The sequence below is a fragment of the Antarctobacter heliothermus genome (assembly GCF_900188425.1).
Lineage (GTDB): Bacteria > Pseudomonadota > Alphaproteobacteria > Rhodobacterales > Rhodobacteraceae > Antarctobacter > Antarctobacter heliothermus.
In genome coordinates this window covers 1-56,605 of record NZ_FZON01000004.1, presented here as the reverse complement: position 1 = coordinate 56,605, position 56,605 = coordinate 1, and the positions used below count along the sequence as shown (strand labels likewise).

Below are 56,605 nucleotides of genomic sequence, written 5' to 3'. Positions count from 1 at the left end.
GAATATGCGCGTGCCTTTGCCCGGTTGGAGAACCACTATTTCACCAATGCCGGTTTCCTGGGCGAAGACGGCTGGATCTTGAACAACATCGACCGGCTGCGCGACGTGCCCGGGGTGATCGTGCAGGGACGCTATGACATGATCTGCCCGCCGCGCCGTGCCTGGGAGTTGGCTCAGGCCTGGCCCGGGGCGGATCTGCGCATGATCCGCAACGCAGGCCACGCCCTGTCAGAGCCGGGGATCAGCGCGGAACTGGTACGGGTGATGGATGATCTTGCGATCGGGTTCGACTAAACGTCGGTCACGCGCGGGGTTTACACACGGATTTCAGGCGCTAACGTGACTGCAACGAAAACAATACATCGGCAGGGACTTTGAACTCAGTTCTCAAGATCATTCTACAGCGTCTTGCGCTGGGTTTATTGACCCTGTTCATCGTCTCGATCGTCATTTTTACGGCAGTCAACATGCTGCCCGGGGATTTCGCCGAAGCCATTCTTGGTCAAGGCGCCACACCAGAGGCGGTTGCCTCCATCCGCCGCGACCTTGGTCTGGATCAGCACCCCATCGTGCGATACTTTGATTGGCTGTCTGGCGCGCTCAGGGGCGACCTTGGGAACTCTTTCGCGCAAGCCAACTTTGCCAGTTTTGTGGGCGACGATTCCGGTGTGCGGGTGTCGGTGGCGCAACAAATCGCGCCCCGGTTTGCCAACACCATGTTCCTTGCCGGGGTCACGGCGGCGATTGCGGTGCCCTTTGCGGTGATGCTGGGCATTCTGGCCGCGCTGTACCGCAATTCGGTATTCGACAAGGTGGCGAACATCTCGACACTCACCTCGATTTCCAGCCCGGAGTTTTTTCTGGCCTATGTGCTGATCCTGTTTCTGGCGGTTCTGAACCCGGTGCTGCCGTCCTTGTCCAACATCTATGAGGGCATGGGGTTTGGCGAGCGGCTGCAAAAGACAATGCTGCCCGCCCTGACACTGACACTGGTGGTGACCGCCCACATGATGCGAATGACGCGCGCGGCGATCATCAACCTGTTGGCCAGCCCCTATATCGAGATGGCGCGCCTGAAGGGCATCAAGCCGATGCGCGTGATCATCAAACACGCGTTGCCCAACGCGCTGGCGCCGATCATCAACGTGGTCGCGCTGAACCTTGCCTATCTGATCACCGGCGTGGTCGTGGTTGAGGTGGTATTTGTCTATCCGGGCATCGGGCAGCTCTTTGTCGACAGCGTCAAGATCCGCGATATCCCGGTGGTGCAGGCCTGCTGCCTGATCTTTGCCGCCGCCTATATCCTGCTGAACCTGACGGCGGATATCCTGTCGATCCTCTCCAACCCCCGCCTGAGGCATCCAAAATGATGACGTTGTTCTGGATCGCCGCCGGTTTTGCGGCACTGTTGGCCGCTGGCTGGGTCATGCGCTTTGCGGGCCAGATGGCCACGGGCAACAAACCCGCCTTTCGTGACATGTCGCTGGCGGTGGCCTTTGGCTATGTGCTGGGTGTCGCGGTCATTGTCTTTGCGGTCTGGTACTATTTCCAACCGGCGGTGACGGAACAGGGCATGGCGGTGGCGGGTGTGCTGTTCTTTCGCTGGGCGGTGCAGGGTTTTGCCATCTTTGCCATTGTCGCGTGGATCTTTCGCTTCTTTGGCCGGATGGTTGGCTCTGCCGGTACCAAAAAGCTGTTCCGGCAGATGCCTCTGACGGCGGCATTCGGCCTGTTGGTCATTCTGATCTATGCGGTTCTCGCGATCTTTGCGGGGGCCATTGCGCCCTATGGTCAGGCAGAGGTGTTTGACCAGGTCAACGCGTTGCCCGGCGGCAATGCCGCCACCGGAGGCAACCCGGCGCACCTGCTTGGGACCGACCAGATCGGGCGCGACCTGCTGAGCCGCCTGATCTACGGCGCGCAAAACACCGTCGGCATCGCCTTTGCCACCACCTGCCTTGCCTTCTTTCTGGGTGGCACCTTCGGGTTTCTGGCGGCGGTCGCACAGGGCTGGTTCGACCAGATCCTGAGCCGCTCGGTCGATGTTCTGATGGCGATCCCTTCGCTGATCTTTGCGCTGCTGCTGATGACCATCGCCAGCGCCTGGGCCGGGTCGGAAAAGTGGCTGCTGACGATCTACATGGTGCTGATCATCGCCGTGATCGACAGCACCCGCGTCTTTCGCCTCGCCCGCGCGGTGGGCATGAACATCGTGGTGATGGATTACATCGAGGCGGCCAAGCTGCGCGGTGAGGGCCTGCCCTATCTGATCTTCCGTGAAATCCTGCCCAACGCCATGGCGCCATTGCTGGCCGAATTCGGATTGCGGTTCTGCTTTGTCTTCCTGACCATTGCCTCGTTGTCCTTCCTTGGCGTCGGTATCCAGCCGCCGCTGGCGGATTGGGGCACCATGGTCCGCGACCTTGCGCAGTTCATCAACTTTGCTGCCTTCTCGCCGCTGACCGCTGCGCTGCCGCTGATGGCGGCGGGGGCCATCGCCCTGCTGACCGTGGCGGTGAACTTTGTCGTGGACTGGATGCTGCAACGAAGCTCGGGCCTGAAGGAGTGAGCCATGTCTGATCTGTTGGTGGACATGCGCGGCGTCCGGATCGAGGGCCGGTCCGATGAGACATGGATGCCCATCATCAACGGTGTCGACCTGACCCTGAAAAAGGGTGAGGTGCTGGGCCTGATCGGCGAATCCGGCGCGGGCAAATCCACGCTGGGTCTGGCCGCCATGGGCTTTTGCCGCGACGGCGTGCGCATCTCTGGCGGCAGCGTCAGCTTCGACGGGGTCGACCTGCTGGCCGCCAGCTCCGAGGTCAAGCGCCAGTTGCTGGGCAAGCGCATCGCCTATGTGGCGCAATCCGCCGCGGCCAGCTTTAACCCTGCGCACAAACTGATGGATCAGCACGTCGAGGCGCCGGTGCAGCATGGTGTTGCCGGCCGCGCCGAAAGCGCCCACGACGGCGTGGAACTGTATCGCAAGCTGCGCCTGCCCAACCCCGATGAGATCGGCTTTCGCTATCCGCACCAGGTGTCGGGCGGCCAGTTGCAGCGCGCCATGACGGCGATGGCGATGGCCTGCCGTCCTGACCTGATCATCTTTGACGAACCGACCACCGCGCTGGATGTGACCACCCAGATCGAGGTGCTGGCCAGCATCCGTGAGATCGTGGAAGAGTTCAACACGGCGGCGATCTACATCACCCATGACCTTGCGGTGGTGGCGCAGATGGCCGACCGCATCAAGGTGCTGCTCAAGGGCGATGAGGTCGAAGAGGCCGACACCCGCACCATGCTGAGCGCCCCCAAAGAGGATTACACCAAAAGCCTCTGGGCTGTGCGCGCCTTTGAGAGGCCAGAGAAACCGCCCGTTGCGACCGATTCCACCCCCGTGATCTCTGTTCAGGGGGTGACGGCGGCTTATGGCACGGTCGATGTGTTGCAAGACGTCAGCTTTGACATCCACGCCGGCCGCACCGTCGCCGTTGTCGGCGAATCGGGGTCGGGCAAATCGACCACCGCGCGCTGTATCACCGGGCTGTTGCCGCCGCGTATCGGACAGATCGAACTGGATGGCACGCCGCTGCCGCTGGATTATCGCCAGCGGACAAAGGACCAGCTGCGGCAGGTCCAGATGATCTACCAGATGGCCGACACCGCGCTGAACCCGCGCAAATCCATCGGTGAGATCATTGGCCGCCCGGTCGAATTTTACATGGGCCTGCGCGGGGCGGCCAAACGCAAGCGCGTCGAAGATCTGCTGGACCAGATCGAGATGCCCGCAGATCAGTATTTCCACCGCCTGCCCTCTGAACTGTCCGGCGGCCAGAAACAGCGGATCGGGATTGCCCGCGCGCTGGCGGCAGAGCCGAAATTCATCATCTGCGATGAGGTGACCAGCGCGCTGGATCAACTGGTGGCAGAGGGGATTCTGCGCCTGCTGGCCCGGCTTCAGGATGAGCTGAACCTCAGTTACATGTTCATCACTCATGATCTGGCGACCGTCCGCGCGATTGCCGACGAGGTTGTGGTGATGAAAGACGGCGCAGTGGTGGAACAGGGCATCAAGACAGAGATGTTCCGCCCGCCGCACCACGCTTATACCGATCTCCTGCTGTCCTCGGTGCCGGAAATGGACCCGGATTGGCTGACCAATCTGCTCAAGGAACGCGGAGTTGATAATATCGGCGATGCCGCCGTCGGCAAAATGTCGTAAGACTGTCGCCACAGAATGATGATCTGCCAGGGCATGAACCCCGGCAGGCGATGACCAAGGGAGCCAAATATGACCAGAATCAGCAGACGTGGACTATTGACCACTGGGGCCGCCGCCGGTGTGTTGGCCGCATCGGGCCTGCCGCTGCGCGCTCAGGCGAAACGCGGTGGCCGCCTGCGGGCCGCCCTGTCGGGCGCAAACACCAGCGACAGCTGGGATGGCCGGACCCACTCTGACCTCTACATGATCGCCAGCGCGCAGGGCACGGTCTTTGACAGCCTGACAGAGATCAGGGCAGACGGATCGCTGGTCGGCGAACTGGCAACCGATTGGGAGGCTTCCGCCGACGCCAAGACGTGGACGTTCAACCTGCGTCAGGGCGTGACCTTCCACAACGGCAAGGCATTTGGGGCCGATGACGTAATCGCCTCGTTGCAGTTGCACGTTGCCGATGGCGCGAAATCGGCGGCCAAGCCGATCATCGAAGCCATCACAGAGATGAAAAAGATCACCGACCATCAGGTGCAATTCACTCTGGCGGGCGGCAACGCCGACTTCCCCTATCTGTTGTCGGACTATCACCTGCTGATGTACCCCGCAGGCCAGATCGAAGAGGCCATTGCCAAGGGCATCGGCACCGGCCTGTACCAGGTCGAAAGCTTTGAGCCCGGCGTGCGCATGGTCGCAACCCGTGTCGACAATCACTACAAGGGTGATGAGGCGGGCTATTTCGACTCGGTCGAATACATCGCGGTCAACGACAACACCGCCCGGATGAACGCGCTGCTGACCGGACAGGTCGACGCCATCAACCGGATCGACTTCAAGACAGAGGCGCTGCTCAAGGCAAACCCGATGGTCCGCATCCAGGAGGTGACGGGCAACCAGCAGTACACCTTCCCCATGTTGACCAACGTCGCGCCGTTCAGCGACGTCAACGTGCGCCGCGCGCTGAAATTTGCCATCAACCGCGAAGAGATGGTGAACAAGATCCTGCTCGGCCACGGTCGTGTCGGCAACGACACCCCGATCGGCCCCGCAAACCAGTATTTTGCCGCCGATATGGAACAGACCTCCTACGACCCGGACAAGGCGAAATTCTACCTCAAAGAGGCCGGAATGACGTCGCTGGACATCGATCTGTCGGCATCGAACGCGGCCTTTGAGGGCGCGGTTGATGCGGCGCAGTTGTATCAGGCGTCGGCCAAGGCGGCTGGCATCAACATCAACCTGGTGCAGGAACCGGCGGATGGCTACTGGTCGAACGTCTGGCTGAAAAAGCCGTTCTGTGCCTGCTACTGGTCGGGCCGGGCAACCGAGGACTGGATGTTCTCCAGCGCCTACGAAGAAGGTGTGCCGTGGAACGATACCCAGTGGGGCCGCGAGGACAGTGAGCGTTTCCAGGACTTGCTGATCACTGCCCGCGCCGAACTGGACTCGGACAAGCGCCGCGAGATGTACGGCGAAATGCAGCAGATCCTCAAGGACGACGGCGGTGTCGTGCTGCCGATGTTCGCCAACTACGTTCAGGCGGTCAGCAACAAGGTTGTCAATCCGGACACGGTCGGCAACCTCTGGCAGATGGACAACGCCCGCATGGCCGAACGGTGGTGGATGGCCTGAGGCCACTCGTCCCGGGCCTGACCCGGGACATCGCCAACAACAAACGCCCCGCAGGATCTGCGGGGCGTTTTGTTGTTTCGGGACGTCGGAGTGGACCCCGCCTTACCCCCCGAACTTGGATCGATCGCTGCCGGACCTGCCAAACCCGCTGCGTGAAATCGCGGTTGCGCGGGACATGGGTTGTTTTCCCAAGGTGGTTGCAGGGCGCGCGAACTGGGCAGTGCTCAGCTTGGTAGCGCCACGGTTGTTGGAAAACGTGCTGCTGCGCGCTGCATTGGTAAAACGCCCGTCCTTGGTCTTGTACAGCGGTTGCGCCGCAGACATTCCCGACCGCCCACTCAGCATATTTCCGACAAGATACCCGGCCAGGAGCGGCATGAATATGCTGCCGGACCCGCCCTCTCTCGCCGCGGCTTCGGTGCCGCAGGCGCCTGCACCGTGCAGTTCTTCGCAGACCTCGACACTGTCATACCGCGGCGCGGCCTCGACGTGCAGGGCCTGGGCCTCAGCAAAGTGGATCTCGCAGTCCTGCGCCGAGAACATTCCGCCCTGCAGCGCCTGGTCCTTGCAGGATTGCAGGTCGGGAAAGGCGGCGGCGTCGACCTCTTCCTCCTTGCACCCGGACAAAGAAAAAGTCGCGGCACCGACGATTGCGATTGCAACCCATTTCGAACGTTTCGACATGACAATTCTTCTTTCTGCCGGGATGGCGGTCGATTGGTCGTGTGACTTACGGTTCAATATAATGAGGCTTGAACCGTGACAAATCCTGCGTGATGCGGGACCGGTCTTCGCGGATGCCGATGCCGGTGCACGTCTGTCCCACGATCCAGGCACCGACAACAGGCCGGAATCCATCAAACTGCGGCAAGGACGCATAGGACTGAATGATTCGCGGGTGGTGGGAATATTCGGTGTCCTTGGCTTGCTCAATGACCTCACCGGATTTCAGGATCGAGACAGAGGCCCCTTCGCGGGACAGGATCGGTTTGCGGACATGGCCCGCCTCAATTTCCTTTTCGGCCCGACCAAAGGCCGCCGCGACAGCGTCCGACGGTGCGCCTTTCCCGGTCATGGCATCAGCGACGTCCTGTTCAAAGAACGCGGGCAACAGGTTGGGGTGACCCTCGAACATCGACCAGAGCACGGGCAACAGCCCCTTGTTCGACAGCAGCGCCTTCCAGGCGGGTTCCAGAAACAGGCAACCAGAGCCTTGGATATGGTTGGCATAATCGTCAAGAAACAGATCTTCCCAAGGGTATAGCTTGAACAGAACGGCAATCCGGCGGCTTTCATCGTCAAGAAACTGGCCGTCATCGCTCAGCCCGATTTTTTCGAGATCGCAGAAATGCGCCCCTAGACCCGCTTCCCGCGCGGCCCAGCCCATGGCTTCGACCGTCCCGTAATCTTCGGGGTTCCCGGAAACGGCGGTGAAATGCAGGTCGCTTCCGGCCTCAAAGACCTCGCCAAACCGCGCGACCAGCGCCTCGTGTATGCCGTTGAACTGATCCGCACCTTCAGGTAGCACACCTGCCGCCAGTTGATCTTCCAGCCACTGCCACTGAAAGGCGGCGCTCTCGTATAGCGAGGTCGGAGTGTCGGCGTTGTATTCCAGCAGCTTGGCGGGGCCCTTGCCGTCATAGGCGAAATCGAACCTGCCATAGATCTCGGGATCACCACGCTTCCAGCTGTCTGCGACAAGATCGCGATGGGCCTCCGGAATCCCTAGCTGATCCAGCAGGCGTTCTGTGGTGATGATTGCAGCGACGGCCTCCCGGCACATCGCATGAAGTTCGGTAGCCGGGTCTTCAAGGTCGGTCTCTATCTGGTCCAGCGTAAAGGCATAGGCCGAGCTTTCGTCCCAGTACGGCTCGCCATGCATATCCGCGAAGGTAAAACCAACCTCCTTGGCATGTTCGCGCCAATGCGGTCGTTCCGGCAATGTGATTTTCTTCAACTATATGCTCTCCCAGAGCCAGACGGCGTTTGCATGGTTCTGACCTCGGAACCGGGCCAACACGCTTGTTTGAAAGCCGCAAAAGGTAGGGGCAACTTGTGGGCAAAGGTTACAGAAAGGTAAAACCGTCTCTGTAACCCTTTGATTTTGCGTGTGGCCAACCTTGTCCACGCGTGGACAGCCCCCTAAAGGACGTAACGGCTGAGGTCCGTGGAGCGGGTCAATTCACCCAAGTGCGCCTCGACAAAATCGGCGTCCACCGTCACCTCGACCCCGGCTTGATCCGGCGCGGTAAAGCTCAACTCTTCGAACACCCGCTCCATCACCGTATACAGTCGCCGCGCGCCGATATTCTCGATGCTGCTGTTCACCTCGGCGGCGATCTTGGCCAGCGCCGCGATGCCCGCGTCGGTAAAGCTGACGGTCACCTTTTCGGTCGCCATCAGCGCCGTATACTGGCGGGTCAGCGCGTTGTCCGTCTCGGTCAGGATGCGGACGAAATCCTCTTCGGTCAGCGCCCGCAACGTCACCCGGATCGGCAGACGCCCCTGCAATTCCGGCAGCAGGTCGGACGGCTTGGCGATGTGAAACGCCCCCGAGGCAATGAACAGGATATGATCGGTCTTGACCGGGCCATGTTTGGTCGAAACGGTCGTGCCCTCGATCAGCGGCAGCAGGTCACGCTGCACACCCTCGCGGCTGACATCCCCGCCGCGCGCCTCTTGCCGGGCGGCCACCTTGTCAATCTCGTCCAGAAAGACGATGCCGTTTTGTTCGACCGATTCCAGCGCCGCGGCCTTGACCTGTTCATCGTCCAGCAGTTTGTCGGCCTCTTCCTGAATCAGGATCTCATAGCTTTCGGCGACGGACAGACGCTTGCGCGTGGTGCGCCCGCCAAAGGCTTTGCCGAAAATATCGCCCAGGTTCATCATCCCCATGTTGCCTCCCGGCTGACCCGGGATCTCCATGGTCGGGAAGGGCGAGGCGGTCTCGGCCACGTCCAGCTCGATCTCGGTGTCGTCCAGCTCACCACTTTTCAGTTTGCGGCGGAACATGTCGCGCGTGCCTTCGCGGGCGTCCTTGCCGGCGATGGCCTCGATCACCCGGTCCTCGGCGGCCTGATGGGCGCGCGCCTTGACGTCTTCTCGCATCTGCTCGCGCGTTTGCGCGATGGCGGCGTCCACAAGATCACGGATGATTTGCTCCACATCGCGCCCGACATAGCCGACCTCGGTGAACTTGGTCGCCTCAACTTTGATAAAGGGCGCACGGGCAAGTTTCGCCAGACGCCGGCTGATCTCTGTTTTGCCGACGCCGGTGGGTCCGATCATCAGGATGTTCTTGGGGTAAACCTCATCACGCAGATCATCCGACAGCTGTTTGCGCCGCCAACGGTTGCGCAGAGCGACGGCAACGGCGCGCTTGGCCTCTTGCTGGCCAATAATGAACCGGTCGAGTTCCGAGACGATTTCGCGGGGGGTCAGGTCAGTCATGGAAATCCTGTGCGTTGGTGGGGGCGAATTTTCGACGAAAATTCGTCTCAGCCCAGCGTTTCGACGGTCAGGTTGCCGTTGGTATAGACGCAGATATCGGCGGCGATGGCCATGGCGGCGCGCGCCACCTCTTCGGCGGATTTGTCCGTGTCCATCATCGCGCGCGCGGCGGCGAGGGCAAAGTTGCCGCCCGATCCGATGGCCGCCACGTCATGTTCCGGTTCCAGCACGTCGCCCGCGCCGGTAATGACATACAGGTCCTGACCGTCGGTGACGATCAACATCGCCTCCAGCTTTTGCAGGTATTTGTCGGTGCGCCAATCCTTGGCCAGCTCAACACTGGCGCGCTGCAACTGCCCCGGCGCGGCCTCCAGCTTTTTCTCCAGCCGTTCCAGCAGGGTAAAGGCATCGGCGGTCGATCCGGCAAAACCGCAGAGCACGTCATGCCCGCCGGGCGACAGGCGGCGCACCTTGCGCGCGGTACCCTTGATCACGGTCTGACCAAGGCTGACCTGCCCGTCGCCCGCGATGACCACCTGACCGCCCTTGCGGACGCCGATGATCGTGGTGCCGTGCCATCCGGGAAAGCTGTCGTCGCTCATATGCCTGTTCCTTTCGGTTGCCCCGGATATGGGCCACAGGGGCCAAAACGACAAGGGCGCCCGAAGGCGCCCCTGAAACATCAACCGGTTATCCGGTTCAAATCGACTCTTTGATCCAGCTTTGCAGTGCGGCCTTGGGGCGGGCACCGGCCAGGTTGGACACGGCCTGACCGTCCTTGAAGACAAACAGCGCCGGGATGCCGCGCACGCCCATGGCGGCGGCGGTGTTCGGGTTGCTGTCCACATCGACCTTGGCGATCTTGACCTTGCCTTCCATTTCCTTGGCAATCTCTTCCAGCGCGGGGCCGATCTGTTTGCAGGGGCCGCACCATTCGGCCCAGAAGTCGACGACAACGGGAATGTCGGAGTTCTTTACTTCGGCGTCGAAGGTGGCATCGGTGACGGCGACAGTGGCCATGGGGATTCTCCTAAGGGTTTGGGCAGCCTGACAGGTTGCAAAAGGTATGGAGCGCACAAGGCCCCGTCAAGGTGTGCCGATGTGCGCGAGGGATTGTGTCACAGCTTCGTGTGACAGCGGCATGTAGTGGGCGGTTGCGGTCCAGATCAGTGCGGTTTCGATGCGGCGATCGGGATAGATCTGCGCCAGCGCGGCGGCGTAGGCCCCCATCTGGCGCAGCAGCCCGTCGGGCACGCGGGCGGCGCTGTCCGGGACGGTGCGGTTGGATTTGAAATCAACGGCGGTCACCGTCTCCGGCGTGACGATCAGGCGGTCAATGACGCCGTGGATGCGGCCTAGGCCGGGCAGATCGGCGGTGACGGGCACCTCGGCAAGGGCCGTGGCGGCAAAGACATGGGTCAAGGCAGGGGCGGCCAGCACCGCCAGCGCCTCATCGCGGATGAGATGTCGCTGATCCGCGACAATCGCCAGATCGGGGTCATCCGCTATTTGCTGGACCAAAGCCTCTGCCGCGTCGGCGCGCATTTCTGGCGGCAGGGGGGCGAGGTTTTCCAGCAGGATATGCAGCGCCGTGCCACGCGCCTTGGCGATGTCCTCCGTGTCGCCCGCCGCCCCCGGCAGCGCCTTGGCCCCGCCAAGATCGGATGGCGACCGCGCCTTGATCGGCTCCGCCGGGGTTGGCGCGGGGGTGAGCAGATGTGCGGGCATTTCCGTGTCCACAGGCGCGGGGCGGGTCGCCTCCTCAAACGGCAGGTGGGACCACTCCGCAAGGCCCAGCCGCCAACCCTCACCCGCGCCCAGATCGCCGAAATCAAAGATATGCCGTTCCGGTCCAGAGCGGTCCATTGCGCGCGATACCTTGTCATACCAGGCGTCGCCAGATTTCCCCAGATCGCCCGCCGCCCCGACGATCAGCCATTTTTCGGCCCGCGTCATGGCCACATACAACAGCCGGTCCTTTTCCTGCGCGGCCTTTTCCCTGGCCGCGTCGATCACCGCCTGCTGGCGCGGCGGCTGGGCGTCGGCGGTGCCTTTCCACAGGGGGCCGTGCTCATCGGTAAACAGATCGTCACGCAGCCGGTTGTCTGGTTCGGCGCAGTCCGGCAGGATCACGATGGGCGCCTCCAACCCCTTGGAGCCATGCACCGTCATCACGCGCAACGTCTCACCGGCGCTGTCGGGCGCGCGTTTGATCCGCAGATTGTCGGATTGCGCCCACTCCAGAAACCCGGTCAGCGAGGGCACGGCGCTTTGCTCATAGGCCAGCGCCTGTTGCAGCAGCGCGTTGATGCCGTCCTCTGCCTCTGGTCCCAGCCGCCCGATCAGCAGGCGGCGTCCGTTGTGGCGGGTCAGGATACGGTCGATCAGATCGTAGGGGCGCAGGTAGTCGGTTTGCCCGCGCAGATCGTCCAGCACGCGCAGCACCTCCGGGAACGTCTCACGCCGGTTGCGCAGCTCTTCCCACAGGTATTTACGTTCCCGCCGCGCGGCGAGGTCGAACAGCGCTTGTTCGCTCAGGCCAAACAGCGGAGAGCGCAGGACCGTGGCCAGCGACAGGTCGTCCTCTGGCGTGGACAGGAAACTGAGCAGCGCGATGATGTCGCGCACCGCCAATTCCGCCATGACCTTGAGCACGTCAGCCCCGGCAATCGGCAGGCGTTCCTGTTTGCAGGCGCGGATGATTTCCTTGAACAGGCGGCCGCGTTTTTGCACGAGGATCAGCACATCGCCCGCATGGACGGGCCGCGCGCGATAGATGCCGGAATGGCCGATTTCCTCAGGCAGGGGGGTCTTGGCGTCGATGGTCTGGCGGATGAACCGCGCGATGCGTTGCGCAAGGATGACGGTGTGATGCGTCGCACTGGGTCGGTCGACGGGTTCGTGCCATGCGCCGTCCTCTTCGTCGCCGACCTTGTCGACCAGCGGCCACAGATCGACCCGCCCCGGCATCGCGTCCTTGAAGGCGCGGTGCAACTGATCGGGGACGAATCCCGACGCCTGAGCGCCGTCAAAGGTGTTGTCGACCATCCGCAGGATCGGTTCGGCCGAACGGAAACTGTATTCCAGCCCCATCGACACCAGCGGCGCGTCGGTCCGGTGCAGACGGTCGGCAAAATCGTCGCGCATCCGGTCAAATTCAGACGGATCGGCCCCCTGAAAGGAATAGATCGACTGTTTCTTGTCCCCGACCACAAAGATGGTGCGCCGCACATCGGCGCGCGCGCCCTCACCGGCAGTAAACTCTTGCGCCAGCCGTTCGATCACCTGCCATTGCACCGGCGAGGTGTCCTGCGCCTCATCCACAAGGATGTGGTCGATGCCGCCATCCAGCCGGTACAGCACCCATTCCGCCACACCCGGATCGCTGAGCAGGTCACGGGCGCGGGTGATCAGGTCGTCGAAATCCAGCCAGCCGCGCCGCATCTTTTCGGCCTCATAATCGCGCAGGAACGCTCCGGCAAAGGCATGCAGGGCTGCGTCCCGCGCGGCGGCGGCCAGCGACATTTGCGTGATGCGGGCGTCTTCGACGCGGCGGGCCAACAGATCGAGCGCCTCGAACAGGTCGGGGGCGTTGCCGCGCGGTTTCTTGGTGCCCAAGGTTTTGCGGATGGTGCCCGCCTGAGTCAGCAGCGCGGTTTGCAGCACGTCCAGCCCTGCGGCATCCGGGGCCTCGATCATCGCCAGTTGGTCGGCCAGCGTGCCGTCGGTCTTGCCCCCGTCGCGCAGGTAGGGTGTCAGCGCCTCAAACAGCGCCAGTTCCGACCCCAGAAAGACAGAGCCCAGCAGCGTCTCCTCGCTGTCGTCCTCTCCCAGTCCATAGGCCAGCCTGATCTGCGCCGCGCTCATCGGCGGGTCAAAGGCATCGCGGCGGCGGCATAGTTGCGCCGTCAGCTTTTCGACATCATCGCCAGAGATATAGGGCGCGATGTCCTGCAACAGATGGGCCTGTGGCCCCTCGGCCAGACGGTCCAGCACCTCGGCGCGCATCAGTTCTGCGGCGCGGTCCTCCATCTCCTGAAATTGCGGTGTGACGCGGGCCTCCAGTGGGAAGCGCCGCAAAAGCGAGGCGCAAAACGAATGGATCGTCTGGATGCGCAGCCCGCCGGGTGTCTCGATGGCGCGGGCGAACAGTGTGCGCGCCTCTCGCAAGTAATCGCCGGACAGGTCCGTTTCGACCCCCAGCCGGGTCAGATCCTCGCGCAGCCCATCCTCATCCAGCATGGCCCATGCGCCCAGCCGTTTGAACAGGCGGTTCTGCATCTCTGTCGCGGCGGCCTTGGTGTAGGTCAGGCACAGGATATGTGAGGGGTCGATCCCGTCCAGCAACAGCCGCGCCACCCGGTCGGTCAGCACACGGGTCTTGCCCGATCCGGCGTTGGCTGCCAGCCATGTGGAATGCCAAGGTGCTGCGGCATCCACCTGCCGCTGGGTTGCCTCATCGCGCATCACGTCAGGATCTCCTTGACCGGCGTATCGGTCACGTCCCATTCGCCGAACCGCGCAAGGTGATCGTAATCGCCTGCATCGTTGTCCTTTTGCAGGGCGCGCCGGGCGGTAAAGCCGGTGTTCGGATCATGATAGGCGGTGATCAGCGTGACAAACTCTGCCCAGACCTGTTCCGGTGGCGCGTCCTCCAGCGGGGCCAGCACCTCCTTTGGGTTGCTGGGTTGCAGCGAGATGAACACCGCGCGTTCCACATGCGGCGGCTCCAGCGGGGCAAAGCCGCCGTCGTCCAGCATCGCCGCCTCCAGCAACAACTGTTTGTCAAAGCTGCGCTGTTCCTTGGCCGTAGGGGCGGCGCCGGTCTTGTAGTCATAGATATGCGCCCCGCCGCGCCCGTCTATGTCGATCCGGTCGGCGGTGGCGGTCAACGTGAACCCCAATGCGGGGATTGTGGCCCTTCCCCTGATCTCATACTGGCTGGGGGTGGCTTGGGCCTGCCGGTCAACCTCTGTTTCCACGAACCACGGTGCGATGCGGGCCATGCGGGCCTGCCACAGAGCGCGGGTTGTGGGAAAAGGCACCTCATCGGGATCGCCGATGATCTGTTCGGCTAAGCCCAGCAGCCGGTCCGGGGTCAGGTCCAGCGGCTCTATCTGGGTGGCTTTGACGAAATCCTCCAGCACCTTGTGGGTGAGGATGCCGCGCATCAGCGCGTCGGGGGCCTGCATCAGGGGATCCAGCGGTTTCACCCGCAGCACGCGCTTTGCGTAGATGGCAAACGGATCCCGCACGAGGCGTTTGATTTCCGTGACCGACAGCTGTTTGGGGCGCGACTCTGCCGGTGGCGCGGGAGAGGGGCGCAGCACGGGCGGCGCGCTGATCGGCGTTTCAGAGGCGCGCGCCAGGTCCAGCCAGCGCACGCCGCGCGCGCGCATCTGGTCAATGGCTGCGGGACCGTCCCGATCCGGCAGGCCGCGCATCAGGTTCATCAGCCGGTTTACCCAGCGCGACGGCACGGTTTCGGCCTCATCGGATTTCATCGACCGGGTCAGCCAGACCTCTGGCGCGGCGGCGGCCTGCTGAAAGTCATGCGCCGACAGGCCAATGCGTCGTTCGGGCAGCAAAAGCCCCGCCTTGGCGCGCATCTGACGGTTCAGCCACGGATCTGCACCGGGCAGTTCCGGCCAACTGCCCTCATTGAGGCTGGCAAGGATCACCAGATCGGCGTCCATGACGCGGGCCTCCAGCGTGCCCCAGATCAGGATGTCGGGGTGCGGGGCGTCGCGGTCGCGGACCTCTTCGCGGGACAGCAATGCGCCCAGCAGGTCGGCAAAATCGCGGGCGGTCATGTCTGTGCCAAACTCGGCCTCGCGGCTGAGGGTCTTCATGACGCCGTGCAGCTTGCGGCCAGCCGCCTCTTTCCACAGCCCGCCTGATCCCTCGACGCCCGGCCCGGCGCAGAGTGTTTCCGTCAGGGTCAGCAGCGATGCGACCCAGTCAGACAGCGGGCGTTTGCCCGCCTGATCGTGACCGCAAAAGTGTTGCCCGACCCATGAGGCCCAATCGCCGCGCGCGCGCGTCTCACCCCAGGCGGAAAGGGTTTCGGGCTGCGGATAGGGCATCCCGTTGCGGCGGATGAACAGTTCCAGATCGCGGGTGTTCAGCAGGTGCGGCCCACGGTCCGCGCCGCTGTGGGTCAACGGATGCTTGAGCAGCGTCAGCAGCATTTCGGCGGTCATCGGCTTGACGAACAATTCCGCCACATGGCGCAGTAACCGCCCCGGCGGGGTCAGTTGCGCAGGCGTGCCGCCGCTGTCGTCCGGCAGGATATTCCAGCGGTCCAAGGCAGAGGTCACGCGGCGGGTCAGCATCCGGTCCGGTGAAATGACGGCAGCACGCTGTCCGTCCGCAACCGCCTGTCGCAGACGCAGCGCAATGGCCAGCGCCTCATCCCGCTGGCTGGTGGCCTCCAGCAAGGTGACGTCCTGCATCGCCTCCGGCAGCGGCGGCAGGGACGGCCCCTCGGACAGCCATTGATGCGTGACCGGCGCAGGCCGCAGCGCCAGAGACACCACGCGGTTGCGGGCGGGACTGGGCGGCGGCCTGTCTGTCCAGTTGCGGATATCGCCCGGCGTCAGATCCAGCATGTGCATCAGACGGGCAAAGCGGAACTGCGGGTGGTCCTCGCCCGTCAGGGCGTTGTCCAGCCGCGCCCAGACATCCCCGGGTGTATCGGCATCGAACCCCGGCAGGATCACCGCGCCTTGCGGCAGGCGTGCAACCGCAGTCATGAAGGCGGCGGTGGTCCCGCGCGACCCGGTAGAGCCCGCGACGAGGATCGGGTGCTGCGGTGGTGTCTGTTCCCACTGTTTCAGGCGCAGGTTCAACGCAAGGCGCGCATAGCTTTGCGCATCGGGGGCGCTGTCGGTTTCAAAATAGCGCTGGATGATCTTCAGAAAGGTCAGCGCGCGTTGCCAATGACCCGACTGATCGGACACATCCAGGTTTTCGATGGCCTCGGGTGGCACGTTTTCGCCCTGCATCTCTTCCATCAGGGTGGCGAGGCTGTCGGCAAGGTCAAATAGCGCGGCGCGCGGGGCAAGGTCGGGGGCCTGATCCAACAGCCCGGACACAAGGCCCGTCAGCTCCAACCGGCGGCGCAGGGACGGAACCGGCGGGGTCAGCGCGGCGCGCGTCAGCGGGTCCGCCAGATCGGTGACCAGCCGGATACGCGGCAGCAGGCAGGCGGGGCCCGCGTCAAAGACCGCGCGCAGCCGCCGCGCCATGCGGTCCGAGTTGACGTAGATTTCGGCCTGCGCCATCGCTTCTGGCGGGGTGCCTTGCATACGGGCGCGCAGCCCGGCGACCAGTTCGGTGGCAAAATCCGCGCCGCTGGGCAGCGCAAACAGACGAGGTCCGGGGGTGTCAAACATGCAGCATCTCCTCGGCCAGCGCGATGCCCTCTGGGTGGCCCACGTCGCACCAGTGACCGGGATAAGTGAGGCCGAACAGTCGGTTGGCTGCGGCCTGCGTGTTCCAGACGGCATTGAGCGAAAAGGCAGGTTCGGTGATGTCAGCCAATCCATCAGTCTTGATGATCTGCGCGCCGGTATATACAAGGTCACCCTTGCGGGTCAGCCGCCCGTCCGGTTGCAGGGCAAAGTCGCCGCCCGTCTTGCGCCCGACCGCATGGGCCAGCGGCACGCACAGCAACAGTGCGTCCATGCGGGTCGGATCCCAAACATCGCGTAGCAGGGAGAGCGGGTTCGGCCCCTGCCAGATCGCGTCTGTGTTCAAGGTGTAGACCGGACGCGGTCCAAGGATCGGCAGCGCATGGCGCAGGCCGCCGCCGGTGTCCAGAATAGCGGGCTGTTCCGTCGACACATGCACGCCGCGCCCCGCCAGATGCGTCTCAATCTGGTCGGCCAGATAGTGCGCGTTGACGACACGCGTCGGGATGCCTTCGGTCAGGGACAGCGCATGATCCAGCAGCGGCTTGCCCGCCACCTTGATCAGCGGTTTCGGCGTGTCGGCGGTCAACGGGCCCATGCGGGTGCCGAACCCGGCGGCAAAGAGCATCACGGCGTCGGGCATGCGGCTTTCAATCTTTCAAGATGGGCGGCGTCGGGCGCGGGCAGGGCCGCGTCGATGATCGGTTTGACAGATGCCAGAACCGGATGGGCAAGATCGGTTTGCAGATGGCCCCAGACGCGCGGGATCAGGTCGATGTATTGCGGTTTTCCCCGGCTGGAGGCAAGGCGGGCAAAGACACCCAGAATGCGCAGGTTGCGCTGGGCGCCCAGCACGGCAAGCGCGGCGTGAAAGGCGTCTTCGGGCAGGTCGGTGGCGGCAAGGTAATGCGCGACGCAGGCCCGCGCAGTCGCGGGGGCGACATCGCGGCGGGCGTCCTCGATCAGGGAGACAAGATCATAGGCGCGGTGGCCCTGCATCGCGTCCTGAAAATCCAGCAGACCGGCGCGGGCGGCCCCCTGTCGGTCTGGCAGATACAGGATATTTTCGGCGTGATAATCCCGCAGCACCATGACGTCGGTGGGTTGGGCGTGGGTCTGCAGCTGCGGGACAAAGGCCGCGACCGCTTGCGCCAGCGCCTCCGGGGCGTGGGTATAATGCTCAAAGGCAAGGTCGACCATGCTGGCCATCCTGTCCGGCGTGGCCTGCGGCAGGTCCGGTGGCGGTGGGGTGTCGTGCAACGCGATCAGCGCATCGGTGGCCAGCAGGTAGAGATCCTGTTCGCTCTGCGGGGTTTGCGCAAGGCGGGCCAGCAGCCCGTCGCCCAGATCCTCGATCAGCAGCAGGCCGTTGGCGGTATCCTGGGCAAGGATACGGGGCGCGCTGAGGTTTTGCCCGGTCAGATGTCGCGCAAGACGGGTAAAAAGGCCCACATCGCCATCCGGGTCCTGCATCAAGATCGCGGTTTGTCCGTCCCGGTGCAGGCGTGTGTAGCGCCGGGTCGAGGCATCCCCGGCCAGAGATTCACGGCGGGCATCGCCCCAGCCGGTGGCTTGAAGAAAATCGATCATGCCATCTGCTCCACACTCAGGTCATCCCAGCGCGGGGCCTGCCAGTCCAGCGTGACATGGCGGGTGTCGTCCGTCTGCGCGGCGGCAAAGGTCAGGAGCAGAGCATCGCGGGGCGTCAGATCTTGCAGGCGGTCGGGCCATTCGACAAGGCAAATGGCGCTCTCGAACGCTTCTGTCAGCCCCAGTTCCACGCTCTCATCCGGGCCAGTCAGGCGGTAAAGATCGGCATGCCAAAGCTCTCCGGCGGTCGTGTCGTAGGTCTGGACCAGCGTAAAGGTCGGGGACGGCACGTCCTCGGGGATCACAAGCAGGGACTGGATCAGGCAGCGGGCGAAATGGGTCTTTCCGGCGCCGATTTGACCGGACAGCAGCAGCACATCACCTGGACGCAGCATCGCGCCGATGTGCCGGGCAAAACGGCAGGTCGCCTCTGGCGAGGCGAGGGTCAGGGTGATGTGGCGGGACGTCATGGCGCGGAGGATACAAGCGCCGCGCGGCGCTGCAAGCCGGTTCAGCCGACAGCGCGTTGTTCTTTTTGCGGTGGTTGGTGGTGCTCTGAAATAACGGCAACCGAAGAGAAGCGGACAAGGGTCGCACCGGCGGCCACCGGCTGCACGACGCAGCGCATCGGTTCGCCGGTTTTGCGGATCAGGACCGTTTCAAAGCCGGTCCGGTCACGCAGGGTCAGGACAAATTCACGCAGATCCGGCCAGATCGGGCTTGCATCGCAGGCCTGCTGCCAATCCTTGGTGGCATCGACAATGGTGATTTCGGCAAAGGCGCTGTCCGGGTCACAATCCCACTGCGTCCGGTAGGCGGCGTTTGAAAAGGTTAGTACGCCGAGACGCGAAAACACGGCAACGGCATCTTCGAAACAGTCCAGCACCGATTGTGTCAGTTCCAATTCTGAGCGGAAGCGGCGTGTCAGGGAAATCTCGGCGCTGATGTCCTCGATCAGGAAGGCGACAGCGCCATCGGGATGCGGGCGGCCGGTGATCTTGTAGGTCAGGCCTGAAGGCAGGTTCCACGTCTCGCAATAGCGGTCCTCGCGGGCGGCAGAGACCACATCATACAGTTTGTCACGCCACGACGCATAATTCTTGGGCTCTGGCATCATGCGGTTTTCGCGCATGTGATCGAAAAAGCTGAGCAGGTTGGGCTTGGCCGACAGGAAATCCACCGGCAGGTGGGTCAGGTCGACCAGTGCGGGATTGAACAACACCAACTGACGGTCCCGGTCAAACACCGCAAGCCCAATGGGAAGATGGGCAAAGGTCTTGGTCAGGGTCTGGACAAAGTTCCGCTGCGCCATTTCAGCGTTGACGAGGCTGTCGATACTGGTGGCGAAGTGCATCCAGCCATCTTGCACAGGCCGAGAGACCACTTCGAACCAGCGCTGTGGCTGGCCGTTGGGTTTCACGCTGACACGAGTCGTCCGTTCAACCCGCATCGCCGGCAGTTTCAGGTCGATCGGGCTGGAATCCTCAGCCGCCTTTCCGGCGTCCTTGCACAGTTCCTCGTAGGCGTCGTTGTTCCACAACAGGGTGCCATCGACATCCGTACACCACAACGCGTCGGGCGCATTGCGTGACAGATCGACCAGCCGGGCGTGTTCGTCGGTCTGGCATCGGGCGCGGAACAGGTTGGCGGCACCGTCGGGGGTGCAGCGCAAGCGCAGATGCAGGCGGTTCGCCGAGGGTTCGGCCAACAGTTCGGCGTTCGGAACTGTGGGTGAGGCCCAGATCATCTGGCTGACCGGCAAGTCTGCCGGAAGCTCTGGAAAACCGGGCGCAAGCGCCTCTCGCACTTCGTCCCAACCCATGCCGGTCAGAATGGTGCGGTTGAACAGTTCGGCGGCATCCGGGGTATGATCGACAACCTCACCATTGCGGAACAGCAACACGGTTTCGGGGATTCCGACGTGCATGCGGGACGACCGTCTTGGCCGAAGTGCCACAAAGACCAAGACAACAATGAGAAACGCGGCAGCGGCGCCGGCCCCTATTGCCAGAATGAGATAGTCCTCCAACGCCTTACCCTGTCCGTGTTTTCAGTTAAATTCTGCCTACAGGAAACTGTGAGTTGGATTTGGTTAATTTGGCGTTAACCGGCCGACGTTCACGTCAAATTCACGTTTATATCTCAATCTGACGGTTCTCGCCCAAGGGGGTTCCGGGCTTGGTCGGTTCGACCACGATCTTGCTGCGTGGCCAGGCCACTTCGACAATTGCGCCGCGCCGCTCTGTCTGGTCGGTGGCGGTGGTGTAGGGGTCCGTCCCGTTGGCAAAGCTGAGCTCGGCTCCCGTCCGTTCCAGCAGGGTCTTGGCGATGAACAGCCCGAGCCCCATGCCCTCATATTCTGGCCGCGCGCGCTTGTCGCTTTCGCTGCGTCGTCGGCGCATGAACGGGTCACCGATGCGCCCGATCAGATGCTGGGGAAAGCCGCGACCGTCGTCTATGATGCGGATCGACACCACGTCATCCGTCCACATCGCCTCTATCCAGACGCGGGTGCGGGAAAAATCCACGGCGTTCTGGACCAGATTGCGCAGCCCGTGGATGATTTCGGGGCGGCGCAGGATCTGCGGTTGGGTGTATTCGCCGCCGGGACCGGGACCATCCTCTATCAGCACTTCCTTGCCGCGGTCCTGATGCGGTTCGGCGGCCTCGCGGATCACCTCGACCAGGGGGGCCTGCCGCATATGCAGGTCGTCCTTGCCGGCGCGACCCATGCTGCGCAGGATGTCGCGACACCTGTCGGCCTGTTCGCGGATCAGCAGGGCATCGTCCCGCAGGTCGGGGTGGTCTTCCAACTCCTCGGCCAGTTCCGATGAGGTCAGCTTGATCGTGGCCAGCGGTGTGCCCAGTTCATGCGCCGCCGCCGCCACAACGCCCCCCAGATCGTTGAGTTTTTGGGCGCGCGCCAACGCCATCTGCGTCGCGGCCAGCGCGTCGGACATGGAGTTCATCTCTCTTGTGATGCGGCGCGAATAGACGGAGATAAAGATCAGCGCAATTGTGATCGCAACCCATTGACCATAAACGAATATATCAGGAATGCGCAGGATGAACCCCTGCTCTGTCCGTAGGGGAAGATGATAGTACACCATGCCGGACACCAGCAGGAAAGCGGTCGATCCCAGCAGAAACGTCGACCGCAGGCTGAGTACCGCCGCCGAGACCGTGACCGGCCCCAGAACCAGCAGCGAAAAGGGATTGTGCAGGCCACCTGTCAGGTACAACAGGAAACACAGCTGCAAGAGGTCGAACATCACCATCATGAAGTTCTCAGTCTCGCTGAGTCGCTTGTTTTCGGGAAAGATCGAGATTGCGATCAGATTGCCGACGATCGAAACCCCAACGGCGAGATAGCACAGCCCCAGTTCCAGTTGCAGGTTGTACAGCCGTTGCGCAATCGTGATTGCGACCAACTGGCCAATCACGGCGAACCACCGCAAAAGGATCATCGTTCTGAGACGAATCCAGTTGCTGCGCTGCTCGTCGCCAATCAGTCCCAGGTCCCCCTGCGCCATCTGCGCCCTTTCGTCCCTCTTGCACCCCGCCCGTCAGCGGATAGCTACAGATAAAACATTCCGGAGTTAGAAAGTCATGCAGCGTGTTGCCGCAATTGCCGCCTTTGCCGCCCTTGTCGCCGTAAGCGGGGGGGTCTGGTACGCCACCCAGCGCACGGCCTCTGGCGATCCCTATGCCCAATGTCGCACCAGCCGCATCGCGGGGGGCGCAGAACAGATCGGAGGGCCGTTCACATTGTTGAACAAAGCCGGGGAAACCGTGACCGACAAAGATGTGATCACAAAGCCCAGCCTGGTGTATTTCGGCTACACTTTTTGCCCCGACGTCTGTCCCTTTGACACCGCACGAAACGCCGAGGCCGTGGATGAGCTTGACACACGCGGTTACGATGTCACGCCGGTCTTTATCTCGATCGACCCGGAACGCGACACACCCGAGGTCGTGGGCGAATTTGCGGAACTGATCCATGAGCGCATGATTGGCCTTACCGGGACGCCCGAACAGGTCAAGGCTGCCAGCCAGACCTATCGGACGTACTACCGCAAACAGGAAAATGACGATCCCGACTATTACCTCGTCGACCACTCGACATTTACTTATCTGGTGCTGCCAGAGGTGGGCTTTGTCGACTTCTTCCGCCGCGAAGTGACACCAGAGGAAATGGCCGATCAGGTGGCCTGCTACATCGACGCCTCTTGACTGGGATAGATGCGTTTGACCAGCGCGGTTTACGCGGCTAATACTCGACCTCACGCACCGGTTGCGGGGAGGAAAGCGCTTGGCTGAACGCAGCATCGAGGATCTCGGGGATGACAGGTCGCTTCTCCTGGTCGATGACGACGAACCGTTCCTGAGGCGACTTGCCAAGGCCATGGAAAAGCGTGGCTTTGAGGTCGAAATGGCCGGGTCCGTCGCTGCCGGAACCGCCATTGCCACGGCCCGTCCGCCCGCCTACGCGGTGTGTGATCTGCGGCTGGAGGATGGCAACGGGCTCGACGTGGTCGAGGTGCTGCGCGACAAGCGGCCGGATTGCCGGGTGGTTGTCCTGACGGGCTACGGCGCGATTGCAACGGCGGTCGCCGCGGTCAAGATCGGGGCGACGGACTATCTGTCCAAACCCGCCGATGCGAACGACATCACCAACGCGCTGCTGGCCAAGGGCGATGACTTGCCGCCGCCGCCGGAAAACCCGATGAGCGCGGATCGCGTGCGGTGGGAGCATATCCAGCGCGTCTATGAGCTGTGTGATCGCAACGTGTCGGAAACGGCGCGGCGGTTGAACATGCACCGGCGGACGTTGCAGCGAATACTGGCGAAACGCTCGCCGCGCTAGGTGGCGGTCGGCTGCGCCAGGGTTTCCCTGAGCCAGTCGACAAACAGCCGGACCGCTGGGCGTATCGGGCCTCTGGGCAGGATCACCTGATAGGTGTTTCTGCGCGCGCATTCCAGATCCAGTTGGACCAGTGAGCCATCGGCCAATTCGCGCCGGACGACAACTTCGGTGGCGACGATTGCGCCGATGCCGCGCTTGGCGGCCTGGATCTCCAGCGACCGTTCGCCGATGTCGCGCCGGGTGATACGGCTGACGTCCAGTCCGGCGGCGGTCAGACAGGCCTCATCAAACGGATCGTGCGGGCCCAGTATCCACGGTATGCCTTGCGGTGTCCCTGTGGCTGCCAATTCAGGGGCGGCGACAAAGATGGTGTCACATTCCAGCAGCGGTTCGCACTGAAACGCGGGCCAGTCGGTGGGGGCGCCGACCCGGATTCCCAGATCGAATCCGTCAAAGTCCACTGGCGACAGGCAGGCCCCGGGCACAAAGGATACCTGGATATCGGGGTGTGCGCGCCAGAAGTCGGACAGCTTTGGCAGGATGACGGCATCGACGATAAACGTGGTTGTCGTCGCGCGGATGCCCCTACTGGCCTCGCGCTGGCGGACGTCCTCTATCCCGTTGGCTACCATAGCAAAGGCCTCACGCAGGGGGGCTGTCAGTTGTTGCCCTGCGTCGGTCAGGACAATCCCGCGCCCCTCGCGGCGGACCAGTTTGACGTTCATGTCCGTCTCCAGCGCCCGCACCTGTTGGGCCACGGCCGCCGGTGTGACGTTCAACGCCCGTGCGGCGGCGGAAAACCCGGACAGCCGCGCGGTCGCCTCAAACGCGCGCAGCGCAGACAGGGGAGGAAGATGGCGCCAGTCGAGGTCCATGATCATTAAGCTCACCTAATAGGTCAGAGTATTTTCCTGACTCGGATTTTCCTGCATGACAAGGTAATTTTGCTGTGTGAGATACATTCAGCCGGGAGAAAATGATGCTCTTGTTAACAGAAGATGTGGCCCGAGGCGCGCGTCGGTTTCATGCATCGGGTCGTCCGATCAGCCGGGATGTCGCAAATGAAATCGCCGCCCGTGCGATGTTGCGCGACCGAAGGGCGATCCAACGCGCCGCCGCGCGAGCCAAGGCACTGTTGCTCTTGCGGCAGGTCGGGTCAGCCATTCGCGGCGGTCGTCCTGCGGTGCCATGGATCGCGCGCGCAGGTCTGGCACCCCGTCAGAGATCGTAGCGTTTCAGCACCTTGTCCACGAGTTGCCCATTCCCGAGCGGCACGCCGGTCTTGCGGCCATACTCCTCGAATCCCCGGCTTTGGTAGTAGGCTAGTCCGCCGGTATTGTCGGCGCGGATATTGGCGTTGATCCAGCGATAGCCCAGTGCCCGCGCCGCCTGTTCAGTGGCGCGAAACAGCGAGGATCCGATGCCCAGACCACTTCGCCCCTGACGGGCAAAGGTGGCGATTTCGGCGGCCTCGTCGGGCAGATAGTCCGCCGGTTCGATCCATTGGAATCCCATAACCGTACCGGCCTCATCCTCGGCCAGATGCCACGCGGCGCGGTCGCGTGCGCGGGCCATCCAGTCCCGTAGATCCTCTGGCGCAACCGGACGAATGATTGCGGTTGTTCCGCCCTCGGCGATGATCTCATTCAACAGGGCCGCCATCGGGCGGCAATCCAGCGGACCGGCGGTACGGACGGAAATCCGCATCAGGGCATCTCCTGCAACAGCCGCGCGTGGCGGGTAGTGAAATCGGCGCGCACCTCGATCGGGGGGCGTAGGTGGATACACAGGTCGGCAATCATGTCCAGATCCGGCGCGCCAAAGAACTTGTCCGCCTCGCTGCGGGTGAATCCGGCGATCTGCGTCGCCTCCATCCAGGCGCTGATGCGGTCAGCCTTCTTGATCTGCTTTTTCAACCGGGGCGGCGTGGCGGCGGGCAGGCCAAAGCGGATGTGGACGGCGGCGGCCAGCCTCTTGTCCAGCTCTTCGTAACCCGGCCCGACCGCTGCCTTGACCGGCGAGATCATGTCGCCGATCACATATTCCGGCGCATCGTGCAGCAGCGCGGTCAGACGTTCACCTGCGCGCGCCTGCGGGCAGAGACGGCCAAAGATCACCTCGACCAGCAGCGAATGTTCCGCCACGGAATAGGCATAGTCGCCACGGGTCTGGCCATTCCAGCGCGCGACAAAGGCAAGTCCGTGGGCGATGTCCTCAATCTCGATGTCGACGGGCGTCGGGTCCAGCAGGTCCAGCCTGCGGCCCGATAGCATTCGTTGCCAGGCGCGGGGGGTACGGGCCATCGTCTGCGTCAGCCCTGTGCGACGAAGAAAATGTTGCGCTCCATTCCGCCGCACAAGGCATAGCCCTGGGCGGGAAAATGTTCGGCCAGGAATTCGGCATACATGCCGCGCTGCCAAGGGCGGTCGGCCTCCAGCACGATCATCGGGGCGTTCTGTTCGATCATTCGGCGCGCACCAAGAAGAGCCGGTTTCTCATGGCCTTCGACATCCAGATGCAGGATCGACACGATGCGGTCCGCCGGACACAGCTGGTCGAGAGTCACAACCTCGACCGGCACAGTTTCGCCCTCATCCGCCGTTCCGACGATCTTGGCGCGCGCCGCCGTGGCGCTGCCGCCCTCGCGCGCGAGTTGCAGGTGCAGCGTGCCGGACGTCTCGCCAACCGCGACCGGGGCAAGCGCGACGTTGTTCAAGCCGTTCAGTTCAATGGTGAGCTGGGCGGCGGCAAAGCTGAGCGGGTTCGGCTCAAAGCTGATCACCCTCGATCCGGGGGCCACGGCCTGCGCCAGCGCCGGAAAGAAATCGCCGATAAAGGCCCCGCCGGTTACAATGTCGCCGCCTTGCGCGCGCCGCGCCAGCAAGGCCAGTGTATTGGGTTCGTAAACCCCGCCCTGCGCCAGGATCTTGGGAATTTCGCGTTTCGCGTAGGCGTCGGGGACACAGTAAAACCCGTATTCGTTCACGCAAATCCGGTGGTCAAAATCCATCAGCCGTCACCCCTGCCAGAAACCGCGTTCTCAATATGACATCCCCTCTTGTTGTCAATCATAGCCCGCTTTGGTACGGGGTCGCATCCCGCATATGCGGCATCAGGAGCATAACCACATGACGACCGACTATATCGTGAAGGACATTTCGCTGGCCGACTTCGGGCGTAAAGAGCTCGACATCGCCGAGACTGAAATGCCGGGCCTGATGGCCCTGCGTGCCGAATATGGCGCGGAACAACCGCTCAAGGGCGCCCGCATTGTCGGTTCGCTGCACATGACGATTCAGACGGCGGTGCTGATCGAGACGCTGACCGCTCTTGGTGCCGATGTGCGCTGGGCGTCGTGCAATATCTTCTCGACCCAGGATCACGCGGCCTCTGCCATCGCGGCAAGTGGCGTTCCGGTGTTTGCCATCAAGGGTCAGACGCTCGAAGAGCATTGGGATTACCTCGACAAATCCTTCATGTTCGAGGACGGCCCGAACATGATCCTTGACGATGGCGGCGACGCGACGCTGTACGTCCTGCTGGGCGCACGCGCCGAGGCGGGTGAGAACGTGATCGCCGTGCCGACCTCTGAAGAAGAGGAAGTCATCAAGAAGCAGATCGCCAAGCGCATGGCGGCAAGCCCAGGCTGGTTCACCAAGATCCGTGACCAGATCCTGGGCGTGTCCGAGGAAACGACCACCGGCGTGAACCGTCTGTACCAACTGGTGCGCGACGGCCTGCTGCCGTTCCCGGCAATCAACGTCAACGACAGCGTCACCAAGTCGAAGTTCGACAACAAGTACGGCTGCAAGGAATCGCTGGTCGACGGCATCCGCCGCGCCACCGACACCATGATGGCCGGTAAGGTTGCCGTGGTTTGTGGCTATGGCGATGTGGGCAAAGGATCGGCGGCGTCGCTGTCCGGTGCCGGTGCCCGCGTGATCGTCACCGAAATCGACCCGATCTGCGCATTGCAGGCGGCGATGGACGGCTATCAGGTCGCGCCGCTGGAAGACGTGGTTGCCACCGCCGACATCTTTGTCACCACCACGGGCAACAAGGACGTGATCCGCATCGAGCATATGCGCGCGATGAAGGACATGGCCATCGTCGGCAACATCGGCCACTTTGACAACGAGATCCAGGTTGCCGCGCTGAAGAACCACAAGTGGACCAGCATCAAGGAACAGGTGGACATGATCACGATGCCCGATGGCACCCGGATCATCCTGCTGTCCGAAGGCCGTCTGCTGAACCTTGGCAACGCCACCGGCCACCCGTCGTTTGTGATGTCGGCGTCCTTTACCAACCAGGTGTTGGCGCAGATCGAGTTGTACAAGAACGGCGACAACTACAAGAACGAGGTCTACATCCTGCCCAAGCATCTGGATGAAAAGGTCGCGCGCCTGCATCTGGACCGCATCGGCGTCAAGCTGAGCACCCTGACCGAAGAGCAGGCCAGCTATATCGGGGTCAAGCCTGAGGGCCCGTTCAAGCCCGAGCACTACCGTTACTGACGAGCTGCGTTGCTTGGTATTATCGGGACAACCGTCGACCGACAGGTCGGCGGTTGTCCTGTTTCAGGTCTGATAAAGCGCAACAGCCAAAAAAATATTGTAGAGTCCGCAATACGGGTTTGAGCATCGGCCCGGTTTCGCGTCTTTATGGGTGTGTCTGCGACTGTGTCCGGACGTGTTTCGTTGTTCTACCGTGTCACCGTGAAAGAGGTCCGCATGTTTTCCAGACGCCTGTTTGTCACGTCCCTTGCCGCGCTTGCCGCGCCGGCGATCGTTCGCCCTGCCTCTGCCGCGCCGGGGGACTGGACTGCGTGGGATGCGCAGGTGACGCCGCCCGGCTTTGATCTGCAGACGACAAATCCCTGGGGCTTGCATCCACGCTATCTGCCGCGACAGGTCACGGCCAATCCGGGTCTGAAACCGGGTGACATCCACGTCGATGCGGTTGCCCGGTATCTGTACCACATTCAGGACGGTGGCACCGCGATGCGTTACGGCGTCGCCATCGGACGGGATGGCCTGTACGCGCCGGGCGTCTACACGATCAAACGCAAAACCAAATGGCCGCAATGGACCCCCACCCCCGCAATGATCGCGCGGGAACCGGGAAAATACGCGGAATGGGCAGGCGGCATGCCTCCGGGGCCGGGCAATGCGCTGGGGTCGCGGGCGCTGTACCTCTACAAGGGCAACCGGGACACCTATTTGCGCATTCACGGCACGCCTGCGCCGCGTTCGATCGGGACGCGAGCCAGCTCTGGCTGTGTGCGCATGGTCATGCCGCACATCAACTATCTATATGATCAGGTAGACACCGGCGTGACCGCGTATCTGTATCCGACGGACGGCAGCCCGCTCGCCTGAGGATCAAATCCTCAGGATTGGGGACGGGTGCAGATCGGGTTGCCCGCAGGGGTACGCAACGGCAGTTCCGTCGTCTCGACGGGGCCGCGATGGGTGTACCAGTAACAGCCGTCGTCTGGCCGCAGCCGCACGTTGTCCAGGTCCTGAAAGGATGCGGCAATGGCGGCGACGGATTCTGGGGCGGCGGATGTGGGCCGACCTGTGCCATCGGCACCGGGCACCGGCTCACAGGCGGCAAGCGCCAAAAGGACAAGCGGCGTTGCAATCAAAAAAGGGCGTCTGGTCATGTCATGGCACTCGGGTAGTTCCGTTGGCCGGACAGTCGCACCCCGCGTCGCGGGCTTCAAGCTGCTTTGATCCGCGATGCGCAGTCTTTGACCGGAAAACGGGACCGCGTGGCGCTTTACCCCGCCAGCTTTGAAACAAAGCCCTCGCGCACCACCTGCGAGTCATAGGCCTTGCGGGCAAAGACCTGACGCACCATCGGCTCAAAATGCGCTAGGGGGAGGCAGTCATAATCGGGGTCGAAACTGGACTGGTCCCAGCGCTCGCAAAAGGCGGCACAACTGTCGAAACAGGGGTGATCCTTGAACTTGTCGCGTGCGTCGCGGTCCCAGCCGTAGTGGTGGCCGTAGTAAAAGCTCTGGAAAATGCCGTGATGTTCCACGACCCAGGCCACGTCCCAGCGCACAAAGGGGCGGATCACCTCGGCGGAAAAGCGGTCATGGTTCTGCGGGGCCAGCCCGTCGCCCACGTCATGCAGAAGCGCGCCGACAATCCAGTCGATGTCCGCGCCATCGCGTTCGGCCCGCGTGGCCGCCTGTAGACCGTGGGTCAGCCGAGTGATCCGGTAGCCCTCTAGCGTCACCTCATCCTGACGGCGCAATTCGTCCAGAACCCGGTCGGCGGTCAGGGCCAGATAGGGTTTTTCCAGTTGTTCGAGAAGGTCGTAGTCTTCTTTCGTGCCGTCCTTCATCTGGGTAAAACTGACGGTGCGGGTTTCGGTCATCTGTGTCCCCATCTGTCTCTGCGCGGGTCAAGGTGTGCGGACTCATACACCAAGCACGGTCCGCCGATAGCGACATCACTTGCGCCGCCGCCATTTGCGGCAACCATCCGACAATTCAACCGTCTCCGCGACCCCAAAGTTGCAGGTTCGGGTCCGGCCATCGACAATCCTTGGCGGTTGGTTCGGGTGCCGCAGCGCGATACGGGGAATGATCGCTGCCCATTTCCCTTGCCAATGGCCTGTTTGTGCGGTCACGATGCACCCGCATGGCCAGGTTGGCCGGGACAACAGCAAAAACGGCGCGCGACATGGGCAGCGTCTGACACGAGGGAGTGAACATGGGAAAACGCGACGAACTGATCGCCAAATATGCCGAAGATCTGAAGACCAAGTGCGGGATGGACCCGGACATGGCGCTTTTGACCAAGGTCACAATCGGCTGCGGTCCGGCCATCTACAACGCGGACGCGTCCACTGTCGCCTCTTCGCAGGAGCAGGAATTGGCCACCGTAAAGGACAACTTTCTGGTCAAGAAGCTGGGCCTGACAGATGGTCCAGAGCTGATGGAGGCCATCAACAAGGCGGTGGAAACCTACGGCAAGTCCGAGCGCAACAAATACCGCGCTGTGATCTACTACATGCTGACCAAGCATTTCGGCAAGGAATCGGTCTACGCTTGATCGCCGACAAGGTGTGACCAAGGCCCCCGCCCGGCGGGGGTCTTTTTCGTTCCGGGTCCGCGCTGCCACAGTCGATCAGAGGCAATTGATTGAAATTGCCGGAACAATGGATTTGCGTTGCGGCGGTCCGGGTCGTAGGTTGTACTGGACTGGCCAGAAGGCCGGAACCGTAGATTTCGTTACACGTGTGGTGCGTAGGGAGCACGTGGGTGAGCGGAGGGTTCTGGCTTGGCTGGAACCCTCCATTTTTTGTTCTGACCGCTGTGCTTTTCAGAACAGCGTCAGCACCAGCCCCATCAATCCGCAGGCTACGACTGCATAGCCACCGTCAATCAGTGTCAGCATTGGCGGTCGCATGGCATTTGCATTGTTGATCGCGATCCAAGGTGTGATGAAAAACAACCCGATCCCCAGCCCCGAAAGCAGCCCGCCACCGATGGACTCGATCCCGCTGGAGGCAAAGACATGGCGCATCATGCCGGAGACGACCAGTTGCATGGCAAAGGTAAAGGCAAGGATCATCGGATTCTGGCCGCCCTCCGGCTGGCCCTTGGCGTCGCGCGGCACCCCTGCGGCGCGCATCCACGGATCTGCAAGTCTCATGTACCAGAATGCGCCAGCGGCAAAGGCGACCACGGCGGCGACAAGTGTGTTTACGATTTCCAACATGGCAAGGCGGCTCCGGATCCCGGTTGCGACAAGTCTGCGGCGCGGCCCTCCGACAGGGATGACTGGTCCGGCGCGCAGAGTGAACCCAACAACAGTGCGCGAAATCCCTGTTTGCATCAACTGGCCTGCCGTGACACCTGGTCCGGTTGCCCGAGGTCAGAGGTCACTGGGGCAACCCGGCCAGACCGCAGATCACGCGCCATTCTTCTGCGGAAACCGGCTGAACCGACAGGCGTGAGTTCTTGATCAGCACCATGTCGGCCAGTCGCGGGTCGGCCTTGATCTCATCCAGCGTAATCGGCGTTTGCGCGGTCTCCAGCGCCTTGATGTCCACGCATTCCCACCGCTCATCATCGGTGCTGCTGTCGGGATGGGCCTCGGCGATCACCTCGACGGTGCCGACAATCGCTTTTTCCTTTTGCGAGTGGTAGAAAAAGCCCCGGTCGCCCACCGCCATCTCGCGCATGAAATTGCGCGCTTGATAGTTGCGCACCCCGTCCCATTCCTCACCCGCGTCGCCTTTGGCGCGCTGGTCGTCCCAGGACCAGGTCGACGGCTCGGATTTGAACAGCCAGTAGCGCATCAGATCACCTTTTTCCACGCGGTCAGCGTGACGTTTTCGAACAGCCCGGCCTTGGCGTAGGGATCATTGGCCGCCCATTCCTCGGCCGCCGCCATGTCGGCCACGTCGAGGACAATCAACGATCCGATCATGCCGCCGTCATCGTCCAGCAAAGGCCCCGCCTGTGAGACATTGGTGGCCTTGAGGTAGTCCAGATGCGCGTCGCGGGTGTCCTTGCGGATTTGCAGGGCGTCGGGTTTGTCGTGGGCAATGAGGGCAATCAGCATGTCATTCATCCTTCAGAGGTCTGGAAAGCAGGGTGTCCATCGCCTGGCGCACGGTCAAGCGGCCTTGTGTCAGGTCCGAGACGGCAGAGCAGACAGGCAGGGGGATGGCGTGGTCCAGCGCCAGTCGTGCGGCGGCCTGCGCGGTGGCGGCCCCTTCGACAGTCACCAGCGGGTCGAACGGTTCGCCACGGCCCAAAGACAGGCCATAGCGATAGTTGCGCGACAGGTCAGAGGTGCAGGTCAACGTCAGGTCGCCAAGGCCGGACAGGCCGGACAAGGTGTCCGCCCGCGCGCCCAGCGCCGCAGCCAGCCGTACCATCTCGGCAAAGCCGCGCGTCATCAGCGCGGCGCGGGCGCTGTCGCCCAATCCGGCACCGATGCAGGCTCCGCAGGCGATGGCGATCACGTTTTTCAACGCTCCGCCCAGTTCTGCGCCGATCATGTCGTCGCTGCGATACAGCCGCAGCACCGGGGTCGACAGTTGCGCCTGTACCGCGCGCCCCGTGGTCTCATCCCCACAGGCCAGCGTCAGCGCCGTCGGTAACCCCCGCGCGATGTCGGCGGCAAAGCTGGGGCCGGTCAGGACGGCGGGCGTCGCGCCCGGTTGGTGTCGCGTTATCAAGGCCGATGGGCCGACGCCCTCTATCAGGTCGATGCCCTTGCAGCAGGCGACCAGCGCGCGCCCCTGCGTCGATGTCGTGATCTGGTCCAGCAGGCGTGAGAGTTGTTGCATCGGGACTGACAGCAGAAGTGTGCCGCAGCCCGCCGCTTGTCCCAAATCGCTGGTGATTGTCACACTGTCGGGCAGGGTGACGCCGGGCAGACGCGGGCTTTGCCGGGTGTCCTGCATCTCACGCATATCGCGCGCCCACAACGTCACCGGCCCCTTGCGCCCCAGCGCCACTGCCAGAGCGGTGCCAAAGGCCCCCGCGCCAAGGACTGCGATGCTCATGCTTTGGCGCCCTTCTTGCCCGAGCCGACCAGCGGGGTGGCCAGCCTGTCCAGCGGCCAGCGCGGGCGTGCGGAGAGGGTCATGTCATGGGTCACACCTGATGCCAGCAACGCGCCCCCGGCATAGGCGATCATCGCGGCATTGTCGGTACACAGGCGCAGCGGGGGTGCCGTGAACCGCAGGCCTGTCTCGGCGCAGACTGTTTCCAGCGCGTCGCGCAACGTCTGGTTTGCGGCCACGCCGCCAGCGACGGCCAGCGCGGGGTTTGCTGGGGTCTCTTCCAGATAGACGGCAATTGCCCGCCGCGCCTTGAGCGCCAACACATCGCGGACAGCGGCCTGAAACCCTGCGCACAGATCGGCCACGTCCTGACGGCGCAACCCGCCCTGTTCCGCGATCAGCTGGTCGCGCTGGCGCAGCAGCGCGGTTTTCAGCCCCGAAAAAGACAGGTCACAGCCGGGTCGGTCCAGCAGCGGCCGGGGAAAGCGGAACCGCGTTTCATCGCCCTCGCGCGCCGTGGCCTCAACCGAAGGGCCGCCCGGCTGCGGCAGGCCCAGCAGGCGCGCGGTCTTGTCAAAGGCCTCACCCGGCGCGTCGTCGATGGTGCCGCCAAGGCGGGTGAAATCATCCGCCCCGCGCACGATCAGGAACTGGCAATGCCCGCCAGAGACCAGCAACACCAGGTAGGGATAGACCAGATCATCAGTCAGGCGCGGCGTCAGTGCATGGCCGGCAAGGTGGTTCACGCCCACCAGCGGCACCCCCAGCCCGGTGGCCAGCCCTTTGGCCAGCATCACGCCCGACAGCACCCCCCCGATCAGCCCCGGCCCGGACGTCACCGCAATGGCATCGACGTCGCGCAATGTCACTCCGGCCTCAGCCAGAGCCTCTTCGACGCAAAGGTCCAGCCGTTCGGCGTGGGCGCGGGCAGCAATCTCTGGCACTACGCCGCCAAAACCTGCGTGCAAATCGGCCTGCCCCTTCACGACAGAGGCCAGCACCACACGCCCGCGCAGCAGGGCGGCGGCGCTGTCGTCGCAGCTGCTTTCAAGACCCAGGATCAGGGGAGCGGACATAGGCAGTTCCCGTTGCGTTGTATGGCGCCTGCAGGTAGCACCACCAGGCGCGCGCCACAATCCCGGAGGCCCGATGCCCGGACCGCTGCTGAGACCGCTGCCCATTCTCTTCCTGACCCGGCCAGAGGCTGCTTCGGCCCGGTTTGCGGAACAGTGCGGGGACTCCGGGCTGCGGTTTGACACCGTGATCTCTCCGCTTTTCCGGATTGAGGCGACAGGGCCGTTGCCGGATGCGTCGGCGGCAGGGGGGCTGATTTTTACCTCCGCCAACGGGGTCGCGGTTTGGCTGGCGCAGGGCGGACGGCGCGATCTGCCGGTCTACACTGTGGGGGACGCCACAGCGCGGGCGGCCGAGGCGGCAGGGATGCGCGCCCACAGTGCAGGCGGCGCTGCGGATGACCTTATTGACTGGTTGATCGCCCATACTCCCGACTTGCCGTTGATGCACCTGCATGGGCGGCACACACGCGGCGACGTTGCGGAACGCCTGACCAAGGCCGGGCTGACCTGCGGATCCGCCGTGATCTACGACCAACCGGCGCAGCCCTTGTCCGCCGAGGCGCGCGCCGCGCTATTGGGAACCACCCCCGTGATTGTGCCGGTCTTTTCCCCGCGAACAGGCGAATTGCTGGCGCAAGAACGCGCACAAGCGCCTCTTCTTGTCGCGGCCATGAGCGAAGCTGTGGTCAACGCGCTCGGGCCGCTGCATAAACGGGACCTGAAAGTGGCTGCGCGGCCCGAGTCGGAGGCAATGAGGGAGGTTGTCTCGGACCTCCTGAAGCGGGCGCTGGCAGGAGATTATTGAGCCGGTCGACCTATGTGGACCGGTGGTATGCGAGGGGAACTGATCAAGTGGCGAAGTCGACCAAGGATAAGCCCGCCGACAAGGGTGCGGCAAAAGACAGCCCGCCTGAGGCGGATGCGCTGACACCTGACGCGCCGGAAACAGAAGACACGCTGCCGGGTGCCGACAACAACGACAGCCTGACGGCAGAGTCGACGGATGTTGTGGAAGATACCTTTCGGTCACAGGCAGAGGACGACACTGTCGCGGATCCGATTCTGGAAACCGGCGATCCGGCTGACACCGATCCCGTGAGTGTCGGGGACGACGTGCTGGATGCGGACCCCTATGAGGATACGCTGGTGGCCGACGCCGCCGCGCCCGGGATGGATGCAGACCCGGCGATGGCCGCTGCCGCTGCGCCGCAGGTGATCCGCGAAACGGTGGTCGAACGCAAAGGCGGCTTCATGCCGGTGCTGCTGGGCGGTGTCGTTGCCGCCGGGCTTGGCTTTGTCGCGGGCAGCTACCCCGACTTGCCCTTTATGGGTGGTACGGAAGAGGGCGAAGACCCCTTTGTTACGGAAACCCGGGCCGCGCTGTTGTCGCAGGGCGAACAGATTGAAACGCTGACCAAACTGACGGCCACCACGGATGAGGCGCTTGGCAAGATCGACCTTGCTCCGCTTGGCACCTCTGTCACCGCTCTGGAGGGCGGGTTGGGTGACCTTCGGACCGCCCTTGCGGCGCTGGACACCAAGCTGACCGGCCTCAGCGACAAGGCCACGGCCCTGGACATCCGGCTGACCTCGATCGAGAAACAGCCGCTGGTCGATGCAGTGTCGCCGGACACCGTTGCCGCCTATGAACGCGAGCTTGAGACGCTCAAGGCCGATGTTGCCGCCCAAAAGGCCGCCATCGCGGCTGCGCAGGCAGACCAACTGGCCTCGATGGAGGCCGCGCGCAAGGAAATCGAGGCGATGGCAGACCGCGCCCGCGCGTCCGAGCAAAGCGCCGAGAGTCGCGCCACCCTTGCCGCCAGCCGCGCCGCCTTGGCCGATCTGACCACCCGCGCCCGCGACGGTCAGCCCTACGTCGAACCGCTGGCCGTGTTGACGGCAAACGGTGTGGATGTGCCGACGCCTCTGGTTGAGGGCGCCCAAGACGGGTTGCCCACGGCCTCTGCCCTGATTTCCAGCTTTCCCGACGCGGCGCGTGACGCGCTGGCGGTGGCCCGCGCCAGCGGTGCCAGTGAAGAGGATGCAGGCGGCGTTGCCGGTTTCTTCCGCAACCAGCTTGGCGCGCGCTCTGTCACGCCGCGCGAAGGCAATGATCCGGACGCGATCCTGTCACGCGCCGAAGCGGCGCTGCGCAATGGCGATCTGAATACTGTTTTGACAGAGATCGAAATGCTGCCGGAGGCGGCACAGAATGAAATGTCGGACTGGGTGGCGATGGCCCGGTTGCGGCGCGGTGCCCTCGCCGCCGCTGCCGATCTCACCCAGACACTGAACCAGGAATAAGGGTCGGAACCATGCTTTGGTCACTAATCAAGATCGTTGTGTTCGTCGCGCTGGTCGCGGCCCTGGCCCTTGGCGCCGGCTACCTGCTGGAAAGCTCGGGCGGCATTCAGATCACCGTCGCGGGGATGGAATTCACCCTTGGCCCGCTGCAATCCGTCATGGCCGCCATTGTCGTCGTCTTTGCGGTCTGGCTGTTCTTCAAGCTGTTCGGCCTGGTTATCGCGACGCTGAAGTTCATCAATGGCGATGACACCGCCCTCAGCCGGTATTTCGACCGCAACCGCGAGCGCAAGGGCTATCAGGCCCTGTCAGAGGGCATGATGGCACTGTCCTCGGGTGAGGGACGTCTGGCAATTGCCAAGGCCACCAAGGCCGAGAAATACCTGCACAAGCCGGAACTGACCGACCTGATCACCGCGCAGGCGGCGGAAATGGTTGGCGACAACCGCAAGGCCGAAGAGGTCTACAAACGCCTGCTGAAAACCGACAGCACGCGGTTTGTCGGCATTCGCGGGATCATGAAGCAAAAGCTGGCCAGCGGCGACACCGATACCGCGCTGCAACTGGCCGAACGGGCCTTTGCGATCAAACCCAAACACGCCGAGGTGCAGGATACGCTGTTGCAATTGCAGGCGGAAAAGCACGACTGGTCCGGCGCGCGCAAGACACTGGCGGCCAAGCTGAAACATGGCGCGCTGCCGCGTGATGTCTACCGCCGTCGGGATGCGGTGCTGGCGCTGTCCTCGGCCACGGAAATCGACGATCCAGAGGCTAGCGGCAAGGCTGCAGAGGCCGCGATCGAGGCCAACCGTGCCTCACCCGATCTGATCCCCGCTGCCGCTTTGGCTGCGCGCGCCTACATCGATCAAGGGCGCAAGCGCAACGCGGTGAAGGTGATCAAGAAGGCCTGGGAATCGCACCCGCACCCCGACCTGGCCGCCGCCTTTGCCGCCATCGAACCGAATGAGACGCCGGACCAGCGGGTTCAGCGGTTTGTGCAGCTCACCCGGATTCAGCCCGATCATCGTGAGACAAAGCTGCTCAAGGCCGAACTGAACCTGGCTGCCGAGAATTTCCCGGAGGCGCGTCGCTCGCTGGGCGATCTGCTCGAAAAGAATCCCGATGCCCGCGTGCTGGCGATCATGGCGGCCATCGAAAAGGGCGAAGGCGCCAAGGACGCGGTGATCCGTGGCTGGCTGGCCAAGGCGCTGACCGCGTCGCGTGGCCCCCAATGGGTCTGCGACAAGTGCAATACGATCCACGCGGACTGGGCGCCGATCTGTTCCAACTGTTCGGCCTTCGATACGCTCAGCTGGACCACACCGCCGCAATCCGAAGTGGTGCTGCCGGCGGGGGCCAACATGCTGCCGCTGATCATCGGCAGCGCGCTGGAGGACAAGTCTGACGAGGTCGAAGACACCCCCGAGGTGATCGACGTCGGCCCAGACGAGCCGGCAACCGCTGCCCCGACCGAGGCCAAGCCCCCTATGCCAGAGCCGGAAGATGCCGAAGTGATCGAGGTCGAAACCCCCGAAAAGGAAGGCGCAAAGTAGCGCCTTTCCACGCGCGGGCACCACGCCCGCGCAACTCTGTCGGCGCGGGTCAAGCCAAGGCCACGATCGGCCGGGATTGCCCCGAGGATGGGAAAGGTCAGGTCGGCTGCGTGGCGAATTGGTCGCGCAGCAGGTTTTTCTGAACCTTGCCCATCGTGTTGCGGGGCAATTCCTCCAGCAGGTGGATGGCGCGGGGATGCTTGAACCGCGCCAGTTGCGGGCGCAGCGCCTCCAGCAGCGCGTCGGGGTCGGGCGTGCCGCCGGGGGTGGCGACGATGGCAGCAATCACCGCCTCACCGAAATCCGCGTCAGGCACGCCGACAACGGCGGATTCCGCAACGCCGGGCAGGGCATCCAGCAGCACTTCGATCTCTTTGGGGTAGATGTTGTAGCCGCCCGAGATGATCAGATCTTTCTGACGACCGACGATGGCGACATAGCCATCCTTGTCGATCTGGCCCAGATCGCCGGTGATGAAAAACCCGGTGTCGCGCAGTTCCTCGACCGTCTTTTCCGGCATCCGCCAATAGCCTTTGAAGACGTTTGGGCCGCGCACCTCGATCATGCCGATCTCACCGTCGGGCAGGGGCGCGCCGGTTTGGGGATCGGTGATGCACAGCTCGACCCCCGGCAGTGGGAACCCGACCGTCCCGGCGCGGCGTTCGCCGTCATAGGGGTTCGACACGTTCATGTTGGTTTCGGTCATGCCATAGCGTTCAAGGATGCGGTGGCCGGTGCGCGCCTCGAACTGTTCATGGGTTTCCGCCAGAAGAGGGGCAGAGCCGGAGACGAACAGCCGCATATGCCCGACCAGATCGCGGGTGAACCGCGCGTCGCCCAGCAGGCGGGTGTAAAAGGTCGGCACCCCCATCAGCACTGTGGCTCGCGGCAGGTCGTCCAGAACCGCGTCCAGCTGAAAGCCGGGATGGAACAGCATCGCTGCCCCCGCCAGGGCCGAGACGTTGATCGCCACAAACAGCCCGTGGGTGTGAAAGATCGGCAGCGCGTGCAGCAGCACGTCCTTGTCCGAAAACCGCCAGAGATTGGCCAGCGCGCGGGCATTTGACAACAGGTTGTCATGGGTCAGCATCGCGCCCTTGGACCGGCCCGTGGTGCCCGAGGTATAGAGGATCGCGGCCAGATCATCGGGACCGCAGGGCAGGGGGGTCTGGTCCGGGGAGGCTGCTGTGACCCGGTCGGTGAGGGTTCCCTCGCCGCCTGCATCCAGCGTCTGCAGGTTGGCCCCCTGCGGCAGCAGCGGTGTGATCGCCTCGGCCCGCGAGGGATCGCAGATCACTAGCCCGGGTTCGGCATCGCCGAGGAAATAGCTAAGCTCGGACGCCGTATAGGCGGTGTTGAGCGGCAAAAGCACCAGACCGGCGCGCAGACAGGCGGCGTAGATCGCCAGCGCGGGCGCGGATTTCTGCACCTGAACGGCGACGCGGTCGCCTTTTTGCAGGCCGAGATCGGCAAAGACATTGGCCATCCGCGCCGAGGCGGTCAGCATGTCGTCATAGCTGAGGTTCTGCCCCCCCGGCAGGTGCAGAAAGGGGGCGGTGTTGCCAGCGTGGCAGCCGAACAGCGGGTCGAAAAGGTGATTGGTCATCGTGGTCTTTCAGGTCTGTGTTTTGGCGGCGTGGGATTTCAGCAGGGTGGCCAGCGGGCGGGCATGGGCCACGGTCCCGGAGGTCGAGTGCCGTTCTATGTTTGGGTCGATCTGGGCGAGGTCGTAGAGGTAGTTGACCATCGCGCCACAGGACTGCCGCAGCCCGTTGGCAGAGCGATCCGCGCCGATGTGGATGTCATGGATCAGCGCGCCATTGCCGAGGTGAAAGCGCGCCACCGGGTCCAGCGGGCCACCGCGCTTGTGTTTCTCGGTGATCAGGTAGCGGGCGACGTAGCCGCGCAGGGTGTCATCGCCCTCGCCGGTTTCGGCCTCTGCCATGGCCTGCGCCAGTTTGGCCGCTTCTGCCTCTGGCAGGGTGAACAGCGCCTGTTCGGCCCAGCGGCGAAAACCGGGGATGGGCGACAGTGTGACAAAGGTGGTCAGTTGAGGCAGGGCGGTTTTCAGATCCTCGACCACCTGTTTGATCAGCGAATTGCCAAAGGAAATCCCGCGCAGCCCCTTTTGGCAGTTGGAGATGGAATAGAAGACGGCGGTGTTGATCTTGTCCGGCGACAGGGCGGGGCGGTCCTCTGCCAGCACGGCTTGAATGTTGCCCGCAATGCCATCGGTCAGGGCGACCTCGACAAAGATCAGCGGTTCATCCGGCATGGCGGGGTGGAAATAGGCGTAACAGCGCCGGTCATCGGGCAGCAGGCGACGGCGCAGGTCATCCCAACTGTCGATGGCATGGACGGCCTCGTATTCGATGATCTTTTCAAGAATGCTGGCGGGGCTGTCCCAGTTGATCCGGCGCAGTACCAGAAAGCCCTGATTGAACCACGACCGGAAGAGATGCAGGAAATCCTGATCAATGACCGCCAGATGCGGTGCGTCCTTTATCATCGCCAACAGATCACAGCGCATCGCAACTAGGTCAGCCGTCGCTCCGGCGACCCGGTTGAGGCGGCGTAGCAATTCCTGCCGGGGCGGTTCGGCGCAGGCGGTCAGGGCAGCCAGCGTGTTCGGATCGCGAGATTTGGCATAGTCGGTGGCAAGCTGGGCCAGCGTATCCGCGTCTATGTCGAAATCATGCGCCAGCATGTCAAAAAAGGTGCGCTGTTCCGTGACGCTCATCTGGCGGTATTTTGCCAGCAGCGCGCGGGACACCTTGCTGAACGACACGTCCCCCAGATCTGTCAGCAGCAGGTCGCACAATTCGCGTGCGGACCGTTTGTCATCAAGGCGGGCGCCAGATCGGTTGCGTTGCGTGATGGTCGACAGTAGGTCGATAAGATAGCTCGACTGGATCATCTGCATCTTGGCTCTTTCAGGAATGGTCCGGTCCGGAACGGTGGGACACCGGACTCAGGTCAGCGTCACTTTCGCAGTCGACAGCCCAACTGTCACGGTCAGCGAACCCTCATTTACCAGCCAGCGGCGCAGGGTGTAAGTGCGCGCCCCGGTGCTGTGCATCGGGTCGGCGTCGGCCAGCGCGCGGGCGGCCTCCAGCGTTTCGGCGCGGTAGATGATAAGTCCCGCGCCCTCGATCTGGGTGCCGGTTTCATCTGAAAGCGGCCCGGCAAGGACCAGGCTGCCCTGCGATTCAAGCGTGCTCTGATAGGTCAGGTGATCGGGCAGGACCGTGCCCAGATCCGGCCCGTCCGCGGCAGGAACCGTCATGACTGCATATAGTTCCAGACCCAATGCGCCGCGTGCGCGTGCGGTGTCGCGGTATGTTGTCCAGTCCGGCATTTTGTTACTCTCCAAAATATCGATATTTATTGACATACACATTTTTTATCGCCAAAAGAAAGGAAATTCTGAGAGGAGAAGCCATGAAACTTCTGGTGGGGACGTTTGAGGGGGCCGCTGCGGTCTATAGGGTCGACGGGGCGCAGGCGGTGAACCTGTCTGCTGTGCTGCCAGAGATCGGGACTGACCTGTCGGCGTTGATCGCCTCGCCGGCATTGATGGTGCAGGCTGCCGCAGTAGAGGGCACGGGCGTTGCCGTCACGGAGATCAGCCCGGAATTGCCGGTGAGTTCGCCGGGCAAGATCCTGTGCCTTGGCCTGAACTATATCGAGCATATCCAGGAAGGCGGCTATGACATCCCGGATTATCCGGCGATTTTCATGCGCACGCGCCAATCCATCATGGCCGCTGGTGCGCCGCTGGTGCGGCCAACCTGCTCTGACAAGCTGGACTATGAAGCAGAGCTGATGATCGTCGTCGGCAAGGGCGGGCGGCATATCCCCGAGGCGGACGCGCTGGAGCACGTCTTTGGGTATACGGTGTTCAACGACGGATCGGTGCGCGATTTCCAACGCAAGACGCATCAGTGGACACCGGGCAAGAACTTTGACCAGACCGGCGCTATCGGCCCCTTCGTGGTGACTCCCGACGAACTGCCAGAGGGCGCCAAAGGGCTCAAGATCGAAAGCCGGGTAGGGAATGAGATCCTGCAAAGCTCCAACACCGGGAACATGATCTGGGGCCCGGCGCAGACCATCGCCATCATGTCCCAGTTCACCACGCTGGAGCCGGGTGACCTGATCGCGCTGGGCACGCCTCCGGGTGTTGGGCACGCCAAGAAACCCGAACCGCGCTGGCTGCGCCCGGGCGAGGTGGTCGAGATCGAGATCGAGGGCATCGGCATCTGCGCCAATCCGATCGTGGATGAGGCGGACCTCGCAAAGGCGGCGGAATGAGTGAGGTCGAAGATCCACGCGCTGACGCACAACAGGCCGTTCGCGATCTGCGCTCGCGCAAGGGTCGGCTGGACGATGCCTCTATCGATCTGATCCTGCGTGATGCGCGCTCGCACTACGCCTGGACAGACAGATCGGTGCCGGATGCGTTGTTGCGTGACATACATGAGATCATGATTGCCGGGCCGACCAGCATGAACACGCTGCCCGCGCGGTTTATCTATGTTCGCAGCCAGACGGCCAAGGACCGGCTGGCAAAATCGCTGAAGGAAAAGAACATCGCCAAGATGATGGCCGCCCCTGTGACGGCGATCATTGCCTATGACCCGATGTTCTGGACCCGCCTGCCGGAAACCTTTCCGCATGAGGACCGCCGCCCCCTGTTCCGCGACAAGCCAGGGCATTGTGAGATCACGGCACTTCGCAATTCGACCTTGCAGGGCGCCTATTTCATGATCGCGGCCCGGGCGCTTGGCCTGGATGTGGGGGCCATGTCGGGCTTTTCCAACGCCATTGTCGATCAGGAGTTCTTTGCCGAAAATGGCTGGAAATCTAACTTTCTGTGCAATCTCGGCTACGCCGACGAAAGCGCCCTGTTCGGCAAGTTACCGCGCTTTTCGTTCGACGACGTAAGCACAGTGATCTGACATTGGCGCGGAAGAGGAGCCGCGCCAACGTCTGAAGAAACGCCGCGATCCGGACAACCGGGCCGGCAGATCGCGCCCAGGCGGCGCATTCCAAGGGAGGACCATCATGACTTACGTTTCAAAAGGGCTGGCGGCGACGCTGGCGACCTTGCTGACAACTGCCGCCCCGGTCTGGGCACAGGAAAGCATCACCATCAACGTGATCGACGGCTATCCGGCGCGGTCGATGTGGGTGCAGGAATTTACCAACTTCTTTATCCCCGAGGTCGACAAACGCCTGGCCGAAAGCGGCAACTACACCATCGACTGGCGTGAAAGCTATGGCGGCACGGTGGTCAAGCCGCGCGGCGTGCTGGAGGGTCTCCAACTGGGTCTTGGCGACATCGGCATTGTCACCACGATCTTCCACAGCTCCAAACTTCCCAGCCAGGCGATTTCAGCGGTGACACCGTTTGTGTCGTCGGATGCGCGGGTGGTGTCCAAGGCGGTGGACGAGATCGCCAAGGAATTCCCGACCATGCGTGAGGAATTTGCCGCCCAGAACCAAGTCTACCTGACCACTGGCGTGGTGCTGGACACCTATCAGCTGTTCTCGCGCGACAAGGTCGAATCACTGGCCGATCTGGAAGGCACCAAGATCTCTGGCGCGGGCATGAACCTGCGGTATGTCGAGGGTATCGAGGGCGCAGCCGGTGTGCGTGGCGGCCTGACCGATTTCTACAACATGCTGCAAACCGGACTGGTGGACAGCGCCATGCTCTAGCCCGAGGCGGCGGCCACCTTCAAGATCTCCGAGGTGGGCCCCTACATGCTGGAGGCGGATCTGGGCGCAGTGAACACCAAGACCGTGACGGCGAACGCCGACTTCTGGGGTGGCCTGCCTGACGAAGTGAAAGGCGCGATTGAAGAGGTTGCAGTAGCCTACCGCGATCACCTTGCGGAACTGGCGATGGAACGTGCCTCTGAGGCGCGCGAGGCCTATGTCGCCGGTGGCGGCACAATCGTCAAGATGACCGAAGACCAGCGCGCCGCATGGGCTGCGTCCTTGCCGGACATTGCCTCTGAATGGGCCGCAGGTCTGGACGAAGACGGCAAGCCCGGATCGGACATGCTGCGCGCCTATCTGGACAAGCTGGGTGCCGGTGAAGGCAACGCCCTGCGCGACTGGACGGCCGGGCTGTCCAAGTGACAAAACCCAATGCCCAAAGCGGTTCGCCGGTAGCACAAGGCTACCGGCGGCTGTACGGCGCTGTGTCCCGTTTGGTTCACGGCGTCGCACTGGGGGCCAACGCAACCGGAACGCTGATGGTGCTCATGCTGGTGATAGTCGTGAACTACGACATGCTGGCGCGCACTCTTGCCAATCGCCCGCTGCATGGCACCATCGAACTGGTGCAATTCGCCATGGTGCTGATTGTCTTTTTGCAACTGCCAGACGTGATCCGCGCTGGGCGGCTGACCCGGTCGGACGGCTTTCTGGTCCTGCTTGAAACGCGGTTGCCGCGTGTCGCGGACCTGTTGCGCCGGGCCATCGACCTTCTGAGTTTTATCGTCATGACAATGATCGCCATCGCCTCTTTCCCGCTGTTCTTCGAGATGTGGGAAAGCCAGGACTACTTCGGCATTCCGGGTGTCTTTACCGCGCCCTGGTGGCCGATCAAACTGACCGTTCTGGCCAGTGCCATCCTTTGCGCCACGGTCTTTGCGTTGAAAGTCCTCAAACCGGGGAGCGCGAACACCCAATGAGCCCCATCGAAATCGGCGCCATCTCGGTCGCGGCCATCGTAACCCTGATCTATCTGGGCGTGTATATTCCCATTGCGCTGACAGCCGTGTCCTTTGTGTCGATCTGGTTGATGCGTGACAACTTTACCCTTGCGCTGAACCTGCTCAAGATCGCCATCAGCGAAAGCGCGATGGAATACCCCTTTGCCACCATTCCGCTGTTCAGTTTCATGGGGTTGGTGGTCTCCAAGGCGGGCCTTGGATCAGACATTTACGCGGTCATGAGCGCGGCGTTCCGGCGTGTGCTGGGCGGCATCGGCATGGCCACCGTCGGCGCGAACGCCGCCTTTGCCGCCGTGACCGGCAGCTCCATTGCCTCGGCCTCTGTCTTTTCCAAGGTCGCGGTGCCGGAGATGCTGAAATACGATTACAACCCGCGCTTTGCGGTGGGGGTTGTGGCCGGGTCGTCGGTGCTGGGCATGATCATCCCGCCAAGCGCGATGCTGATCATCTATTCCTTTGTGGCCGAACAATCGGTCGGTGAGATGTTCATGGCGGGTGTGATCCCCGGCCTGATGCTGGCCGGCGCCTATATCGGCGCGATCTGGGTCATGGGGCGGTTCACTCCCGGCTTTGTCGGTGGTCGCCCGGCCGAGGATTACGTCCCGATGAGTTGGGGGGAGGTCGCGCGCCGTACGCTGCCCATGCTGGGCCTGATCGTGACCGTGATCGGCGGCATCTACCTCGGCTGGACCACCCCGGTCGAGGCCGGTGCTGCGGGGGCCGCGTTGGGCCTGATCATCGCCGTTGCGCGCCGGTCGATGACGTGGCGCGGACTGTGGGATACGCTGATCGAGACCGGGCACATCACCGCCGCGATCCTGTTCCTGATCACCGCCGCGTCGATCTATAGCCGGATGCTGGGCCTTGCCGGTCTCCCGCGTGAGCTGGAAGCCATTCTTGCCAGCAATGAGTTCAGCTTTGTCGTCATCATGATCTTCTATGTCATCCTGATGCTGTTCCTTGGCACCATTCTGGACACGGCGTCGATCATTCTGATCGTTGTGCCGCTGTTCCTGCCGCTGATTGAACCCATGGGCCTCAGCCTTGTCTGGTTCGGCATCATCACCGTGATCGGGGCAGAGATCGGCCTGCTGACGCCACCCTTGGGGATATCCTGTTTCGTCATCAAGGCGACGCTGAATGACCCGCGCATCACGCTGAAGGACGTGTTCCTTGGCGCGCTGCCCTTTGCGGCGGTGATGCTGGTGGTTCTTGTGGTGCTGATCGCCTTCCCCTCTCTTTCCCTTGTTCTGCTGTAGGAGGCTGCCATGCGTGACGTGACGCCCGACAATATCACCGAGGTTTTCACCGGCTATTTCGGCCCGGACACCGATCCGCGTTTCAAAGAGGTCATGGGCGCACTGGCCCGCCATCTGCACGCCTTTACCAAAGAGGTTGGCCTGACCCACGACGAATGGCGCGCTGGGCTGAAGGCGATGGAATGGGCGGCAGAGATCACAACGCCTGAGCGCAACGAATTTGTGTTGATGTCGGACGTGCTGGGCCTGTCGTCGCTGGTGGACATGGTCAACTCGCACCCCGGTGCCACCAGTTCCAGCGTGTTGGGGCCATTCCATGTTTCTGACGCGCCGCCGATTGCCATTGGCGCCGACCTAAACGGCGATTTTGAGGGCGAGGTGCTGTTGGTTCAGGGACAGGTGCGCGATCTGGAGGGCAACCCGATCCCCGGCGCAAAGCTGGACATCTGGCAGACCGCGCCCAACGGGTTGTATTCCAGCCAGGACCCGGACCAGGACATCATGTCGTTTCACGGGCTGATGACTGCGGATGACAACGGGCGCTATGCCTTTACCACCGTGCGCCCGGTGGAATACACCGTGCCGACGGACGGGCCGGTGGGGCAGATCCTGAACGCCGCCGGGCGGCATCCGTGGCGGCCCTCGCACCTGCATTTCATCATCACGGCGGACGGCTGCCGCGAGTTGGTGACAGAGGTGTTCCCGGATGACGATCCCTATCTGGATCAGGACACCGTGTTCGGCGTGCGCCGCGATCTAGTCATGTCTTATGATCCGCAACCGGCGGGCACCTTCCCGGATGGTTTCGATCTGTCCGGCAAGGTGGACGGCGCGTGGTCGAAAGTGGAGTTCGATTTCAAACTGCTGCGCCGCTGAGGATCAAGTGACCGCCCCGGTATTGGCAAGGGGGCGGCACTCTGTTCATGTGCCCGCGACCGCATCAAAAGGACATACCATGACATCGCCCAAACCCCGCGTCGGCCAAAAGGTCGACCCCATGCAGTTTGCCGTCGCTGGCGAGAACCGATCCATTTCCATCGGCACGCCCAAAGACCGTTGGACGATGCTGTTTGTCTATCGCGGCAAGCACTGCCCGCGTTGCAAGCGGTTCCTGTCCAAGCTGAGCGCCGCGCTGCCGGATTGGACGGCGCATATGGATGTAGCGGTCGTGTCTGCTGATCCCGAAGACAAGGCGCTGGCCGACAAGGCAGAGTTCGGCTGGGCCTTTGACCTTTGCTATGGCCTGACCGAACCCCAGATGCGGTCACTTGGCTTGTATGTCTCGGAACCGCTGTCCGAGGCAGAGACCGACGCCATCTTTGCCGAACCCGGTGCCTTTGCCCTTCGGCCCGACGGGACACTGATGTTGGTCGACATTTCCAACGGTCCAGCCGCGCGGCCCGATCTGGTGGAATTGCTGGATGGCATGATCTTTAACATCGACAAGGACCGACCCGTGCGCGGGACGGCCTGACCATCAGTCGCCGGGGCGCGTGCCGCCAAGCGCATCGCGCAGCGCCCCGGCCTCTTGTGTCAGCGCCTTGAAGCGATCGGCCCCCAATGCCTCGGCGCCATAGGCGTCCATCGAGGTCCAGACCGCGTCGATCTCAGCCAAGAGCCCGCGTCCCTTGTCCGTGAGGGACAACAGGTTGCCGCGCGTATCCTCTGGATCTGGTCGGCGGGCGATATAGCCGCCCGCGATCAACCGGGTTGTCATGGTGCTCATGCTGGCCTGTGTCACCTTGAACGCCCGCGCAAGCCGGGCCTGTGACACCTCTCCCATGTGGGCCAGACCGTCAATCATGAGCGCCTGTCGGGGACCAAGGCCAAGCGGTTTCAACCGGCGCGTCAGTTCGGCATCCATCATATCGGCGGAATGCAGCAAAAGATGAAAAAGATGACGATGCGTGTTCATGACTCTATGCTTAGTATGCTAAGTATGTGACGACAACTGATTCGAAGGACCCCTTGCTCATGCCCGTTAAACTCCGCATTGCCGGAACGATGATCGCCGCGCTGACGGCCTTCCCCGCGTTGGCCCATGACGATGAGATCCACCAGATTGAGGCGTTCTATTCCGGTGCGACCATCGTTTCCGGGCCTGAGGTTGTCGATTGCACCCTGTCTGGAGGGACCGAAACCAGATGTTTTACCATCACGGTCAAACCGGACCCCAAGGACTACACCCCCGGTCCATGGTGCCCGACCTCTGTTACCGATGAGGCCGACAAGGGCGGTATCTGGTTCGTGGACGATGGCATTGCAGACGTTGACGGCGCGTTCATCACCCGACTGGCCGAGATCTACGGTGACACCAACTGGCAGTTGTTCGACGCGGATACCGGCGCGGTCCGCTATACCGGCACGCTTGAGGCATGTGAGGCGGCCGCCCGCCCGGATGTGGACCCCGCCTATCAGAACTACTGTGTCCAGTGTCTGCCGGAATATGTGCCGGAAGAGGCATCGCTGACCTATGTCATCCCGCTGCACCCGCAGTTGATGGATGCCCCTTCCCCCACCAACCGCGCGGGATCGGGCCTTGCCTATAACGGTGTGCGTCTGGATGGGCCTGCGCCGGTGGATGCGATCCTGGGCGCCTATACCATTGCGCCTTTCGACGATTGCGGCGGCCATGTGAACACCCATGTCGGATACCACTACCACGCCGAGACCGACTGTCTGCAAGATGCGCCCGCAACCACGACAGAGGTCGCGGAGACGGACAAGCAGATCGGGATTGCGATGGACGGGTTTCCGATCATGGCGCACCGTGACGACCTTGTTGACCAGTTGGATGCCTGCAACGGCCTGATGGTCGAGGGCGCAGGCTATCGCTATTTCGCAGGCGCGCCGGGCAGCAACGCCATTCTTGGCTGCCATGTGGCCGAAGTGGGCTGCACGCTGGATGGCGAGGCCGGGATGTGTGACGCGTCCGCGATGGCGCGCCGAGGGCCACCCCCGGGCGGCGCAGGCGCACCACCACCGCCGCCGGCAGACTGAGGCGATCAGCCCTCTACTGGCACCTCTGGGCGTTCGCGCAGGAAGGTGCCGGTTTGCTGGTAGTGGCTGAGCAGGCGCTGTGAGGCCAGATCGACATCCCGCGCCACTGCCGCCTCAAGGATTTCACGATGTTCGCGCGGTACGTCGCGCGTGCCATAATTCTGTGACCGCCCCGCCAGATAGCGGTAGCGCACGTTCAGATCGTACAGCTGACTGCAATAGCGCAACAAAATGGGTGATCCGCAATTCGCCAGCAAGGCAACGTGAAACGTCTTGTGCCGTTCCTCGAAGGTGGCGATGTCGCCGGGATCAACCCGCGCCATGCGGTGATGGGACAGCACCAGCGCCTCTTCCCAGGCGTCGTTTGCGGCTGCAACCGATTCCCGCAAGGCCATGTCCTCTAGCGCGCAGCGCAGTTTGAGGATCTCGGAAAAGTTTTCCTGACTGACCGGGGCGGCGCGAAAGCCGCGCTGGTCCAGCCGCTCGACCAGCTGGTCGGAGACCAACAGGGTCAACGCCTCGCGGACCGGCGACGCGCCGGTCTGCAGGCGTTCCTTCAGATTTTCGATCTTCAGCTTTTCACCCGGCACCAGTTCACCGGTGATGATCATCTGGCGGATCGCCTGATAGGTGTTTTGCGTAGCCGAAACGACAGGCGGTGTCACAGGTGCAGGGCTGTTGGCGTTCATGCGCTTTTCTTACCCTCGGTCTGTGCAAAGGCAAAGCGCCTAGACCTGCTCATGTCTGCGGGCGGGCAGGAATGCCACGTCGCGTGTCACCTTTCGCGTCGCGGGTGGTGACGCCATCGTTCAGGACAAACATGATGATGCAGGTTTCTGTCCCCTTGTTGGACCAGGCGTGATTGGTGCCGCGCTGGATGCAGACATCTCCGGCCTTCAGCAGAACGTCGTCTTCGGGGTCGTCCATCAGCATCCAGATCTCACCCGTCAACACCAGCGCGTAGTCCACGCTGTCGGTAAGGTGCATGAAGGGATGGCGCGCGCCTTCGACGATGTTCGCCGCCGCGCCCATTTCGGCAAAGGCAGTTGCGCCGTCCAGTTTGGCCATGACCTCAGGGTCTTCGGGTTGGAACTCGACACAACGAAAGACGCTGCCATTGGCGGGCGGGTGCAGGGTGAAATCGCCGGTGCAGGTCTCCGTCGCGCCGTCATATTCAGCGGGCGTGCCGTCCGAGATCCAGAAATTGGTCAGGCGCACACCGGGGCGGTTGGGTCGTTCAAGGAACTGTGCGGCGGTGGCATCGCTTTCGATGATGGCGCGGCCGGTGGAATCGTGTCCGGTGACAACGCGGCGGAACTCTTTCATGGGATATCCTTTCGGGTCAGGTGGCGTGCTTGCGCGCGCGGAATTCGGTTAGGGCCCAGAGGCCCGCCATCAGCGCCACGCCGATCGCCGCGCTGAGGAGGTCCTGAAACAACAACAGAACCCCCGCCAGCGCGGCGACGACCCGGCCCAAGAGGGAGAGAGGCCGGTGGAGCACGCCGATCACGGCGATGGCCAGCGCCGTCACCCCCAGCGCGCCGGTCACGACGGCGGCCACATTCTGGCCCAACGTACCCTGCAACAGCAGGCCGGGGCCAAAGCAAAAGGCGAAGGGCAACAGAAAACTGGGCGCGGCATAGGCGGCGGCGGTCCAGCCGGATTTGTTGATATCGGCCCCCGCGATCCCGCCCGCCACATAGGCGGCCAGCGCCACAGGTGGTGTGATCGTCGAGATGCAGCCGAAGTAGAAGACAAAGAAATGGGCGGTCAGCACCGGCACCCCCATCTTGACCAGCGCGGGCGCAACCACGGTGGCAAGGATCAGGTAGGCGGCGGTGGTGGGCAGGCCCATGCCAAGGATGATCGACACGATCATGGTCAGCACCAGCGCGATCAGCAAGCTGCCACCAGATCCGAGGTCAATCAGCACCGCGATCTTGGACCCCAGCCCGGTCAGTCCCAAAACGCCCGCAATGATCCCCGCCGCCGCACAGGCGGCCGAGATGGTGACGACGTTTGACGCGCCTTCTGTCACGGCACCTGCAATACGGGCCAGAAGGTCTCGGTCAATGCGGCGGTTCCAGATCACGGTGGCGGTGATCATTGCCCCCATCGCCCAAAGGGACGCCTTGAACGGTGAATAGCCCATCAACATCAGACCCAGAAGCAATGCAAAGGCGGCGATGAACGGCATCCCGTCCCAAAGAACGCGGGCGGTGCTGCGCCGGTCGGTTGTGGGGGTCGTCACAGGCTTGATCCCGCTGCGGACCGCGCGCAGGTGGACCACGACAAAAGCTGTGCCAAAGAACAGCAGCGCAGGGAGCAGGCCGGTGGCCATGATCTCGGTGTAGGAGACGCCCACGACCTCGGCCATGATAAAGGCCGCAGCGCCCATGACAGGCGGCATGATCTGCCCGCCGGTTGAGGCGACCGCCTCAACCGCCGCCGCCTGATGCGGCTTGTAGCCTTCGCGCTTCATCAGCGGGATGGTCAGCGTGCCGGTCACCGCCACGTTTCCTGCAGCAGAGCCGGACACCATGCCGATCAGCGAGGAAAACAGCACGGCGGATTTGGCCGAAGCCGCGCGCATTCCGCGCGTCAGGCGAAACGAAATCTCGAAAAAGAAGTCCCCGGCCCCGAGGCGCGACAGCAACGACCCGAAGATGGTGAAGGTGATGATATAGGTCGCCGCCACCCCGATGGGGATACCATAGATGCCCTGTGTGTCGGTGGTCAGGAATGTCACAACCCGTTCCAATCCGTACCCGCGTCCGTTCAGGATGCCGGGCAGCCACGGGCTGACAAAGGGATAGAGGAAAAACACCAGCGTGATCATCGCAAGGATCAGGCCGATGCCGCGGCGCGCGGCCTCGAACACCAAAGCGACGATGACGATGCCTGCCCAGTAGTCCTGTTCGATGGTCATGCCGCCGCTGAAGGCGATCGGCTTCCACCGCATCAGCAGCCAGCCGCTGGCGACAAGCGCCGCGCCGATCAGCACCACATCCAGCGCGCGGGCGATCCCAGCCCCTTGGCGGCGGGTTTGCGGGCAAAGAGCAGCGTCAACGCCAGCATCAGATGCGTCAGCCGCATTTCCATCGTCGACATGGCGATCACGCCAGAGACGATCAGCAGATGATAGGCGCCAAAGACAAAGGCCACGACGGCCAGCAGTCTTGCAGGCGTGAGGATCTCGCGCAGGCCGGGCATGGCGCGCTCCTTTTCTGGTGCAAAAGGCAGGAGGGGGCGGGGCCGCGTGAGGGGCCCCGCGCGGCGCGTTACTGCGCGAAATAGGCTGCGGCGCCCTCATGCAGATCAATGGACAGCTTTGCTGCGCGCGCCTTGTCGATCTGGCGTGCGTTGGCGTTTTCGGCGGCAAACTCATCCAGATGATCATAGATCGCAGACACGATGGCCGATGCGACGTCCACGTCCATGCTGGCAGGCACGATCAGCATGTTGGTCACGCCCAGCACGGTGGCCGCGGCGTCCATGCCGTAAACATCGGGCGCGATGTCATAGGTGCTGTAGGCCGGGTTTTCCTCAAGGATCTGCGCCAGCTTGTCCGCCTCCATGGTGATCATGCGCAGCTTGCCAGAGGCGGCGGCCTGCATGACGGCGGCAGCGGGATAGCCCGACAGCGCCAGTGCCGCGTCGACGTTACCATCGGACAACTGGCTGAACCCGTCGCCGTAGCTGAGAAAGCTGGGCGTGATGTCATCCAGCGTCAGGCCATAGACCGGCAGCATGTTGTTGAGAAACCCCATTGTGCCGCCGCCTGCGGGGCCAACGGCGACGCGCTTGCCCTTGAGGTCCGCAAAGCTCTGGATGTCGGAGCCATCGGCTACAACCATGTGCAACACGCTGGGGTGCAGCGGGCCAAGTGCCTTGATGTCCAGCACGTTGCCGTCATAGGCGCCGCGCCCGGCCACCGCATCAGCGGCAAGGTTTGCGTTGGTGATGCCCAGTTCGACCTCTCCCATGGCCACAAGGCGCGGGTTCTGTACAGATCCCTGCGTCACGATGGGAACCATGGTCATGCCGCCCCCGGCATATTTGTTCACTAGGTTCGAGATACTCTGCCCGACCGGAAAGAAGGCCCCGCCAACGCTGGCCGTGCCGATCCGGTATTCTTCGGCGGATGCCGCAAAGGACATGGCCGCAAAGGCTGCGCCCGCCGTGAGTGTCTTGATGAAATGTTGCATGATAGATCCTCCCTGCCAGAACGATAACAGCGACATTTATTGTATACAATAAAAAATATCGATTTTAATCCGGCGCTCAATAGTTCCCGACGCCAGAAGGCGACACCCTCGGACGGGCAGGGGTCTTTGCCGCAACAGGGTCCATACAGCGACAACGTCACCGGCCCACAATCGAAACCGGGGCGGATGCCGGGCGTCGTATAGCGGAATGAGAATGCTGTTTCACTCACGAGTCATTGGAAACGTGGTGCCAAGAGGTACCGTCATTTAACGTCTACTGAATTGTATTAAAACGGATTTTACCTTGGCATTTTTTCGCCTACCCCCAAAAATACCCCCAATTTCGTCGACTAGTGGCGGTAGAGAGCCTCTTGGACCTTCAAAAACGCCGCGCGGATAACGCTCACGTCACCAATCTTGCTTTTGGCTTCGGAGACCCCGCCAAAGCGTGCTGTAAGGTATTCCCCAAGCTTTTCAATGCGAAGCTCTTCGAAACCCCGCTCTTCGTATGCGGATAAGACGCTAACCAACAGTGCCCGCAAGTCTTCGTTTTCTTGAGACTCAACGTCCGACTTGGCCGCTTCGGCACGTTCACGGCGCGTTTTCTGATCCGACTGATAAAGAATATAGGCCAATACGTCGAATAGGTCGCTATTCTCAGCGCTGACCATGCGTCTGATCTCTTCCAACTTCTCCGCATCGTAACCGCGATCCGATAGTTGCTGCACCAAGGCGACCCGTGTCGTTGGATTGCTCCATTTCCTGCGCAACTCGTCCTCGTCATGGATCAGTCCCGACAGATCGCCGAAGAGCTGCACAAGAAACTGCTGCGCCGTCATGGGCCGCCCGTCTGCGCTCCAGTATGTCGTGGTCGCTAGGTATCGAATTTCGCGCACCGTCCCGTCCGAAAGACTGATCCTGATTGTCGCGGTCCGCTCGTCATCTTCGGGCGCATCGTCAGGCTTCGGCGAAGGATCGTCGGTATCGCTTGGCGCTGACGGTGGTCGCGGGGTTGGCGGTTCTGGATCGTCAGGCTCGCCATCCCACTCGGGGTCTTGAAAGTTCAGATGCGCTTTTACGAAATCCCAGATGGTGAAGTAGTCCTTCCCCTCGTAGGTCCGCGTGCCTCGCCCGATGATCTGTTTGAACTCGATCATCGACTTGACTGGGCGCATCAGAACAATGTTGCGAATATTCCACGCATCGACGCCCGTGGAGAGCTTCTGAGAGGTTGTCAGGATCGTGGGGATAGTCTTTTCGTTGTCCTGAAAAGTGCGCAACCATGCCTCGCCGACCGCGCCGTCCTCTGCCGTCACCCTATGGCAATAATCCGGGTGGTTGCTCACCTTTACTTGGTTGATCAGGTCGCGCACCAGCGCCGCGTGATCCTGCGTTGCGCAAAACACCAGCGTCTTTTCCCGCTGATTGATCTGGCTCATGAACTCTTGGACCCGACTCAATTCACGTTCTTCGATGATCACTCGGGTATTGAAGTCGTTTTCGGTGAATTGCTCCCCCTCTTCCACCTCGCCTTCGAGCAACTCGTCGGAGCCGTCCCAGACATATTCGTCAATCGTGCTGGCCATCTGGCGCACCTTGAACGGGGTCAGAAACCCGTCTTCAATCCCGTCGCGCAGGGCGTAGGTGTAGGCTGGCTCGCCGAAATAAGCGTAGGTGTCGGCGTTGTGCTTGCGCTTGGGCGTGGCAGTCAGGCCAAGCTGGGCGGCGGGTTCGAAGTATTCAAGAAGTCGCCTCCACTCGCTTTCGTCCTTGGCCCCGCCCCGGTGGCATTCGTCGATCACAATGAAATCGAAGAAGTTGGGCGGATACTGCGTATAAACTGGCTCGCCTTCGCCCGTCATGAAGGTCTGGAAGATCGTGAAGAACAGGCTGGCGTTCTTCGGCACTCCCTTGTTCTTGCGGATCGTACCGGGGTCGATGCGGGTGACGGCATCATTCGGAAACGCAGAGAAGGCATTGTAGGCCTGATCGGCGAGGATGTTGCGGTCGGCGAGGAACAGGATGCGCGGGAGGCGCGTTGGTGCCCCAGACAGGTTCCACTTGGCCTGAAACAGCTTCCACGCGATTTGGAACGCGATAGAGGTCTTGCCGGTGCCGGTGGCAAGCGTCAGCAGAATGCGCCTGTCGCCTTTGCCCAGCGCCTCCAGCGCCGCCGTGATGGCGTTGTGCTGGTAGTAGCGCAGCTCCCACTTGCCGCCGTCCGTCTCAAAATCCACGGCCCCAAACAGGTCGCGCCATAGGTTCTGACTGGCAAAGGTCCGGTCCCACAATTCATCCGGCGTGGGGAAGGGCAAGGCCATGTCGCCTTCGGCCCCGGTGGACATGTCGATCCCGTACCACTTCAACCCATTCGAGGCATAGGCAAAGCGCGATCCCAGACGCGTGGCGTAATCCTTGGCTTGCCCGACGCCGTTGCGGTGGCTCACACCGGCGCGTTTGGCCTCCAGAACGGCGAGCTTGTGGCCTTTGTGGATCAGGACATAGTCGGCGGACAATCCCTTGCCACGCTTGCCGCCCGACTGGATACGCCCCGGACAGATCATTTCTTCTCGGATGCGTGACCCTTCAACGTTCCCCCAGCCAGCAGCTTGAAGAACTGGAAGGATGCGGTTGGTTCGCGTTTCGGCTTCTGTTTCGGTATCGCTACTCATCTATGAACCCCATCAACGGTCTGAGCTTGACAACGCGTTGGTTATTAAGCGTCATGACGCGATCTTTGACGAAGCCAAGTGGGCTGGCGTAGGCGTCGAAATAGGTCCAGCGGATATCTGCGAACCCCTCAGGCTCGGGCGGGGGATCAGCGCTGGCAGGGTGCCAGCCGTAGACCTGAAAGGCATGATATTGCAAGTACGGGCAAAGTGGCCCCAGCTTGTCCGACAGGCTCCCCAAGCATTCCGGCATCAGGCATAAGTTTGCCAGATGGGTGTAGGCGTCGCGGTCCTTGGGCGCGGCCCAGACATGCGCGATGGTCCAGCCTTTGGGATGATGGGTCTGCGCCATGCCATGCGCCCAGAAAAGCGCCCAGCGCGGTGTGACATTGTCGTCAAGCAACAGACCGGCACTCTCATCAACTTCCAAGCGCTTTCTTTGATCTCGAATGGTTGGAAAGACCGGGCCGGTACACTCTGCGACGACATCGGGGTGCGGAAGGCGGCAATGCCGCGCCGCGACAGCGGCAAGCACCGCGACGTCGTGTTTCAGGTCTGGAGGGCTTTCAAAAGGCATCTATGTCAATTCACCTGAGAAGGCTTTCTGCAAAAGGGATTGGCGGAGGTCGTCGAGGTCTTGGAGTTTGATTTCATAGCCTTTAGTCAGATTGATCGTCTGATCCCTCAAGACTTGAAGTGTTTCAGCCACATGAGCCTGCTCACGCAAATCTGGTGGATACGAAAGTCCAAGAGGGCTTTGTTGCGCAAAGTCGGTAACGTCCGGAGTTCCCCTTTCCCCGGACGCAATTATCCCACAGGCTCTGTGACGGGTATGCCGAGCGCGGTGTAGCCGTTGAGCACGGCGGCGCGGATCTGAAGTTCGGCGACCTGACGATCGAAGTCGCGCGCCATGAGGCTCTGCCCCAGCAGCTTCACGCAATGCATCTTCGTCTCGGCGCGGCTTCGTCGGTGGTATCCGCTCCATTTTCTCCAGATGGCGCGGCCAAGGTATTTCGAAGCGCGCAGCGCCTCGTTCCGAGCGATAGCCCCTGCAGTCGATGGCTTCCACGGCTTGGCATT

General features: G+C 62.6%; 54 protein-coding genes and 2 pseudogenes (1 of these 56 cut by a window edge). 21 read left to right on the top strand and 35 right to left on the bottom strand.

From position 1 onward, the window contains the following. The 5 genes from pip to CHB90_RS03220 form a co-directional block, all read left to right on the top strand. On the top strand, positions 1-294 hold the end of the coding sequence (gene pip, locus CHB90_RS03240) for a prolyl aminopeptidase (protein ID WP_089276417.1). 684 nt of this gene lie to the left of the window's left edge; the window shows 294 of its 978 coding nt (coding positions 685-978); its start codon lies beyond the left edge, outside the window; the stop codon is at positions 292-294. A gap of 80 nt (positions 295-374) precedes the next feature. Continuing rightward, on the top strand, positions 375-1,370 hold the full coding sequence (locus CHB90_RS03235) for an ABC transporter permease (RefSeq protein ID WP_089276416.1): 996 nt from the start codon (positions 375-377) through the stop codon (positions 1,368-1,370). Continuing rightward, positions 1,367-2,569 (top strand): ABC transporter permease, encoded by a 1,203-nt coding sequence (locus tag CHB90_RS03230; RefSeq protein WP_170940971.1) that lies wholly within the window; start codon positions 1,367-1,369, stop codon positions 2,567-2,569. Before CHB90_RS03235 ends, CHB90_RS03230 begins: the two co-directional genes overlap by 4 nt. Before the next feature lie 3 nt (positions 2,570-2,572). Next, a complete protein-coding gene (locus CHB90_RS03225; protein ID WP_089276415.1) occupies positions 2,573-4,222 on the top strand; it encodes an ABC transporter ATP-binding protein in 1,650 nt (549 codons plus the stop codon). 69 nt (positions 4,223-4,291) lie between these two features. Then, entirely contained in the window at positions 4,292-5,845 is a 1,554-nt protein-coding gene (locus tag CHB90_RS03220) for an ABC transporter substrate-binding protein (RefSeq protein ID WP_089276414.1), read from the top strand. 102 nt (positions 5,846-5,947) lie between these two features. Here the strand turns inward: CHB90_RS03220 and CHB90_RS03215 are convergent, their stop codons facing one another. The 12 genes from CHB90_RS03215 to regB form a co-directional block, all read right to left on the bottom strand. After that, a complete protein-coding gene (locus CHB90_RS03215) occupies positions 5,948-6,529 on the bottom strand; it encodes a DUF1190 domain-containing protein (RefSeq protein ID WP_089276413.1) in 582 nt (193 codons plus the stop codon). A gap of 46 nt (positions 6,530-6,575) precedes the next feature. Then, on the bottom strand, positions 6,576-7,802 hold the full coding sequence (locus CHB90_RS03210; protein ID WP_089276412.1) for a glutathionylspermidine synthase family protein: 1,227 nt from the start codon (positions 7,800-7,802) through the stop codon (positions 6,576-6,578). A 185-nt stretch (positions 7,803-7,987) separates the two neighbouring features. Next, positions 7,988-9,295, bottom strand: coding sequence for an ATP-dependent protease ATPase subunit HslU (hslU, locus tag CHB90_RS03205; RefSeq protein ID WP_089276411.1), 1,308 nt, complete (start codon positions 9,293-9,295; stop codon positions 7,988-7,990). A gap of 47 nt (positions 9,296-9,342) precedes the next feature. Further along, entirely contained in the window at positions 9,343-9,897 is a 555-nt protein-coding gene (gene hslV / locus CHB90_RS03200; protein WP_089276410.1) for an ATP-dependent protease subunit HslV, read from the bottom strand. A gap of 97 nt (positions 9,898-9,994) precedes the next feature. Then, entirely contained in the window at positions 9,995-10,315 is a 321-nt protein-coding gene (gene trxA / locus CHB90_RS03195) for a thioredoxin (RefSeq protein ID WP_089276409.1), read from the bottom strand. 66 nt (positions 10,316-10,381) lie between these two features. Beyond that, positions 10,382-13,762 (bottom strand): double-strand break repair helicase AddA, encoded by a 3,381-nt coding sequence (gene addA / locus CHB90_RS03190; RefSeq protein WP_089276408.1) that lies wholly within the window; start codon positions 13,760-13,762, stop codon positions 10,382-10,384. Further along, positions 13,762-16,692 (bottom strand): double-strand break repair protein AddB, encoded by a 2,931-nt coding sequence (addB, locus tag CHB90_RS03185; protein WP_089276407.1) that lies wholly within the window; start codon positions 16,690-16,692, stop codon positions 13,762-13,764. Before addB ends, addA begins: the two co-directional genes overlap by 1 nt. Beyond that, positions 16,685-17,353, bottom strand: coding sequence for a nucleotidyltransferase family protein (locus tag CHB90_RS03180; protein WP_089276406.1), 669 nt, complete (start codon positions 17,351-17,353; stop codon positions 16,685-16,687). Before CHB90_RS03180 ends, addB begins: the two co-directional genes overlap by 8 nt. Beyond that, positions 17,338-18,300: an aminoglycoside phosphotransferase family protein gene (locus CHB90_RS03175; protein ID WP_089276405.1), complete on the bottom strand. Its 963-nt coding sequence runs from the start codon at positions 18,298-18,300 to the stop codon at positions 17,338-17,340. Before CHB90_RS03175 ends, CHB90_RS03180 begins: the two co-directional genes overlap by 16 nt. After that, positions 18,297-18,770: a tRNA (adenosine(37)-N6)-threonylcarbamoyltransferase complex ATPase subunit type 1 TsaE gene (tsaE, locus tag CHB90_RS03170; protein ID WP_089276404.1), complete on the bottom strand. Its 474-nt coding sequence runs from the start codon at positions 18,768-18,770 to the stop codon at positions 18,297-18,299. Before tsaE ends, CHB90_RS03175 begins: the two co-directional genes overlap by 4 nt. A gap of 41 nt (positions 18,771-18,811) precedes the next feature. Further along, positions 18,812-20,227, bottom strand: a complete 1,416-nt coding sequence (locus CHB90_RS03165; RefSeq protein WP_245823147.1) for a PAS-domain containing protein — start codon at positions 20,225-20,227, stop codon at positions 18,812-18,814. A gap of 208 nt (positions 20,228-20,435) precedes the next feature. Further along, positions 20,436-21,833, bottom strand: a complete 1,398-nt coding sequence (gene regB / locus CHB90_RS03160; RefSeq protein ID WP_089276402.1) for a sensor histidine kinase RegB — start codon at positions 21,831-21,833, stop codon at positions 20,436-20,438. Positions 21,834-21,909: 76 nt separating this feature from the next. On the opposite strand from regB, the gene CHB90_RS03155 reads away from it, so the two are divergent. Then, positions 21,910-22,533, top strand: a complete 624-nt coding sequence (locus CHB90_RS03155) for an SCO family protein (protein WP_089276401.1) — start codon at positions 21,910-21,912, stop codon at positions 22,531-22,533. Between the two features lie 79 nt (positions 22,534-22,612). Next, on the top strand, positions 22,613-23,167 hold the full coding sequence (locus tag CHB90_RS03150; protein WP_089276400.1) for an ActR/PrrA/RegA family redox response regulator transcription factor: 555 nt from the start codon (positions 22,613-22,615) through the stop codon (positions 23,165-23,167). Here the strand turns inward: CHB90_RS03150 and CHB90_RS03145 are convergent. The 4 genes from CHB90_RS03145 to CHB90_RS03130 all read right to left on the bottom strand — a co-directional run bounded on the left by CHB90_RS03145 (position 23,164) and on the right by CHB90_RS03130 (position 26,177). Next, positions 23,164-24,048 carry a LysR substrate-binding domain-containing protein gene (locus tag CHB90_RS03145; protein ID WP_089276399.1) on the bottom strand — a complete coding sequence of 295 codons (885 nt, stop codon included), beginning with the start codon at positions 24,046-24,048 and terminating at the stop codon, positions 23,164-23,166. The genes CHB90_RS03150 and CHB90_RS03145 overlap by 4 nt on opposite strands. Before the next feature lie 337 nt (positions 24,049-24,385). Beyond that, on the bottom strand, positions 24,386-24,874 hold the full coding sequence (locus CHB90_RS03140; RefSeq protein WP_089276398.1) for a GNAT family N-acetyltransferase: 489 nt from the start codon (positions 24,872-24,874) through the stop codon (positions 24,386-24,388). After that, positions 24,874-25,470 carry an HD domain-containing protein gene (locus tag CHB90_RS03135; protein ID WP_089276397.1) on the bottom strand — a complete coding sequence of 199 codons (597 nt, stop codon included), beginning with the start codon at positions 25,468-25,470 and terminating at the stop codon, positions 24,874-24,876. The genes CHB90_RS03140 and CHB90_RS03135 overlap by 1 nt, the downstream gene beginning before the upstream one ends. Before the next feature lie 8 nt (positions 25,471-25,478). Further along, the gene (locus CHB90_RS03130; RefSeq protein ID WP_089276396.1) at positions 25,479-26,177 is read right to left on the bottom strand and encodes an FkbM family methyltransferase; all 699 of its coding nucleotides are present in this window, start codon (positions 26,175-26,177) and stop codon (positions 25,479-25,481) included. Positions 26,178-26,295: 118 nt separating this feature from the next. On the opposite strand from CHB90_RS03130, the gene ahcY reads away from it, so the two are divergent. Continuing rightward, on the top strand, positions 26,296-27,684 hold the full coding sequence (gene ahcY, locus CHB90_RS03125) for an adenosylhomocysteinase (RefSeq protein WP_245823146.1): 1,389 nt from the start codon (positions 26,296-26,298) through the stop codon (positions 27,682-27,684). Positions 27,685-27,900: 216 nt separating this feature from the next. Then, positions 27,901-28,548, top strand: coding sequence for a L,D-transpeptidase (locus tag CHB90_RS03120; protein ID WP_089276394.1), 648 nt, complete (start codon positions 27,901-27,903; stop codon positions 28,546-28,548). 11 nt (positions 28,549-28,559) lie between these two features. Here CHB90_RS03120 and CHB90_RS03115 read toward each other — a convergent pair whose 3' ends face one another. Both CHB90_RS03115 and CHB90_RS03110 read right to left on the bottom strand, forming a co-directional pair. Further along, complete coding sequence (locus CHB90_RS03115) at positions 28,560-28,835, bottom strand: hypothetical protein (protein ID WP_089276393.1); 276 nt, start codon at positions 28,833-28,835, stop codon at positions 28,560-28,562. 116 nt (positions 28,836-28,951) lie between these two features. Then, positions 28,952-29,557 (bottom strand): HD domain-containing protein, encoded by a 606-nt coding sequence (locus tag CHB90_RS03110; protein WP_245823144.1) that lies wholly within the window; start codon positions 29,555-29,557, stop codon positions 28,952-28,954. Between the two features lie 338 nt (positions 29,558-29,895). On the opposite strand from CHB90_RS03110, the gene CHB90_RS03105 reads away from it, so the two are divergent. After that, positions 29,896-30,237 carry a DUF2853 family protein gene (locus CHB90_RS03105; RefSeq protein WP_089276392.1) on the top strand — a complete coding sequence of 114 codons (342 nt, stop codon included), beginning with the start codon at positions 29,896-29,898 and terminating at the stop codon, positions 30,235-30,237. Between the two features lie 270 nt (positions 30,238-30,507). Here the strand turns inward: CHB90_RS03105 and CHB90_RS03100 are convergent, their stop codons facing one another. From CHB90_RS03100 to tsaD, 5 genes are all read right to left on the bottom strand, one after another. After that, positions 30,508-30,903 carry a DUF1761 domain-containing protein gene (locus CHB90_RS03100; RefSeq protein ID WP_089276528.1) on the bottom strand — a complete coding sequence of 132 codons (396 nt, stop codon included), beginning with the start codon at positions 30,901-30,903 and terminating at the stop codon, positions 30,508-30,510. A 166-nt stretch (positions 30,904-31,069) separates the two neighbouring features. Beyond that, on the bottom strand, positions 31,070-31,489 hold the full coding sequence (locus CHB90_RS03095; RefSeq protein ID WP_089276391.1) for an EVE domain-containing protein: 420 nt from the start codon (positions 31,487-31,489) through the stop codon (positions 31,070-31,072). After that, positions 31,489-31,755 carry a YciI family protein gene (locus tag CHB90_RS03090; RefSeq protein ID WP_089276390.1) on the bottom strand — a complete coding sequence of 89 codons (267 nt, stop codon included), beginning with the start codon at positions 31,753-31,755 and terminating at the stop codon, positions 31,489-31,491. The genes CHB90_RS03095 and CHB90_RS03090 overlap by 1 nt, the downstream gene beginning before the upstream one ends. 1 nt (position 31,756) lies before the next feature. Continuing rightward, a complete protein-coding gene (locus CHB90_RS03085) occupies positions 31,757-32,707 on the bottom strand; it encodes an NAD(P)H-dependent glycerol-3-phosphate dehydrogenase (RefSeq protein ID WP_089276389.1) in 951 nt (316 codons plus the stop codon). Further along, a complete protein-coding gene (tsaD, locus tag CHB90_RS03080; protein WP_089276388.1) occupies positions 32,704-33,783 on the bottom strand; it encodes a tRNA (adenosine(37)-N6)-threonylcarbamoyltransferase complex transferase subunit TsaD in 1,080 nt (359 codons plus the stop codon). Before tsaD ends, CHB90_RS03085 begins: the two co-directional genes overlap by 4 nt. 73 nt (positions 33,784-33,856) lie before the next feature. Here tsaD and CHB90_RS03075 point away from each other — a divergent pair, with 73 nt between their 5' ends. From CHB90_RS03075 to CHB90_RS03065, 3 genes are read left to right on the top strand one after another with little or no spacing between them, the layout of a single operon-like run. Further along, on the top strand, positions 33,857-34,588 hold the full coding sequence (locus tag CHB90_RS03075; protein WP_089276387.1) for a uroporphyrinogen-III synthase: 732 nt from the start codon (positions 33,857-33,859) through the stop codon (positions 34,586-34,588). Positions 34,589-34,635: 47 nt separating this feature from the next. Beyond that, positions 34,636-36,087, top strand: a complete 1,452-nt coding sequence (locus CHB90_RS03070) for a COG4223 family protein (RefSeq protein ID WP_089276386.1) — start codon at positions 34,636-34,638, stop codon at positions 36,085-36,087. An 11-nt stretch (positions 36,088-36,098) separates the two neighbouring features. Next, positions 36,099-37,640: a heme biosynthesis protein HemY gene (locus CHB90_RS03065; protein WP_089276385.1), complete on the top strand. Its 1,542-nt coding sequence runs from the start codon at positions 36,099-36,101 to the stop codon at positions 37,638-37,640. Positions 37,641-37,737: 97 nt separating this feature from the next. On the opposite strand, the gene CHB90_RS03060 is transcribed toward CHB90_RS03065, so the two are convergent. The 3 genes from CHB90_RS03060 to CHB90_RS03050 are packed head-to-tail and all read right to left on the bottom strand — an operon-like array spanning position 37,738 to position 40,998. Continuing rightward, positions 37,738-39,246, bottom strand: coding sequence for a malonate--CoA ligase (locus CHB90_RS03060; RefSeq protein ID WP_089276384.1), 1,509 nt, complete (start codon positions 39,244-39,246; stop codon positions 37,738-37,740). Between the two features lie 9 nt (positions 39,247-39,255). Continuing rightward, positions 39,256-40,563: a malonyl-CoA decarboxylase gene (locus CHB90_RS03055; RefSeq protein ID WP_245823142.1), complete on the bottom strand. Its 1,308-nt coding sequence runs from the start codon at positions 40,561-40,563 to the stop codon at positions 39,256-39,258. A 48-nt stretch (positions 40,564-40,611) separates the two neighbouring features. After that, positions 40,612-40,998: a YciI family protein gene (locus CHB90_RS03050; RefSeq protein ID WP_089276383.1), complete on the bottom strand. Its 387-nt coding sequence runs from the start codon at positions 40,996-40,998 to the stop codon at positions 40,612-40,614. A gap of 83 nt (positions 40,999-41,081) precedes the next feature. On the opposite strand from CHB90_RS03050, the gene CHB90_RS03045 reads away from it, so the two are divergent. From CHB90_RS03045 to CHB90_RS03015, 7 genes and pseudogenes are all read left to right on the top strand, one after another. Beyond that, complete coding sequence (locus tag CHB90_RS03045) at positions 41,082-41,954, top strand: fumarylacetoacetate hydrolase family protein (RefSeq protein WP_089276382.1); 873 nt, start codon at positions 41,082-41,084, stop codon at positions 41,952-41,954. After that, positions 41,951-42,601 (top strand): malonic semialdehyde reductase, encoded by a 651-nt coding sequence (locus CHB90_RS03040; protein WP_089276381.1) that lies wholly within the window; start codon positions 41,951-41,953, stop codon positions 42,599-42,601. Before CHB90_RS03045 ends, CHB90_RS03040 begins: the two co-directional genes overlap by 4 nt. Positions 42,602-42,707: 106 nt before the next feature. Continuing rightward, positions 42,708-43,790: pseudogene (locus CHB90_RS26925) on the top strand (C4-dicarboxylate TRAP transporter substrate-binding protein). Beyond that, positions 43,787-44,347 (top strand): TRAP transporter small permease subunit, encoded by a 561-nt coding sequence (locus CHB90_RS03030; protein ID WP_212591563.1) that lies wholly within the window; start codon positions 43,787-43,789, stop codon positions 44,345-44,347. The pseudogene CHB90_RS26925 and the gene CHB90_RS03030 overlap by 4 nt, the downstream one beginning before the upstream one ends. Beyond that, complete coding sequence (locus CHB90_RS03025; protein ID WP_089276380.1) at positions 44,344-45,648, top strand: TRAP transporter large permease; 1,305 nt, start codon at positions 44,344-44,346, stop codon at positions 45,646-45,648. Before CHB90_RS03030 ends, CHB90_RS03025 begins: the two co-directional genes overlap by 4 nt. 9 nt (positions 45,649-45,657) lie before the next feature. Next, positions 45,658-46,524 (top strand): dioxygenase family protein, encoded by an 867-nt coding sequence (locus tag CHB90_RS03020; protein WP_089276379.1) that lies wholly within the window; start codon positions 45,658-45,660, stop codon positions 46,522-46,524. Positions 46,525-46,603: 79 nt separating this feature from the next. Continuing rightward, entirely contained in the window at positions 46,604-47,122 is a 519-nt protein-coding gene (locus tag CHB90_RS03015; RefSeq protein WP_089276378.1) for a redoxin domain-containing protein, read from the top strand. A gap of 3 nt (positions 47,123-47,125) precedes the next feature. Here the strand turns inward: CHB90_RS03015 and CHB90_RS03010 are convergent, their stop codons facing one another. Further along, positions 47,126-47,563 carry a MarR family winged helix-turn-helix transcriptional regulator gene (locus tag CHB90_RS03010; RefSeq protein ID WP_089276377.1) on the bottom strand — a complete coding sequence of 146 codons (438 nt, stop codon included), beginning with the start codon at positions 47,561-47,563 and terminating at the stop codon, positions 47,126-47,128. Positions 47,564-47,622: 59 nt separating this feature from the next. Here CHB90_RS03010 and CHB90_RS03005 point away from each other — a divergent pair, with 59 nt between their 5' ends. Continuing rightward, positions 47,623-48,648 (top strand): YHYH protein, encoded by a 1,026-nt coding sequence (locus CHB90_RS03005; RefSeq protein WP_089276376.1) that lies wholly within the window; start codon positions 47,623-47,625, stop codon positions 48,646-48,648. 5 nt (positions 48,649-48,653) lie between these two features. Here the strand turns inward: CHB90_RS03005 and CHB90_RS03000 are convergent, their stop codons facing one another. From CHB90_RS03000 to CHB90_RS02970, 8 genes and pseudogenes are all read right to left on the bottom strand, one after another. Next, positions 48,654-49,337 carry a GntR family transcriptional regulator gene (locus CHB90_RS03000; RefSeq protein ID WP_089276375.1) on the bottom strand — a complete coding sequence of 228 codons (684 nt, stop codon included), beginning with the start codon at positions 49,335-49,337 and terminating at the stop codon, positions 48,654-48,656. Positions 49,338-49,386: 49 nt separating this feature from the next. Next, on the bottom strand, positions 49,387-49,974 hold the full coding sequence (locus CHB90_RS02995; protein ID WP_170940970.1) for a cupin domain-containing protein: 588 nt from the start codon (positions 49,972-49,974) through the stop codon (positions 49,387-49,389). Positions 49,975-49,990: 16 nt separating this feature from the next. Continuing rightward, the gene (locus CHB90_RS02990; protein WP_245823140.1) at positions 49,991-51,652 is read right to left on the bottom strand and encodes a TRAP transporter permease; all 1,662 of its coding nucleotides are present in this window, start codon (positions 51,650-51,652) and stop codon (positions 49,991-49,993) included. Then, positions 51,646-51,861 carry a hypothetical protein gene (locus tag CHB90_RS26920; RefSeq protein ID WP_245823139.1) on the bottom strand — a complete coding sequence of 72 codons (216 nt, stop codon included), beginning with the start codon at positions 51,859-51,861 and terminating at the stop codon, positions 51,646-51,648. Before CHB90_RS26920 ends, CHB90_RS02990 begins: the two co-directional genes overlap by 7 nt. A 68-nt stretch (positions 51,862-51,929) precedes the next feature. Then, positions 51,930-52,856, bottom strand: coding sequence for a TAXI family TRAP transporter solute-binding subunit (locus tag CHB90_RS02985; protein WP_089276373.1), 927 nt, complete (start codon positions 52,854-52,856; stop codon positions 51,930-51,932). 350 nt (positions 52,857-53,206) lie between these two features. Then, complete coding sequence (hsdR, locus tag CHB90_RS02980) at positions 53,207-55,528, bottom strand: EcoAI/FtnUII family type I restriction enzme subunit R (protein ID WP_089276372.1); 2,322 nt, start codon at positions 55,526-55,528, stop codon at positions 53,207-53,209. Beyond that, the gene (locus tag CHB90_RS02975; RefSeq protein ID WP_141135793.1) at positions 55,521-55,955 is read right to left on the bottom strand and encodes a hypothetical protein; all 435 of its coding nucleotides are present in this window, start codon (positions 55,953-55,955) and stop codon (positions 55,521-55,523) included. The genes hsdR and CHB90_RS02975 overlap by 8 nt, the downstream gene beginning before the upstream one ends. A gap of 377 nt (positions 55,956-56,332) precedes the next feature. Then, positions 56,333-56,605 (bottom strand): annotated as a pseudogene (locus CHB90_RS02970) (IS5/IS1182 family transposase); the annotation flags it as partial.

Coding starts and splice junctions, on each gene's coding strand:
- CHB90_RS03005 (WP_089276376.1), top strand. CDS start 47,623: ATGCCCGTTAAACTCCGCATTGCCGGAACGATGATCGCCGCGCTGACG.
- CHB90_RS03020 (WP_089276379.1), top strand. CDS start 45,658: ATGCGTGACGTGACGCCCGACAATATCACCGAGGTTTTCACCGGCTAT.
- CHB90_RS03120 (WP_089276394.1), top strand. CDS start 27,901: ATGTTTTCCAGACGCCTGTTTGTCACGTCCCTTGCCGCGCTTGCCGCG.
- CHB90_RS02985 (WP_089276373.1), bottom strand. CDS start 52,856: ATGCAACATTTCATCAAGACACTCACGGCGGGCGCAGCCTTTGCGGCC.
- CHB90_RS02995 (WP_170940970.1), bottom strand. CDS start 49,974: ATGAAAGAGTTCCGCCGCGTTGTCACCGGACACGATTCCACCGGCCGC.
- CHB90_RS03130 (WP_089276396.1), bottom strand. CDS start 26,177: ATGGATTTTGACCACCGGATTTGCGTGAACGAATACGGGTTTTACTGT.
- CHB90_RS26920 (WP_245823139.1), bottom strand. CDS start 51,861: ATGCCCGGCCTGCGCGAGATCCTCACGCCTGCAAGACTGCTGGCCGTC.
- CHB90_RS03165 (WP_245823147.1), bottom strand. CDS start 20,227: ATGCACGTCGGAATCCCCGAAACCGTGTTGCTGTTCCGCAATGGTGAG.
- tsaE (WP_089276404.1), bottom strand. CDS start 18,770: ATGACGTCCCGCCACATCACCCTGACCCTCGCCTCGCCAGAGGCGACC.
- CHB90_RS03175 (WP_089276405.1), bottom strand. CDS start 18,300: ATGATCGATTTTCTTCAAGCCACCGGCTGGGGCGATGCCCGCCGTGAA.
- CHB90_RS03110 (WP_245823144.1), bottom strand. CDS start 29,557: ATGACCGAAACCCGCACCGTCAGTTTTACCCAGATGAAGGACGGCACG.
- CHB90_RS03000 (WP_089276375.1), bottom strand. CDS start 49,337: ATGAACGCCAACAGCCCTGCACCTGTGACACCGCCTGTCGTTTCGGCT.
- CHB90_RS03040 (WP_089276381.1), top strand. CDS start 41,951: ATGAGTGAGGTCGAAGATCCACGCGCTGACGCACAACAGGCCGTTCGC.
- CHB90_RS03065 (WP_089276385.1), top strand. CDS start 36,099: ATGCTTTGGTCACTAATCAAGATCGTTGTGTTCGTCGCGCTGGTCGCG.
- CHB90_RS03055 (WP_245823142.1), bottom strand. CDS start 40,563: ATGCAGATGATCCAGTCGAGCTATCTTATCGACCTACTGTCGACCATC.
- hslU (WP_089276411.1), bottom strand. CDS start 9,295: ATGACTGACCTGACCCCCCGCGAAATCGTCTCGGAACTCGACCGGTTC.
- CHB90_RS03095 (WP_089276391.1), bottom strand. CDS start 31,489: ATGCGCTACTGGCTGTTCAAATCCGAGCCGTCGACCTGGTCCTGGGAC.
- CHB90_RS03010 (WP_089276377.1), bottom strand. CDS start 47,563: ATGAACACGCATCGTCATCTTTTTCATCTTTTGCTGCATTCCGCCGAT.
- CHB90_RS03045 (WP_089276382.1), top strand. CDS start 41,082: ATGAAACTTCTGGTGGGGACGTTTGAGGGGGCCGCTGCGGTCTATAGG.
- CHB90_RS03075 (WP_089276387.1), top strand. CDS start 33,857: ATGCCCGGACCGCTGCTGAGACCGCTGCCCATTCTCTTCCTGACCCGG.
- trxA (WP_089276409.1), bottom strand. CDS start 10,315: ATGGCCACTGTCGCCGTCACCGATGCCACCTTCGACGCCGAAGTAAAG.
- CHB90_RS03105 (WP_089276392.1), top strand. CDS start 29,896: ATGGGAAAACGCGACGAACTGATCGCCAAATATGCCGAAGATCTGAAG.
- hslV (WP_089276410.1), bottom strand. CDS start 9,897: ATGAGCGACGACAGCTTTCCCGGATGGCACGGCACCACGATCATCGGC.
- CHB90_RS03145 (WP_089276399.1), bottom strand. CDS start 24,048: ATGATCATGGACCTCGACTGGCGCCATCTTCCTCCCCTGTCTGCGCTG.
- CHB90_RS03155 (WP_089276401.1), top strand. CDS start 21,910: ATGCAGCGTGTTGCCGCAATTGCCGCCTTTGCCGCCCTTGTCGCCGTA.
- CHB90_RS03050 (WP_089276383.1), bottom strand. CDS start 40,998: ATGCCGGACTGGACAACATACCGCGACACCGCACGCGCACGCGGCGCA.
- CHB90_RS03025 (WP_089276380.1), top strand. CDS start 44,344: ATGAGCCCCATCGAAATCGGCGCCATCTCGGTCGCGGCCATCGTAACC.
- CHB90_RS03060 (WP_089276384.1), bottom strand. CDS start 39,246: ATGACCAATCACCTTTTCGACCCGCTGTTCGGCTGCCACGCTGGCAAC.
- addB (WP_089276407.1), bottom strand. CDS start 16,692: ATGTTTGACACCCCCGGACCTCGTCTGTTTGCGCTGCCCAGCGGCGCG.
- CHB90_RS03225 (WP_089276415.1), top strand. CDS start 2,573: ATGTCTGATCTGTTGGTGGACATGCGCGGCGTCCGGATCGAGGGCCGG.
- CHB90_RS03215 (WP_089276413.1), bottom strand. CDS start 6,529: ATGTCGAAACGTTCGAAATGGGTTGCAATCGCAATCGTCGGTGCCGCG.
- ahcY (WP_245823146.1), top strand. CDS start 26,296: ATGACGACCGACTATATCGTGAAGGACATTTCGCTGGCCGACTTCGGG.
- tsaD (WP_089276388.1), bottom strand. CDS start 33,783: ATGTCCGCTCCCCTGATCCTGGGTCTTGAAAGCAGCTGCGACGACAGC.
- CHB90_RS03115 (WP_089276393.1), bottom strand. CDS start 28,835: ATGACCAGACGCCCTTTTTTGATTGCAACGCCGCTTGTCCTTTTGGCG.
- CHB90_RS03135 (WP_089276397.1), bottom strand. CDS start 25,470: ATGGCCCGTACCCCCCGCGCCTGGCAACGAATGCTATCGGGCCGCAGG.
- hsdR (WP_089276372.1), bottom strand. CDS start 55,528: ATGAGTAGCGATACCGAAACAGAAGCCGAAACGCGAACCAACCGCATC.
- CHB90_RS03220 (WP_089276414.1), top strand. CDS start 4,292: ATGACCAGAATCAGCAGACGTGGACTATTGACCACTGGGGCCGCCGCC.
- CHB90_RS03180 (WP_089276406.1), bottom strand. CDS start 17,353: ATGCCCGACGCCGTGATGCTCTTTGCCGCCGGGTTCGGCACCCGCATG.
- CHB90_RS03090 (WP_089276390.1), bottom strand. CDS start 31,755: ATGCTGATTGCCCTCATTGCCCACGACAAACCCGACGCCCTGCAAATC.
- addA (WP_089276408.1), bottom strand. CDS start 13,762: ATGCGCGATGAGGCAACCCAGCGGCAGGTGGATGCCGCAGCACCTTGG.
- CHB90_RS03085 (WP_089276389.1), bottom strand. CDS start 32,707: ATGAGCATCGCAGTCCTTGGCGCGGGGGCCTTTGGCACCGCTCTGGCA.
- regB (WP_089276402.1), bottom strand. CDS start 21,833: ATGGCGCAGGGGGACCTGGGACTGATTGGCGACGAGCAGCGCAGCAAC.
- CHB90_RS03140 (WP_089276398.1), bottom strand. CDS start 24,874: ATGCGGATTTCCGTCCGTACCGCCGGTCCGCTGGATTGCCGCCCGATG.
- CHB90_RS03230 (WP_170940971.1), top strand. CDS start 1,367: ATGATGACGTTGTTCTGGATCGCCGCCGGTTTTGCGGCACTGTTGGCC.
- CHB90_RS03015 (WP_089276378.1), top strand. CDS start 46,604: ATGACATCGCCCAAACCCCGCGTCGGCCAAAAGGTCGACCCCATGCAG.